Origin of the sequence: uncultured Paraglaciecola sp. (assembly GCF_963977085.1) — a bacterium.
In the GTDB taxonomy this organism is placed as follows: domain Bacteria; phylum Pseudomonadota; class Gammaproteobacteria; order Enterobacterales; family Alteromonadaceae; genus Paraglaciecola.
This window is the reverse complement of the sequence record NZ_CAXBNC010000011.1, coordinates 57,672-115,342: the sequence shown is the minus strand read 5'-3', so window position 1 is coordinate 115,342 and position 57,671 is coordinate 57,672. Positions and strand designations below refer to the sequence as shown.

Annotated in this window: 48 protein-coding genes (2 of these 48 cut by a window edge); 22 read left to right on the top strand and 26 right to left on the bottom strand. The window is 41.6% G+C overall.

Annotated elements, in window-relative coordinates; translation table 11 throughout:
* From sspA to yejK, 9 genes are all read right to left on the bottom strand, one after another.
* Positions 1-318: the 5' portion of a stringent starvation protein SspA gene (gene sspA, locus AAC000_RS13950; RefSeq protein ID WP_339723400.1), read on the bottom strand. The gene continues 315 nt to the left of window position 1, outside the view; 318 of the gene's 633 nt are visible here — the first part of the coding sequence; its start codon is at positions 316-318; its stop codon lies off the left edge, out of view.
* Positions 319-520: 202 nt separating this feature from the next.
* Positions 521-1,255 (bottom strand): cytochrome c1, encoded by a 735-nt coding sequence (locus AAC000_RS13945; RefSeq protein ID WP_339723399.1) that lies wholly within the window; start codon positions 1,253-1,255, stop codon positions 521-523.
* Positions 1,252-2,520: a cytochrome b N-terminal domain-containing protein gene (locus AAC000_RS13940; RefSeq protein ID WP_339723398.1), complete on the bottom strand. Its 1,269-nt coding sequence runs from the start codon at positions 2,518-2,520 to the stop codon at positions 1,252-1,254. The genes AAC000_RS13945 and AAC000_RS13940 overlap by 4 nt, the downstream gene beginning before the upstream one ends.
* A gap of 1 nt (position 2,521) precedes the next feature.
* On the bottom strand, positions 2,522-3,154 hold the full coding sequence (petA, locus tag AAC000_RS13935) for a ubiquinol-cytochrome c reductase iron-sulfur subunit (protein ID WP_339723397.1): 633 nt from the start codon (positions 3,152-3,154) through the stop codon (positions 2,522-2,524).
* Positions 3,155-3,416: 262 nt separating this feature from the next.
* Complete coding sequence (gene rpsI / locus AAC000_RS13930; protein ID WP_215927513.1) at positions 3,417-3,809, bottom strand: 30S ribosomal protein S9; 393 nt, start codon at positions 3,807-3,809, stop codon at positions 3,417-3,419.
* Between the two features lie 12 nt (positions 3,810-3,821).
* Complete coding sequence (gene rplM / locus AAC000_RS13925) at positions 3,822-4,250, bottom strand: 50S ribosomal protein L13 (protein ID WP_007625789.1); 429 nt, start codon at positions 4,248-4,250, stop codon at positions 3,822-3,824.
* Positions 4,251-4,464: 214 nt separating this feature from the next.
* Positions 4,465-5,262 carry a M23 family metallopeptidase gene (locus AAC000_RS13920; RefSeq protein ID WP_339723429.1) on the bottom strand — a complete coding sequence of 266 codons (798 nt, stop codon included), beginning with the start codon at positions 5,260-5,262 and terminating at the stop codon, positions 4,465-4,467.
* 10 nt (positions 5,263-5,272) lie between these two features.
* Positions 5,273-6,148 carry a 6-carboxytetrahydropterin synthase gene (locus tag AAC000_RS13915; RefSeq protein ID WP_339723396.1) on the bottom strand — a complete coding sequence of 292 codons (876 nt, stop codon included), beginning with the start codon at positions 6,146-6,148 and terminating at the stop codon, positions 5,273-5,275.
* A 77-nt stretch (positions 6,149-6,225) separates the two neighbouring features.
* Positions 6,226-7,314, bottom strand: a complete 1,089-nt coding sequence (gene yejK / locus AAC000_RS13910; RefSeq protein WP_339723395.1) for a nucleoid-associated protein YejK — start codon at positions 7,312-7,314, stop codon at positions 6,226-6,228.
* Positions 7,315-7,427: 113 nt separating this feature from the next.
* Here yejK and AAC000_RS13905 point away from each other — a divergent pair, with 113 nt between their 5' ends.
* The 10 genes from AAC000_RS13905 (at position 7,428) to AAC000_RS13860 (ending at position 19,577) form a co-directional block, all read left to right on the top strand.
* Entirely contained in the window at positions 7,428-7,646 is a 219-nt protein-coding gene (locus AAC000_RS13905) for a DUF1414 domain-containing protein (RefSeq protein WP_339723394.1), read from the top strand.
* 19 nt (positions 7,647-7,665) lie between these two features.
* Positions 7,666-9,213 carry a DUF3413 domain-containing protein gene (locus AAC000_RS13900; protein ID WP_339723393.1) on the top strand — a complete coding sequence of 516 codons (1,548 nt, stop codon included), beginning with the start codon at positions 7,666-7,668 and terminating at the stop codon, positions 9,211-9,213.
* 179 nt (positions 9,214-9,392) lie between these two features.
* Positions 9,393-9,800, top strand: a complete 408-nt coding sequence (locus tag AAC000_RS13895; RefSeq protein ID WP_339723392.1) for a hypothetical protein — start codon at positions 9,393-9,395, stop codon at positions 9,798-9,800.
* Between the two features lie 27 nt (positions 9,801-9,827).
* Positions 9,828-10,289: a hypothetical protein gene (locus tag AAC000_RS13890; RefSeq protein WP_339723391.1), complete on the top strand. Its 462-nt coding sequence runs from the start codon at positions 9,828-9,830 to the stop codon at positions 10,287-10,289.
* Positions 10,290-10,372: 83 nt separating this feature from the next.
* Positions 10,373-11,770 (top strand): imelysin family protein, encoded by a 1,398-nt coding sequence (locus AAC000_RS13885; RefSeq protein WP_339723390.1) that lies wholly within the window; start codon positions 10,373-10,375, stop codon positions 11,768-11,770.
* Between the two features lie 86 nt (positions 11,771-11,856).
* Positions 11,857-13,539, top strand: coding sequence for a di-heme oxidoredictase family protein (locus tag AAC000_RS13880; protein ID WP_339723389.1), 1,683 nt, complete (start codon positions 11,857-11,859; stop codon positions 13,537-13,539).
* Positions 13,540-13,598: 59 nt separating this feature from the next.
* Entirely contained in the window at positions 13,599-14,984 is a 1,386-nt protein-coding gene (locus AAC000_RS13875) for a di-heme oxidoredictase family protein (protein ID WP_339723388.1), read from the top strand.
* Between the two features lie 8 nt (positions 14,985-14,992).
* Positions 14,993-16,186: an imelysin family protein gene (locus AAC000_RS13870; RefSeq protein ID WP_339723387.1), complete on the top strand. Its 1,194-nt coding sequence runs from the start codon at positions 14,993-14,995 to the stop codon at positions 16,184-16,186.
* A gap of 49 nt (positions 16,187-16,235) precedes the next feature.
* A complete protein-coding gene (locus AAC000_RS13865) occupies positions 16,236-18,461 on the top strand; it encodes a TonB-dependent receptor (protein WP_339723386.1) in 2,226 nt (741 codons plus the stop codon).
* Between the two features lie 15 nt (positions 18,462-18,476).
* Complete coding sequence (locus AAC000_RS13860; protein WP_339723385.1) at positions 18,477-19,577, top strand: DUF1513 domain-containing protein; 1,101 nt, start codon at positions 18,477-18,479, stop codon at positions 19,575-19,577.
* 3 nt (positions 19,578-19,580) lie between these two features.
* Here the strand turns inward: AAC000_RS13860 and rlmA are convergent, their stop codons facing one another.
* Positions 19,581-20,414 (bottom strand): 23S rRNA (guanine(745)-N(1))-methyltransferase, encoded by an 834-nt coding sequence (gene rlmA / locus AAC000_RS13855; protein WP_339723384.1) that lies wholly within the window; start codon positions 20,412-20,414, stop codon positions 19,581-19,583.
* A 165-nt stretch (positions 20,415-20,579) separates the two neighbouring features.
* Here rlmA and AAC000_RS13850 point away from each other — a divergent pair, with 165 nt between their 5' ends.
* Positions 20,580-23,894: a S41 family peptidase gene (locus AAC000_RS13850; RefSeq protein WP_339723383.1), complete on the top strand. Its 3,315-nt coding sequence runs from the start codon at positions 20,580-20,582 to the stop codon at positions 23,892-23,894.
* Between the two features lie 46 nt (positions 23,895-23,940).
* Entirely contained in the window at positions 23,941-24,849 is a 909-nt protein-coding gene (locus AAC000_RS13845) for an MBL fold metallo-hydrolase (protein ID WP_339723382.1), read from the top strand.
* A gap of 4 nt (positions 24,850-24,853) precedes the next feature.
* On the opposite strand, the gene AAC000_RS13840 is transcribed toward AAC000_RS13845, so the two are convergent.
* Positions 24,854-25,756 (bottom strand): LysR family transcriptional regulator, encoded by a 903-nt coding sequence (locus tag AAC000_RS13840; RefSeq protein ID WP_339723381.1) that lies wholly within the window; start codon positions 25,754-25,756, stop codon positions 24,854-24,856.
* A gap of 123 nt (positions 25,757-25,879) precedes the next feature.
* Between AAC000_RS13840 and AAC000_RS13835 the strand changes: the two genes are divergently transcribed.
* Genes AAC000_RS13835 through AAC000_RS13825 form a run of 3 tightly spaced genes read left to right on the top strand, consistent with a single transcriptional unit; the run spans position 25,880 to position 27,917 of the window.
* On the top strand, positions 25,880-26,329 hold the full coding sequence (locus AAC000_RS13835) for a DoxX family protein (RefSeq protein ID WP_339723380.1): 450 nt from the start codon (positions 25,880-25,882) through the stop codon (positions 26,327-26,329).
* A 23-nt stretch (positions 26,330-26,352) separates the two neighbouring features.
* A complete protein-coding gene (locus AAC000_RS13830; protein WP_339723379.1) occupies positions 26,353-26,961 on the top strand; it encodes an NAD(P)H-dependent oxidoreductase in 609 nt (202 codons plus the stop codon).
* Positions 26,961-27,917 (top strand): glutathione S-transferase family protein, encoded by a 957-nt coding sequence (locus AAC000_RS13825; protein WP_339723378.1) that lies wholly within the window; start codon positions 26,961-26,963, stop codon positions 27,915-27,917. The genes AAC000_RS13830 and AAC000_RS13825 overlap by 1 nt, the downstream gene beginning before the upstream one ends.
* A gap of 162 nt (positions 27,918-28,079) precedes the next feature.
* Here the strand turns inward: AAC000_RS13825 and AAC000_RS13820 are convergent, their stop codons facing one another.
* Together AAC000_RS13820 and AAC000_RS13815 are read right to left on the bottom strand one after the other, a co-directional pair.
* Positions 28,080-28,295 (bottom strand): hypothetical protein, encoded by a 216-nt coding sequence (locus tag AAC000_RS13820; RefSeq protein ID WP_339723377.1) that lies wholly within the window; start codon positions 28,293-28,295, stop codon positions 28,080-28,082.
* Between the two features lie 266 nt (positions 28,296-28,561).
* Positions 28,562-29,023 (bottom strand): hypothetical protein, encoded by a 462-nt coding sequence (locus AAC000_RS13815; RefSeq protein WP_339723376.1) that lies wholly within the window; start codon positions 29,021-29,023, stop codon positions 28,562-28,564.
* 710 nt (positions 29,024-29,733) lie between these two features.
* On the opposite strand from AAC000_RS13815, the gene AAC000_RS13810 reads away from it, so the two are divergent.
* Entirely contained in the window at positions 29,734-31,050 is a 1,317-nt protein-coding gene (locus AAC000_RS13810; RefSeq protein WP_339723375.1) for an amidohydrolase family protein, read from the top strand.
* Between the two features lie 227 nt (positions 31,051-31,277).
* On the opposite strand, the gene AAC000_RS13805 is transcribed toward AAC000_RS13810, so the two are convergent.
* Positions 31,278-32,105, bottom strand: coding sequence for an alpha/beta hydrolase-fold protein (locus tag AAC000_RS13805; protein ID WP_339723374.1), 828 nt, complete (start codon positions 32,103-32,105; stop codon positions 31,278-31,280).
* 118 nt (positions 32,106-32,223) lie between these two features.
* Between AAC000_RS13805 and AAC000_RS13800 the strand changes: the two genes are divergently transcribed.
* On the top strand, positions 32,224-32,928 hold the full coding sequence (locus AAC000_RS13800; protein WP_339723373.1) for a transposase: 705 nt from the start codon (positions 32,224-32,226) through the stop codon (positions 32,926-32,928).
* A 177-nt stretch (positions 32,929-33,105) separates the two neighbouring features.
* Here AAC000_RS13800 and AAC000_RS13795 read toward each other — a convergent pair whose 3' ends face one another.
* From AAC000_RS13795 to AAC000_RS13775, 5 genes are read right to left on the bottom strand one after another with little or no spacing between them, the layout of a single operon-like run.
* Positions 33,106-33,867, bottom strand: a complete 762-nt coding sequence (locus tag AAC000_RS13795; protein WP_339723372.1) for an SDR family oxidoreductase — start codon at positions 33,865-33,867, stop codon at positions 33,106-33,108.
* The gene (gene mmsB, locus AAC000_RS13790) at positions 33,864-34,775 is read right to left on the bottom strand and encodes a 3-hydroxyisobutyrate dehydrogenase (RefSeq protein WP_339723371.1); all 912 of its coding nucleotides are present in this window, start codon (positions 34,773-34,775) and stop codon (positions 33,864-33,866) included. Before mmsB ends, AAC000_RS13795 begins: the two co-directional genes overlap by 4 nt.
* Positions 34,776-34,785: 10 nt before the next feature.
* The gene (locus AAC000_RS13785; protein WP_339723370.1) at positions 34,786-35,940 is read right to left on the bottom strand and encodes an enoyl-CoA hydratase/isomerase family protein; all 1,155 of its coding nucleotides are present in this window, start codon (positions 35,938-35,940) and stop codon (positions 34,786-34,788) included.
* A gap of 39 nt (positions 35,941-35,979) precedes the next feature.
* Positions 35,980-37,137: an acyl-CoA dehydrogenase family protein gene (locus tag AAC000_RS13780; RefSeq protein ID WP_339723369.1), complete on the bottom strand. Its 1,158-nt coding sequence runs from the start codon at positions 37,135-37,137 to the stop codon at positions 35,980-35,982.
* A gap of 8 nt (positions 37,138-37,145) precedes the next feature.
* Positions 37,146-38,642, bottom strand: a complete 1,497-nt coding sequence (locus AAC000_RS13775) for a CoA-acylating methylmalonate-semialdehyde dehydrogenase (RefSeq protein WP_339723428.1) — start codon at positions 38,640-38,642, stop codon at positions 37,146-37,148.
* 220 nt (positions 38,643-38,862) lie between these two features.
* On the opposite strand from AAC000_RS13775, the gene AAC000_RS13770 reads away from it, so the two are divergent.
* Complete coding sequence (locus AAC000_RS13770) at positions 38,863-40,536, top strand: response regulator (protein WP_339723368.1); 1,674 nt, start codon at positions 38,863-38,865, stop codon at positions 40,534-40,536.
* 163 nt (positions 40,537-40,699) lie between these two features.
* On the opposite strand, the gene AAC000_RS13765 is transcribed toward AAC000_RS13770, so the two are convergent.
* Positions 40,700-42,583, bottom strand: coding sequence for a winged helix-turn-helix domain-containing protein (locus AAC000_RS13765; protein ID WP_339723367.1), 1,884 nt, complete (start codon positions 42,581-42,583; stop codon positions 40,700-40,702).
* Positions 42,584-42,767: 184 nt separating this feature from the next.
* Here AAC000_RS13765 and AAC000_RS13760 point away from each other — a divergent pair, with 184 nt between their 5' ends.
* Positions 42,768-43,520, top strand: a complete 753-nt coding sequence (locus AAC000_RS13760; RefSeq protein WP_339723366.1) for a sterol desaturase family protein — start codon at positions 42,768-42,770, stop codon at positions 43,518-43,520.
* A gap of 63 nt (positions 43,521-43,583) precedes the next feature.
* Here AAC000_RS13760 and AAC000_RS13755 read toward each other — a convergent pair whose 3' ends face one another.
* From AAC000_RS13755 to AAC000_RS13745, 3 genes are all read right to left on the bottom strand, one after another.
* The gene (locus AAC000_RS13755) at positions 43,584-44,267 is read right to left on the bottom strand and encodes a hypothetical protein (RefSeq protein ID WP_339723365.1); all 684 of its coding nucleotides are present in this window, start codon (positions 44,265-44,267) and stop codon (positions 43,584-43,586) included.
* Positions 44,264-45,808, bottom strand: a complete 1,545-nt coding sequence (locus AAC000_RS13750; RefSeq protein WP_339723364.1) for a choice-of-anchor Q domain-containing protein — start codon at positions 45,806-45,808, stop codon at positions 44,264-44,266. The genes AAC000_RS13755 and AAC000_RS13750 overlap by 4 nt, the downstream gene beginning before the upstream one ends.
* A 319-nt stretch (positions 45,809-46,127) precedes the next feature.
* Complete coding sequence (locus AAC000_RS13745; RefSeq protein WP_339723363.1) at positions 46,128-48,698, bottom strand: serine/threonine-protein kinase; 2,571 nt, start codon at positions 48,696-48,698, stop codon at positions 46,128-46,130.
* A gap of 199 nt (positions 48,699-48,897) precedes the next feature.
* On the opposite strand from AAC000_RS13745, the gene AAC000_RS13740 reads away from it, so the two are divergent.
* The gene (locus AAC000_RS13740; RefSeq protein WP_339723362.1) at positions 48,898-49,467 is read left to right on the top strand and encodes an ECF-type sigma factor; all 570 of its coding nucleotides are present in this window, start codon (positions 48,898-48,900) and stop codon (positions 49,465-49,467) included.
* Positions 49,468-49,475: 8 nt separating this feature from the next.
* On the opposite strand, the gene AAC000_RS13735 is transcribed toward AAC000_RS13740, so the two are convergent.
* Positions 49,476-50,015, bottom strand: a complete 540-nt coding sequence (locus AAC000_RS13735) for a manganese efflux pump MntP family protein (RefSeq protein WP_339723361.1) — start codon at positions 50,013-50,015, stop codon at positions 49,476-49,478.
* Between the two features lie 279 nt (positions 50,016-50,294).
* Here AAC000_RS13735 and AAC000_RS13730 point away from each other — a divergent pair, with 279 nt between their 5' ends.
* On the top strand, positions 50,295-51,197 hold the full coding sequence (locus tag AAC000_RS13730; RefSeq protein ID WP_339723360.1) for a hypothetical protein: 903 nt from the start codon (positions 50,295-50,297) through the stop codon (positions 51,195-51,197).
* A 62-nt stretch (positions 51,198-51,259) separates the two neighbouring features.
* Here the strand turns inward: AAC000_RS13730 and AAC000_RS13725 are convergent, their stop codons facing one another.
* Together AAC000_RS13725 and AAC000_RS13720 are read right to left on the bottom strand one after the other, a co-directional pair.
* On the bottom strand, positions 51,260-55,639 hold the full coding sequence (locus AAC000_RS13725; RefSeq protein ID WP_339723359.1) for a family 16 glycosylhydrolase: 4,380 nt from the start codon (positions 55,637-55,639) through the stop codon (positions 51,260-51,262).
* A gap of 96 nt (positions 55,640-55,735) precedes the next feature.
* A complete protein-coding gene (locus AAC000_RS13720) occupies positions 55,736-56,458 on the bottom strand; it encodes a PEP-CTERM sorting domain-containing protein (protein ID WP_339723358.1) in 723 nt (240 codons plus the stop codon).
* A 754-nt stretch (positions 56,459-57,212) separates the two neighbouring features.
* On the opposite strand from AAC000_RS13720, the gene AAC000_RS13715 reads away from it, so the two are divergent.
* Positions 57,213-57,671: the 5' portion of a S8 family peptidase gene (locus AAC000_RS13715; RefSeq protein WP_339723357.1), read on the top strand. Its footprint extends 1,695 nt past the window's final position; 459 of the gene's 2,154 nt are visible here — the first part of the coding sequence; its start codon is at positions 57,213-57,215; its stop codon lies off the right edge, out of view.

Here is a 57,671-nt window from a genome sequence, read left to right as displayed (position 1 = left end):
AATACGATGCATAGTCAAACGACTTTGACCACGAGATACAGGGTAAACCGGCATAAGTGGTGGATGCGGGAAACGCTCATCCAAATATTCCATGATGATATGTGAGTTATATAAAACCAACTCTCTATCAATTAATGTTGGAACAGTACCATAGGGATTTAGTTCAAGAAGATCTTCTGGCAACTCATTAGGATCCGTAAAACTGATTTCTACACCAACACCTTTCTCGGCTAACACTATACGTGCTTGGTGGCTGTATATATCTATTGTGTCTGAAAACAACGTCATGATTGAACGTTTATTGGCGGCTACAGCCATCTATATATCTCCTAAATGTCTTACATAATCGCATAGTGTCTAAGATAGCGTCTTAGGTATCTATGCTTTGTTCTTTATTAGTGATTTGTAGGTCACAATCTACTAATTAAAAACGGAAAAGAAAGGGGCATATACGTTAGATATAGCCCCTATCAAAAATTTTGCGGATTATACACTAAATTCAATAAAAAAGTGTCATGAATTAATGCACATCCCTCCAATATTCTTTCTTCAATAAATACACTAACACTAGCAGCACCAGTAAAAATATCATGACCCAACGGCCGATTTGCTCTGATTGCAAGCGAGAGGGCTCACCGATATACACTAAGTAATTTACTAAATCTAACACTGCTGTGTCGTACTCAGCTGCACTTAGTTCGCCACTGCCGTCCGCTTTAATGCCAACATAACGTTCGACCATTTCGCCATCAACCAACATTTTTTCTGTGGTTTTTCTGGGCACACCTTGAAGCTCTTGTAACGCATGGGGCATACCTACGTCAGGGAACACTAAGTTATTGACACCAAACTTGGTACTTTCATCAGCGTAAAAGCTTCTTAAATAAGTATAAATCCAATCTGCACCACGCACCCTAGCGACTAAAGTTAAATCAGGAGGCGGTGCACCAAACCATTTAGCGGCTGACTCCGCAGGCATAGCATTTTTGATATGCTCACCAGGCTTCTCGCCCGTAAATTGCAAGTATTCTTGTCCTAAATCTACAGGGATACCTAAGTCGTCAAAAGTACGTTGGTATCGCTGATATTGAGTTTGATGACAACCTAAACAGTAATTCATGAACAACTTTGCGCCGGTTTGCAACGACGCTTTATCGGTTAAGTCATATTCGGCTTTATCAAGATGTACATTGCCACCAGCAGCCATTACACCCATGGGTAACAACAAGGACAATACAAAAATTATCTTTCTCATTCTGTGATCCTCGCAGGTACCGGTATAGTGCGTTCATTTTTGCTGTATATAAATAACAAAACAAAGAAACCAAAATACATGATGGTTAGTATTTGAGATGCAATTATTTTCCAATTTTCTTGAGGTGTGCCACCTAAGTAACCAAGAAAGATAAAAACGGCAGCAAAAATGATTAGGTTCCATCTATGCAATCCACAGCGATAACGCCAAGATTTCACTTTACCTCTATCCAGCCAAGGTAGCAGCGCTAAGAATATAATCGCCGCGAACATTGCAATAACACCACCTAGTTTATGAGGTACGGCTTTCAAAATGGCGTAGAAAGGCGTGAAATACCATACTGGGAAGATATGCTCAGGGGTTTTTAACGGGTTCGCAATTTCAAAGTTTGGATGTTCAAGGAAATATCCGCCCATTTCTGGATTGAAGAACATGATGTAACAGAAAGCCAACAAGAAGAAACTAAAGCCAACCAAATCTTTCAACACTATATGTGGAAAGAACGGCACTATATCGTCGACGATGTCGTATTTACTGGTGTAATACTCGTGAATTTTGAAATTAGTCTTTTCTTCTTCTTTAAGCGAACCTTTCTTACGCTTAACATCGGTGCCATCAGGGTTATTAGAACCAACTTCATGCAAGGCGACTATGTGCAAGAACACCAAAATCACGATAACTAAAGGTAATGCAATGACATGTAACGCAAAGAAACGGTTAAGTGTGGCACCAGAGATAACGTAGTCACCTTGGATCCAGATAACCAAGTCAGGACCAATCACTGGAATAGCACTAAACAAAGATACAATTACCTGTGCGCCCCAATAAGACATTTGTCCCCAAGGCAACACATATCCCATAAAGGCTTCTGCCATTAGGGCTAAGTAAATAAACATACCGAACAACCACAATAATTCACGAGGCTTTTGATAAGAGCCGTAAATCATGCCTCTGAACATATGTAAATACACAACAATAAAGAACGCCGACGCCCCAGTACTATGCATATAGCGGAGTATGTAGCCGTATTCAACATCACGCATGATGTATTCCACTGAAGCAAATGCTTCTTCAGCAGTAGGTGTAAAACTCATCGTCAGCCATACACCAGTGACAATTTGGTTAACTAGTACAATAGTGGCCAAAAACCCAAACATGTACCAAAAGTTCATATTTCGAGGGGCCGGATATTGAATTGCGTGCATATTAGCAACGCGCATTATGGGGAGACGATACTCAACCCAATCCATCAAATTTTTCCACATGTTATGCTGCCCCTTCTTCGGAACCAATCAAAATAGTATTGTCATCAATAAACATATAGGGCGGCACCACTAGGTTCAAACCAGCGGGTACGTTTTGAAACACGCGGCCTGCCATGTCAAATTTGGAACCGTGGCAAGGACAGAAAAAGCCTTCTTCTACACCTTCTACGTATTCCGCAAAAGCACCGTCTTTTAAATGTTGAGGAGAACAACCTAAATGGGTGCAAATCCCTACTAACACCAAGTATTCTTCTTTCAAAGAACGGTAAGCATTTTTTGCAAACTCAGGTTGTTGCTCTTCATCGGAGTTGGGATCTTTTAGTTGATCGTCATGGGTAAGCAAAGAAGCTAATAACTCAGGTGTCCGACGCGCAATCCATACAGGTTTGCTTCGCCAAATAACCCGAATCAGTTGACCTGGTTCGATCTTACTTATATCGGCTTCGATATCCGCCCCAGCAGCTTTCGCTTTAATACTTGGGTTCCAGGATGCGATAAACGGCACTGCAGCACCGACTACACCGACACCACCCACAACAGAAGTCGCCACCGTTAAAAATCGGCGTCTATTACTATTGCTTGGCTGGTTTTCGGTTTCAGACGAATCATGGGCATCTAAAGATACATTGCTCATCCACTAATCTCCGAGGGTTAATTTGGCTGACACTTTATATTTTGAATGATATTTGACTCAAAAAATAAAGTTTTTCTATTAACCGAAAATGATAAAAGAAAACCCACATAAAAGACAAGGAAATCGTCAATAAAATGAAGAATTACTGATACTTAAGACATTTTTAAGAGAATATTGAAGGGATGATGTTTTTTTGTACAAATCCTAAGCAATAAAAAACCCAGCAAAAGCTGGGTTTTTGAAAATACATGTCGTCGGACAATTAACGTTTTGAGAATTGAGGACGTTTACGTGCTTTATGAAGACCCACTTTCTTACGCTCAACTTTACGTGCATCACGAGTAACAAAGCCCGCTTTACGTAATGCTGGACGAAGTGTTTCGTCAAATTCCATCAAGGCACGTGTAATGCCGTGACGAATTGCACCAGCTTGACCACTAATACCACCACCAGCAACGGTGATGTACAAGTCAAACTTTTCAGTCATTTCAACAAGTTCTAGCGGTTGACGCACGATCATACGTGCAGTCTCACGACCAAAGAACACGTCAAGAGGACGTTGATTAACTACAATGTTGCCACTACCTGCACGAAGAAAAACACGAGCGGTAGAACTTTTGCGTCGGCCAGTGCCGTAATATTGATTATCTGCCATCTGTAATGCTCCTTAAAGGTCTAAGACTTGAGGCTGCTGAGCAGCATGTGTATGCTCAGGACCAGCGAAGACTTTCATTTTGCGGAACATATCGCGTCCAAGAGGACCTTTAGGCAACATACCTTTAACCGCTTTTTCAATGATCATCTCTGGTTTGAAAGCTTGTAACTTCTCAAAGGTTGTATCTTTAAGACCGCCTGGATAACCAGAATGAGAATAATAAATTTTGCCCTTGGCTTTGTTGCCAGTAACAGTGATTTTCTCAGCGTTGATCACAACTATGTAATCTCCAGTATCCACATGAGGTGTGTACTCTGGCTTATGCTTACCGCGTAAACGGCTAGCAATCTCAGTCGCTAAACGACCAAGAGTTTTGTCTGCGGCGTCAACCACATACCATTCACGTTTTACCGTTTCTGGCTTTGCAACAAAAGTTTTCATTTAAAATTACCCGAAATATATAAATAATCGTTACATGATTTTGTGTTCGATATTTTACTACCGACTGCTACACAAAACCGCTAAAAATCAATACTTTGACCCCTTCGAGTCGTATGATTCATCCGCTTTCCCACAAGCGGGGGCAACTGGGCAGGGCGCGAATTATACAGAAGTTGCAAGAAAAGGCGAGGGTAAATTTTGACCTTTTTGTTATTTAACGCTTAGGTACTAAAAGAGCGGGATCTAATCTTTCTTTAAACCAATTAATTCGCCAATCTAAATGGGACCCAGTCGCTCGACCTGTGGCACCAATTTCAGCAACTAATTCACCTTGTTTAACTGTTGTTCCTGCAGGAACGTGGCCTTTGCTTAGATGCAAAAATGTAGATGACACCCCATGACCGTGATCAATAATCATGGTGCCACCTGAATAATACATGTCGGGAACAAACAAAGTCACAATGCCATTTGCTGGTGCATATACAGGCGTCCCCGTTGCCGCAGCGACATCCACACCAAAATGGGGGCGTTTTGGAATACCATTAAACACTCGTTGACTGCCATACACGCCACTAATAGGACCAGCAGCGGGCCAAATGAAGTCTTGATAAAAATCGCTTCGTTCAGCATTTAAGGTTCGCGCTTTACCCACTTGTTGATTATCTAACTTTATGCGCTCACTCACCTCTTTCGGTGGGCTAACGTATTTACCAGGAATACCTTCAATTTTCTGGATATCGTACGTTCTTGCCTGTAGTTCCAAAGGTTGAGAATGTTCAGTGCCTTGATTATCAAGCCATTTAAGTTGGTGTGTTAGTTTGGCATCTCGACCAAAGCCAAACGCAAAATACCCTTCTGGAGAAATTTTCAGTGGCGCGTCATTCAACCAAACTTTGCTCCCTTCCGGGACCAAACCTCTAATTAAACTACCTTGAGTCAATTCGCCTTTCAGATGCAGATCACTTGCGTTCACCGAGCAGGCTAAAAAACTCAATATTGAAAACAAACAAATAACTACTGACTTAAGCAAAAGCGATCGCTCCTTTACCTACTCCTTCGTAAGCTAAAACCTTGAAATCGCTATCACTTTTTAGGCGTTTATGTTCATCTGCCATAAACTGCGCCAAACATTCTACTGTGGTATCAGTATCCATTATTTCTGATTCGGCCTTTGGAATAGCCAACTCAAATCTACCTTGGGATGATTCATAAGCAAATATATGGTGTTGTTCAGCATCACCTTTAGGCAAACAAAAAACGGTTTTGCTGACATCGACTATATCCTCAGTCGACCCGATGTAGATATCACACCATCGCTTCGCCCAATACTCTTGCCAAGTGATACTTTCTAGTTGGTTCTCAAAGACCACAACCTTAGAACGATGACCGTGGGCAATACGTTGGCAATTACCATCATGTTTTTTAAGGCCATGGGTGTAGTGATAAAAAGGTGTGTTAATCACTTCTGCACGTAGATTAAGTTCTATACCCGCCACGTTTTCGGGTAAATGAGTGGCAATGACGTCTTTAAGATAATCACTTACTGACGCCATAGTGACATTTTGTGAATACACAAAGGCATAAGCTTCGGCAGGGCAATTTAAATGTATCGATTTGCCATTTGGACGAATAAAATCGACTTTTACAGTGTCGGATTTTTCATCATGTTCAACACTACTATATGAATGTTCTACTGGCACTAGCAGTTTGTGGTCGATATATTCATCGATTAGCTGTTTAAGCTGTTTCTTCACTTTACCAAAATCCAGCACCATGCTTTCTTCATTCAAATCACCGCTTAGGATCACGTCGACTATCCAGCTTTCGCCTACCATGCCTCGCTCTGGGCAAAGATAAGAAAAATCCATAACGGTTAAATCATTAACGAATAATTGCATAAAAAGTGTGTCTATCCTGTGCTGTGTAAAGTGTCTGTGATGTCAGTTAATACATTATAAAGATAACTCGTCAGATGTCAGCTTTGTGACTTCAAAAGTTGATCTTTCAAATTAGGTGGAATGCCACGGATCATCAAAGTATCCGACCCTGCATCGTAACTCACTCTATCTCCTAACAATTTACGCTCGAAACTGAGTGATATTCCCCCACCCTGACCACTGAACTTAGCTAAAGTTTTTAATACACCACGGTCAGCCTGAAATTGCTCTTCAACAGGCAATTCTGCACTTTGGTTAAATTCTTCAAAACTCACATGATCACTGGGCAGTTTGGCCGCCAGCTCTTGAATTTGAATATCCTCACCTAACTCGAGCTTTTCTTTGTAATAATTGGAAACCGTTTCTCGCGCTTGGTGTTTTTCTTCGGGATCTAATTGTTCAGCCGCTAAAAACGCATCCACTGTGGTCAATAGCTGTTTATTCTGTTGTTTAATATCGACTAATTCTTCGCACCCAATAAAGTGCATAAAGAAATCAGACACTTTGCGTCCCATACGCCCTTTAATAAAACTAATATAACGCATCTGTTCAGCCGTCACGGCTAATTGCGTTAAATCAATTCTTACCGCCAATTGCATTTTTGCTAAATCTAGATGATCACTACTGCTTAACTCTAAATCGCGATTTATCTCAACATGTTCCTTAGTATTAATAATCGCAATCATTAAATAATCAGTGGCCAAAAACTGGTAATGGCTAAATACCACAAAGCCGGTTTCCAATGTACCGGTATCAATTAAAGACTTTTTCAATAACTCACTGGCTTGAATACTAAACTCAACAAAATCGGTTTCTTCAGACTGCATGTCTGCTAACAAGGTTTTAAAAGACACAGGATGAGGCGTCAGTACTTGTGGTTCTTCTGAGTCTGAGGGTCCTTCATTACCTGAGGGCTCTTTACTGACACTGACTATCTCAGCATTTTCAGAAGCAAACGCCCCTACCCCTTTACCGGGTTTAGTATTAAAAGCATGGTTGATTTGTTGCGCCAAGCTTTCTATCTCGGGGCTGACATCAAAACAACTCGCTCTAGGAACCAAGGTTAGTTCTTGTTGTTGGTTAACGGCTAATTGGTGTACTACAAAGTGATGGATCAACGCACTCACATTTTATCCTTACAAAAATCAATTAAATTGGGTCGCTGGTTTATTCGCATTTTATCTAGACCATTGTTACTATCGCATTAATTTACATTGCTATTATTTTTGAGCTAAGCAACATGCCACAACAATCCAAATACTCTGACAGCCAATTTGAAGCCATCATGCATGACGTCATCATTGCTTTAGAGAAGAATAAAGCCAATCGGGACCTATCACTAATGGTGTTAGGTAATGTCATTACTAGTATTTTCCACCAGCAAGTTCCAGAAAACCAGCGCCAACAAATGGCCGAACAGTTTACACAAGTGCTATTAAAAAGTATCAATGGAAAATAAAAAAAGGTCGACAGGTTAAATGATCCTAGCAGAAACTCCGCGCAGAAAATTAGTCACCCAGTTAGTTAATTGGGGACATTGGTTTGCGCTGCTTAATATTATAATTGCAGTCACTATAGCGGCTATTTATATTCTTAACTCTCCAGCACCTGGCTCTGCCATAGGCACATTTTATCTATTCACAAATTGGATAAGCCATATTGGTTTTTTAACCTTTTTTAGTTTTGTGATACTCATTTTACCACTTTGTTATTTAGTACCTAATGCGAAAACGGTAAAAGTGTTAAGTTCAGTTTTAGCGGCTTCAGGCTTAGCCTTATTGGCCTTTGATGCATTACTATACAATAAATACGGCGTACACCTTAGCCTGAACTCGGCAGAACTGATACGGACTGAAACACAAACTGCTATCGCTCAGTTTGGTTGGCAACAATGGGGCTTTTTACTGCTATTGTTTGTGGTTTGGTTATCGTTTCAATTAATTGTCGCCAATGCCCTTTGGCAAAGAATCGCGAGATTGCAAAAACGTAAATTAGGTTTACCTATTAGTATCTTTTTTGTGAGCTGTTTTGTTGTCAGCCATGCCTTGCATGTTTGGGCTGATGCGAATTTATATCAACCCATAGTGCAGCAAGATAACATGTTTCCTTTATCTTATCCGGCTACAGCTAAAACCTTGATGGCCAGATATAGTTTGCTCGATATAGAAGACTACCAACAACGCAAAGCACTGCAATTCAATCAAACCATCAAAGGTATTGCATACCCTGCTGAACCAGTTTATTGCTCAGTCACTAGTAATAAAAAAGTATTATTATTGTCGTTGATAGCGGGAGAAATGCCGAACTCCATAGAAGGTTTGTCCAAGTTTGAAAATCATTATCTACTGCAATCCTCAGTGGATAGCGGTATCACCACTGTCTTGTATGGACTACCTGAGCTGTATCATGGCGCGTTAAAAAGTTACTCGCCATTATTGCTGCAGTTACCCAATTCTATGGGACTTAACGTATCTATCTATCTTCAGAATATAAAAAACCAAAGGCTTACACCTTACCAACAAGATTGGCAGCAGTTTAAACAGGATATTTTCAATGCTTCGAGTAATTTATCGGTTGGGTTTGTACAAGCATCACAATTAAGTGAGCTTTTAACGGATGAAGTGTTAGCCCAGTATCAAGTTATAGTTACTGACCTAGTTAAACAAAACACTTCGAATATTCCGTTATTTAGTAATTTAACCATCAATAAATCCATGTCCAGCTTGGAAGATATGGCGCCAACTGCATTAAATTTATTAGGCTGTGAAGCCAAGCCTCAAGCCTACAGTACGGGCAATACACTCACCCAGAATAGCAACCTCAACTATATTGTTAGTACACAAGGTAGCAAAGTATTACTACTGACTAATGAACAACGAATTGAGATCATGAATAACGGTAACCTACGCGTATTTGATCTAAAAACCGGTGACGAAGCCTTTAGCCAGGTTGATCCCAATATTCTTAGCCAAGGCATTAAACACTTAAGTCGCTTCTCAGCTAAACGTTCAAATAAAGTCTTATAGTTCTAATCCCAATTCCAATAAAAAAGAGGTCACTTTTTTATTGGAATTGCTCTCCTAAATTGCAGTATTTCGAATTAAGTTAGCTCATTTTCAGATGTTTTTTGCATTTCTGTATTGACATCAAATTAAAAGCACCATAATGTAAATGATAATTATTATCATTTACATTATGGTGCTTTATGTCCTTTCGTTACTGCTTTACTTTTTCTGCCGTAGAGATGTCTGTTCGTTATGGTGACAGCACCACTAACGACGACATCATTAATTGTTACGTGCATATGGGTTTGGAACGGGCTAAAGGTCTTACAAACATTGTTGCGGTGCGAAATGCTCACATGAGGGTGCTCAACACCTTAATTGAAACTATGTGTGACCACTGTCTTTCTAGGGTTTGGCGTAAACAGTGTTATCGCTATATCAAGCGCTTAATGCCACTGTTATATGAAATGTTAGACCCACAGCGATACCAGCAAAAAACCCAAGAAATCCAAACGTTATACACCTTTTACTTTGAAGAACACCAAAACAGTAAGCAGCGACACAATTCGCAACACTCACCTTTATCTAGTATTAAAAAACAGCCTTGAATCGCCAACAATAAACAGGAGTTTGCCATGACAGAGTACAAATTTATTTGTCTAAACCATAGGTTTTGGGTCGATGAACATCCACAAGAGGCTTTTGGTAGCGTTCAGCAGATGACAAAGATGGCTGAACATTTATTGCAAAAAAATCAACCAAGCCAAGCAATTCCGATTTTGGGAACGGCCTTTGAAACAGCGGAAATCATTTTTGATAAACGCTTAGAATCCCCCCAATTGACCACGAGTTTAACTTCATTAGCCATTATGCTAGCCCATGCCTATGCCGCAACAAATCAAATTGAAATCGCCCATTCCTTACTGCATCGCCTAAATAAAAAATTGAACTGCGCAATTGATTGCGCCTTAGGGTACGCCACTAAAGTCGCATTTTTTGAACATTGCTCAAGAGCAATTGTGGAGGCTAAAAACGACATAATGTTAGCTACTGCAACACCCACAGTAGAAAGCAGTCATTACTCACAAATTCACTAAAAACAGTATTTAGCTATTGACATAACCCTAACACGATGGATAATGAGAACCATTCTCATTACTGAAATATAAATGGATTCAACATGAAAAAAACGCCAATCTCCTTAGCTTTGCTTTTAGCAATATCACTTTCCGCCTGTGTAGATGACGGCGAGGATGGTGTTCAAGGCGTTGATGGAACGGATGGAATTTCAGGAACTGATGGCGTAGATGGTGTAAGTACTTTTGTTACTCGTACAGATGTCATTACATCAAATGCGAATATTGCTTATGCTGCCTATGCGGACTCGCTCATCTCAGCACAAACTATGCGTGATGTGTTTGCCACTTTTGTTGCAGATCCTTCTGAAGCTAACTTTAGCAACGCTAAACAAGCTTGGTTAGCTGCCCGTGAACCTTATGGACAAACCGAAGTTTATCGGTTTAGAGAAGGTCCAATTGATACTTTGTTAGCCGATGGCACTATGGGTGAAGACGGTGAAGGTCCAGAAGGTCGTATTAACGCATGGCCTTTAGGTGAGGCTATTATTGATTATGTCGCTGTAGTAGTAGACGGTGATTCTGGCCCAGAAAGCGCAGCAAATGCGTTAAGTGGTAATGTGATTGCTAATACTGCTGACTACCCCGTTATCAACGCTGAAACCATTCAAAACGTATTTGAATTTGGCGAAGACGAACGAAATGTTACTACTGGCTATCATGCCGTTGAATTTTTATTATGGGGACAAGATCTAAATGAAGACTCAAGTGGATCAGGTACCAGAGACTCCAGTGGCGGACAACGTCCAGTTACCGATTATTCGATAACTGCCGGCACATGTACATCGGGTGATGTGGCTGTCACCGACGATATCTGTACTAGACGTGGACAGTATTTATTAGCGGCAGCCGATGTATTAATTGCTGACCTAACAACTGTAGTTGAAGCATGGGAACCAAATGCTGGGGTACATTACACCTCCTTTGTTACTGGCGGCAATGAGTCTCTAGCAAAAATTATGGAAGGTATGGGTCGTTTAAGCTACGGCGAATTAGCCGGAGAACGTATCAATATCGCCCTGAAAACTGATTCACAAGAAGATGAACATTCTTGTTTCAGTGATAACACCCATAGAGATATTTTCTTAAATGCCAAAGGTGTTCAAAATTCTTTTAACGCCAGCTATACACGTATCGATGGTGAACAAATTGAAGGGGCTTCTATCTACGATTTAATGGTGGTGGAAGGAGAACACGAATTAGCCAATAGTTTACGTGCTTCACTAGAGGCCACTATGGCTGCTGCCGCAGTAATAGATACTAAAGCTAAAACAGGTACCCCTTTTGATGTGCTCATTCAACAAGGTATTAACCAACCTAATGTAGTAGCAGTCATTGATGCATTAGTTGATCAAACAGATTACATCGAACAAGCCATCGTAGCTTTAGGTATTACCGCCAATGATTTACGCCAAGATACTGAAGAAGATATTGGTGGTTAGTCCGATATAGCAGGTAAATTTTTTACTGGGGCGAATACGCCCCTTTGTCGTTTTTAAAAAAGAGTGATAAATATTTGAAAAGTGTAATGACCACTACTATTTATAAGCCACTGCAACCTCTAATGATTGCAGTGGCTTTCGCATTTCTTGCGTCCTGCGGCGGTGGTGGCACTGATGCACCAGATATACCACCTGTAGTGGTTTCACCCACCCCAGATCCAGAACCTGTTGTTGATCACAGTGGTTTAACACCGCTTGCAGCCAATACTATTGATGAGGCTGAATACTTATCTGGGGGGGATGCCACACTATTTGTATCTGATGAAGATGCGTTCAGCACCCGGCCAGATCCCATAAGTGACGATTTCACGTTAGATGGCAACTTCACTTCGGGTGACCATATTTTTAGAACACCACACGATGGCGCTGGCCCGATACTCAATACTAGTAACTGCCAAGGCTGCCATCTAAATGATGGACGTGGCGTGCTACCAACTGATAAAAACGAACCTTTCACCAGCATGTTAGTGAAAATTGGCGATGGTTCAGGTGCCCCAGATCCTATTTATGGCGAGCAACTACAAACCTTTGCGCAGCAAAGCTTTAGCACCTCAGATTTCACATCAGGATGGCCAACATACAATGGTTCACTAAATGGTGATGTATTAGTAGGCGAGGCCTACACCTATATTGAATTTGAAGAAATAACTGGTAATTACCCAGATGGCAGTACTTACAGTTTGCGTAATCCTATTTATAAAACCAAAGATCTCAGTTTTGGTGACTTCAATCAGGATATACGCTTTTCTCCAAGAGTGGCACCTCAAGTGTTTGGTGTAGGATTATTAGAAGCCATTCCTGAAACCTATATTCTGGCACTAAGTGATGAAAACGACGCTGACAACGATGGTATTTCAGGCCGAGCATCAATGGTCACCGACTTATCAAGAAATGAAACACGCCTAGGCCGCTTTGCCTATAAAGCTCAAAATCCAACTGTGCTGCAACAAGGCGCTGCTGCCTACAATGGCGATATCGGCATTACTAGCAGCATCTTTCCTAATGAACCTTGTACTGATGCACAAACCGCATGTTTACATATAGCCGAGCAGGAAAGTCAAACGGGTGCTCAATACGACATCACTGATTTAGAATTAGCACAAGTTGAATTTTATAATCGCGTTTTAGGAGTCCCTGCCAGACGAGGCTTTGACAGCGTCACTGCTCAGTGGGATAGCGAAATAGTAGCAGGGCGGCAACAGTTTTTTGAAATTGGCTGTATCGGCTGCCATACCCCAAGGCATGTCACAGCAGAAGCCGAAGGTAGCGTGCTCGGTGAAATATCTTTTGGTGGCTTACAAGAAAACGCCGTGCCAATCGATATGTTATCAAATCAAACCATTTTCCCTTACACCGATTTGTTACTGCACGATATGGGGGGCATTTGTGAGGTTACCCGCGAAACAGCAGATGAACAAAGCTGCACTAATGGTGAAGAATGTATGTATGTGCAGCGCTGCGAAGGATTAGCCGATGGCTTAACTCAAGGCATGGCCTCTGGCACAGAATGGAAAACCCCGGCTTTATGGGGAATAGGCCTAGTACAAACCGTTAATGAAAAAGCCACGTTTTTGCACGATGGTCGAGCACGTACTATTGAAGAAGCTGTGTTATGGCATGGCGGCGAAGCACAAAACAGTCTAACGGCATTTAAAGAACTTACCAGTGAGCAACGTTTGCAAGTTCTGGCCTTTATTGAATCACTTTAATGACAAAAAATAGGTTCTGGGGCATCCTTTTGATTGCCTGTTTAAGCAATTGTAACAAAGTGTCAGTGCCCAATTTTGAGCATGCTGAACACCTGCCTGCAGGCGGCATGACCGGTAAAGGATTATCAGATCGCAGTTTTGTACAAGTGGGAAAAAATGTAAACCGTAAAGAGGAGTTGATCTTTTGGACTGGGTTTTCATTATTTCGAGACCCTTGGGTTATTGCCCCAAGTTCCACTGAAGATCGTGATGGTTTAGGCCCTTTATTTAATACCCGTTCTTGTATCAGCTGCCATTCATCTGGTGGTAAAGGCCCTGCACCAAAAGAAGGTATATCTAAACCGTCGGCCTTAGTTATTCGCTTTGGTTCTGATGAATTGAGTAGTTTTAGTGATCCTGTCTACGGTGCGCAATTACAGCCTCGTGCCATAGCAGTGACTCATAGCAGCATTCAACCTGAATTATTAGGTGAAGCTCAATTAGATTTACGTTATCAACAGCTATCAGGCAAATATGCTGATGGTACAACCTATACATTGCACCAACCTAACTATCAATTAACCGACTTAGCCTATGGTGATTTGGATAAACGTACAAAACTTTCACCGCGCTTTTCTCCGGTAATTTATGGATTGGGATTATTAGATGCCATCAGCGAACAAGATCTCATAGACCAAGAAGATATTAATGATAATAACCAAGATGGGATCTCGGCTAAATATAATCGCGTGCCTATTACGCCTTCAAACCACAATACAGCTGCATTTCATGGTTCAGTTTCAAAGGCTATAGGCATCGGCCGATTTGGCCACAAAGCCAAACAACCCAGTTTACACCAGCAAGTGGCTGCCGCATTTAGGGATGATATTGGTATCACTAATTCTTCTTTTGTATCTGAGCCATGCAGTATTGTACAGCTAAACTGCCATGCAGCAGCGTCGCTTGGCGGCCATCAATCAGTGGAAATCCCGGATAAGTTATTGGACTTAGTGACTCGATTTAATCAATTGATTGCTGTACCACCTGCAAGAAATTTGAACTCAGTGAAAGTGCAACAAGGTCGTAATTTATTCTATAAGTTAGGTTGCGAGTCCTGTCATACAGCAAGTTACACCACAGATCCAGCATATCCTCACCCGAACCTTGCCAATCAACTCATTTGGCCATACACCGATCTAGCCTTGCATGATATGGGTGAAGGTTTAGCTGATGGCGTCAACGAATTTGATGCAAAGGGTCAAGAATGGCGAACGCCGCCGTTATGGGGAATAGGTGCCAGAAAAAACATCCGCAGTGAAAACCTATTTTTACATGATGGCAGAGCCAAAACAGTGGCCGAAGCTATTTTATGGCATGGTGGTGAAGCCCACACCAGTCAACAATCATTTATCCAATTAGACCAAGCACAACGAAACGCACTTTTAGCGTTTTTAGATGCCATTTAGGAGTTGTTATGAATCACCCTTTACAATACTTGCAGTCATTTACAAAACTCGGCTTAGCTGTTTCTTTGAGTTTAACTCTGGTGGCATGTGGTGGTGGCGGCGGTGGCGATACCGCAACGACACCTGTGGTAACAGATCCTGTGGTTGATCCAACTCCCACACCAGTAGAAGATCTCAATACTGAGTTTGCTGTGTATCTAACTGATTTAACGGATAATCTTATCATTCCAGCCTATGCAAATTTTGCAAACAAAACACAACTATTGCAAACCCAAAGTTATTCCTTTTGTGAAGCAAACACCCCCTCGAACACCGATTTACAAAGTTTTAAGCAGAGTTGGTTAGAAGCGGTGCAAGCATGGCAAAACATTCAATGGCTTAACTTAGGCCCAGTTCTGGATGAAACTCGCTCTCTACGCATCCAATTTTGGGAACCGGGTACCGATGCCGTCAAAAATGGTGTGGAAGCCTTGTTATTAAGGCAAGGTGAGACCATAGATGTGGATCTATTATCAGGTGTGAATGTGGGTGCCCAAGGTATTCCCGCACTAGAATATTTACTTTATCCCACCAATAGTAGTGATTCACTCATCAATGCATCAAACAAAGCGAAACGTTGTGAAGTCGCCACTGCTATTGCTGACAATTTATTCAACATGTCCAGTGAAATTCACAGTCAGTGGCAAACTTCATATCGCGAGACGTTAATCACGGGGATAAACGAGTTTACCTCTGTGCAAGATGCTGTAGAAGAACTTGTGACCCTTTGGCTTGAACATATCAATATTGTGAAAGACGATAAAATTCTCGCCGGCTTTGGCGATACATCACCGGGTGTCGCACAAAATGCTGAACATTATTTAAGTGATGCATCCCTATCCAGTATTGCAGTCAACACTGCGACATTTTTAAGTATATATACAGCAGGCGACGGACAAGGTTTTGATGATATTTTAAGTACTACATTAAGCCAACAAACCATCGCGACTCAAGTGAACACAGATATCACCGCAGCCATTAATCGCATAGAAGCTATTAGCCAAACATTTAACACCTTCTCAGCCACCATTGCTAATGATGACGGCCGCGCTCAACTTACCACCTTGGTAGATGAACTTAATACTATCCGCGATAGTTTAACCATTGAGTTTATTCAGGCCTTAGATATCAGTACTGGCTTTAACGCAACAGACGGTGATTAACATCCCTAAAGCCTACAATAAGTTAAAACATTCAAAGGAATATTTTTAAGTGAACCATAAGAAAATCCTGATCAGTCATACCAAACTAACAGTGATAGCCTGCTGTCTAAGTGCAATTTTTTGGCAGCCTTATTTGCTTGCTCAACAGGGGCAAACCACCACAGCCAAACAAGAAACCAAACTATCGGATATTATCCAGATTTTTGGTAATAAACATGCACTGGAAACCGCTACAGGATCGGGCTTTGTGTTAAACGAAGCCGCATTAGAACAATTTGAATTTGATGATATCCATCGGGTCTTACAAAGTGTGCCAGGCGTGTATATCCGCGAAGAAGACGGTTATGGCTTACGACCCAATATTGGTTTACGGGGTGCCACCAGCGAACGCAGTAGCAAAATTGCATTGATGGAAGATGGTGTATTAATTGCACCAGCGCCCTACTCTGCCCCAGCGGCGTATTATTTTCCCAATGTTTCTCGTATGACCCACCTAGAAGTATTCAAAGGTCCATCAGCGATTACCTTTGGACCGAATACCGTGGGTGGTGCTATCAATATGCTATCGCGCCCAGTCAATGCAGAAGACAGCGGTGAATTGGACTTGGCAATTGGCCAGCAAAATTACGGTAAAGCCCATGCTCACTATTCAAAAAACATTGATAATCTAGGCTTGATGCTTGAGGGTGTTCATTTACGAGCCGATGGCTTTAAATCTTTGGCTAATGATGACAATACCGGTTTTGTTAAAAACGAAATATTGGCCAAAGCTCACTACCAGTTTGCTGACGATCCTTACAATCAGCAACTTCAGATCAAAGTGGGATATTCCGAAGAAGTCTCCCATGAAACTTATTTAGGTCTAACCGATAGCGACTTTGCCGATGACCCCTACCAACGTTATGCCGCCAGTCAAAATGACAAATTTGATTGGGAACATTTACAAATGCAGGCCTCTCATTATATTGAGTTAAACCCTGATTTGACTGTATTAACTCAAGTGTACCGCCGTGACTTCAATCGTGATTGGGATAGACTCAATGGATTCGATTCTAACCGCAGCATTGATAGTATATTGGCATCACCTGAAACAGGGCTTAATGCGCGTTTTATGCAAGTACTTAAAGGAGAAGCCGACTCACTGACCTCAGATGAAACATTAATATTTACACTAAATGATCGGACATTTTATTCCCAAGGTATTCAGTCAAAAGCCACATGGGACAGCAAGTTAGGTAACGCTGATATGACTGTGGATGCAGGTCTGCGAATTCATCAAGACCAAGTAGAAAGACTGCATCGAGCTCGGTATTTCAATATGCTCAGCGGTCAATTAGTGCTTGCCGGTCAAACTGATGAAATTGCCACCAGCAACAAAGACACTACCACTGCCATCGCTGCTTTCGTCAATTCGAAAATTCAATTTGGCAATCTCCACACCTCATTTGGAATACGTCTAGAAAATATCGAGGGTGAATCCAATGATTATGTTGCTCAAAGCCTGCAAACAAACAGCGACACTGTGGTATTACCCGGTGCCGGCGCTTTTTATCAAATTACACCAGCCCTAGGTATTTTAGTGGGTGTGAACAAAGGTTTTGTACCTAACAGTCCCGGTGAAGAAAGTGATATTGAACCGGAAGAAAGCTGGAATTATGAGCTTGGGTTAAGAGCCAGTGTGGCGCAATGGCAAATTGAAGCCATCGGCTTTTTCAACGATTACAGTAATTTAAAAGGCAGTTGTACTTTCTCTAGTGGTTGTGATGTTGAGCTTGATGTGGAATTTAATGGTGGCGAAGTGGATATTTATGGCGCGGAGTTGAGTGCCAATGGGCAATTTGAATTAGCCAATGGCTTAGTGATGCCCATAAAAATTGCCTACACCCATACCCAATCGGAATTTCAAACTTCATTTAATTCGACATTCTCACAATGGGGTAATGTGACTGTAGGTGACGAGTTACCCTATTTACCTGAAAATCAGTTTAACTTACAAGTGGGTTTAGCCGGTGAAAATTGGCAACTAGACTTAGCTTACAAATATGTGGCTGAAATGTCAGAAGCATCTGGCACCGGAGTTGAGTTAAGCGGTGCCATGACCTCAGATATCAGTCAGATTGATCTAGCGGCATGGTACCAAATAAACGATTCGTTAAGGCTATATAGCAAATTGGATAACCTAACCGACGAAGCCAACATAGTATCTCGCAGACCGTTTGGGGCGCGTCCCGGTAAACCGCGGCAGTTTATGCTTGGTGCAAAGTACAACTTTTAACAAGTTAATATATTAATGGCTATTAACCGTAGGCAATTTATTTTAGGAGCAAGCCAAGCAGCATTAGCCGCTTGGCTTTTACCAGCCTGCACCACTCAAAAATCACCTCAATGGTTAGTCAGCACTTGTAATGATCAACAAGGCAAAAACATGGCTGCGGCGATCAACAGTCAAGGCAAAATTGTTAGCACAGTCAATCTACCCGCTCGCGGCCATGACTCTTTAGCAATGCCCCACAAACCTGGACATGCTTTAGTATTTGCACGACGCCCCGATCGTTTTGCTGTGGAAATCGATTTTATTAATGGCGAAATAGTCAGTCATATTCATAGTCAATCCGATAGCCATTTTTACGGCCATGGTGTTTTTTCAAAAGATCACCAGTACCTTTTCACCACTGAAAACTTATACGACAAAAAACGTGGCTTAATTGTGGTACGGGATGCCAAAACCTACCAAGTATTAGAGCGTTTTGATTCAGGTGGAGTGGGCCCACATGAATTAATGTTAATGCCAGATGGCAAAACCTTGGTGATTGCCAACGGTGGTATTGAAACCCATCCTAATCGGCCTAGAGAAAAACTTAATTTAGCCGAAATGCAGCCCAACTTGGCCTATTTAGACATTGCATCAGGTAAAGTTCTCTCTCGCTACGCGCCACCCGATAACCAATTAAGTATCAGGCATCTTACGGTTCGAGCAGACGGCGCGGTGTTTGCAGGAGCCCAGTACCAAGGAAGCAAGTCGAATATTCAGCCCTTAGTTTTTGCCCATCAAGGTGAAGACAGCTTACAAGCTTTCAGTGCCTCACGGTCTGACCTGTACAAAATGCAACAATACACAGCAAGCTTATTAGTCAAAGATGACTTACTTTGTGTCAGTTGCCCTAGAGGCTCACATCTGAGCTTTTGGGACACACAAAACCGCAATTTTATTGGCCAACAAACCTTTAGCGATGTATCAGGGCTAGCCCACTCAAATGGTAAAATGTTAGCGTCTAGCGGCAAAGGATTACTTAAAACGTTGCACCGCACTCAACCCATATCGGGCACTGCGAATATTAATTCGTTGGCATTAAAATTTGATAATCATATGACCATGATTAACGTCGCATAAAAATCACTCAGGCTGAAACACTCTTATATTAAAGTCCGTTGTGAACTGCTCTAAGTTAGCCACTAATTTTTGTTTCTTCTCTTGAGTGGCTGACCAATAATAAGGTGTCATCATCAACAGGTTTTCTCGCTGCTGCGGCTCGGTGAGCTGCATCACAAAACTTAAGTTTAGCTGCTCAATTTGCACAAATCCTTGGGGAGTGACATTTTCCATTTTGTGTTCCGCAGGTTTGTCATACAGGGCTTGCTTAAATTCAAAAAGATGATTGGCCGCCGGATTGACTGTTATCCAAATTCCGTTAGATTTTAATACCCGAAGAATTTCAAGCTCGCTGCTAGGAGCAAATATTTGTAACACCGCATCTTGGCTATGGTTTGCTAAAGGCAATTGATAAGTGCTGGCAACAGAAAAATGGTTTTTAGGGTACTTTTTAGCGGCTTTTTGCACCGCAAACTTAGAAATATCCAAACCACTAAACTCAATGTGAACATCTGCTTGTTGGCAAGACTGGCTAACTTGGTCCATGTAATACCCTTCACCACAGCCCGCATCAAAAAAGCTCAGCTGTGTTTGGTCTTTAAGCGTCTCAAGGTGTTGTGTAAAGATTGTAGAAATGGCATCGGCTAAAGGCTGGTAAAAACCTTGCTCTAAAAACGCCCTACGACCATTGACCATCTGTTTGTTATCACCTGGCTGTTTGCTGTTTTTATGTTGGGCCAATAATAAATTAACGTAACCTTCCTTTGCCACATCGTAACTATGGCCATTATCACAAGCCCATACCTTGTTATTGAGCAACAGCATATTTGAGCAAGAGGGGCATTTCCACAAAGACATAAACTATTAATAAACCTTGTTCGGGCGGTACTATTTGAAGAGTGTAAATTGTAACATCATCATAGACTTGTTTACCGCTTTGTTATTAACTGGGCTGTGATTTTCATTAATTCGTAATAAATAAAATTGTTTGGCCTAGCACTCCCATCCATAAGGAACCCATAAATGCGCGCACTTTTTCTAATCTGTTTATTGCTAATAACCCAACCCGCTTTAGCCTTAGCAGGCTATTACCGTTATCCTGCTTTACATAACGACACTTTAGTATTCACAGCCGAAGGTGATTTGTGGAAAATCAAGTTAGGCGACAAATACGCGCAGCGCTTGACCAGCCATCCAACGGAAGAAAAACAGGCGAGTATTTCACCTGATGGTAATTGGGTAGCCTTTGTCGCTAACTACTCTGGCACACCAGAAGTACATGTTATACCTATTCAAGGAGGCATAGCCAAACGTGTCACTTTTGAAAACGTTGCGGTGAAAGTGCAGGGCTGGAGCGCTGATTCAAAAATTTTATATAGTTATAATGGCAGAGTTGGCCCTGCTGGAAATTGGACCCTCAAACAAGTTGATCCTACTAACCTAAGCACCACAACTCTGCCCTTGGCTGATGCGGTGCAAGGCAGTATTTCTGGGGATAACAGCACCTTATATTTTGCTCAATTTGGCTTACAAATTTCCTCAGATAACGCCCGTGCCTACCAAGGTGGCGCCAAAGGAGAGTTGTGGAAATACACGCTAGGGTCGAATCAAGAAGCAACACGACTTACCAGTAAACACAAAGGTTCGGCTAGTACCCCCATGATAGCGGGCGAGCGCTTATATTTTATTAGTAACCAAAGTGGTAGCGATAATATTTGGTCGATGAAGTTAAATGGTCGAGATCAGCAACAACATACACAATACCAAGATTGGGAGGTCAGAAATGCGCGCCTCAATAAGGATAAAATTGTGTATCAACTCGGTGCCGATATTCAAATTTTTGATATCCCAAGTGAACAAAGTACTGTTGTGGATATCGCACTGACATCAGATTTTCCGCAGTTAAGAGAGCATTGGGTTAATACCCCATTGAAGCACCTCACTTCAGCCAAACAAGCTGGTGATTCCAAAAAAGTAGTGTTAACCGCCAGAGGACGAGTAGCAATTGCGGCAACGGATGGCTCACGATTAGTTGAAATTGCAACACCGAAAGACTCCCGAACCCGCAAAGCACTTTTAAGTCACGACAAAAAGTCGGTGTATGCTCTTAACGACAGCAGCGGTGAAATGGAAATTTGGCAATACCCTGCTGATGGCTCACAAGGCAGTGAGCAGTTAACCTTTGATGGCAATGTATTTCGTTGGGATCTTTACTTATCGCCAGATGGGAAGTCTATCGCTCATGATGATAAAAATGGTGACTTATGGCTGTTAGATCTGGCCACTAAAAAGAATCAAAAGATACTGACAAATAATGTAGGTTTTTCTCCCATTGATTCTTTGGTTTGGTCAAACAACAGTCAACTTATCGCTATCACTTATGCCGCGGTGAATTCTGAACGTAGCCAAATCATGCTGATTGACACCTCAAATAATCAACACCAGACACTTACCAGTGAGAAGTATGCTTCATTTTCACCGACATTTTCTAACGATACAAATTGGTTGTATTTTTTATCTGACCGGCATTTTGACAGTTTCCCTAGTTCACCTTGGGGAGACAGAAACATGGGTGCAAGTTTTGATCGAAGAACACAAATTTTTGCCATTGCCTTAAAAGCAGAGGCTAAATTTCCATTCGAACAACCCACTGAACTTGATGGGTTAGATGATTTAAAAGAAGCTGAGGACATAAAGGATGAAAACGATAACAGCGATGACAAAATAGTAGCTGATAGGTCAGAAGCAAAAAACACTGAAGAGGCACCTAAAACGGCAGTCGATTGGGAAAACATTGCAGCAAGGTTGTGGCAAGTCCCTGTTGCATCAGGAAACTATTCAAAGATGTTGGCGAATAAAAAGTTTCTCTATGTACTGGATAAAATCACCGAACCTAACAGCCAAGCAGAATTAAAATCCATAAAAGTAGAACCCAAAAGCAAACCCACCACTTTTTTAGGCTCGGTACAGTCGTTTAGTTTATCTGACGATGGTAAAACGCTATTTTTGCAAAAAACCGGCAGCAAAAAAGAAATGTATTTAGTCGCAGCCGGCGCAAAATTTCCAAGCACGGCTAAAGACACAAAAGTGAATACCTCCGACTGGAAGTTACTGGTCAACCCTCAACAAGAATGGCTGCAGATATTCCATGATGCTTGGTTAATGCACCGTGATTCATTGTTCGATAAAAACATGCGTGGGTTAGATTGGACTGCTATCAAACAAAAATATCAGCCATTGTTATCTCGTTTGACCGATCGCCATGAATTAAACGATATATTCAAACAAATGATGGGCGAATTAAACACCTTACATTCTCAAGTGCGTGGTGGTGATTTGCCAGTGGATAACGACACCGCCAAAGCGGCGACTTTAGGTGCAGAATATTCTCAAGATAAACAAGGTGTAAAAATTACTCATATATACAGCAATGATCCTGAACTTATCAGTCGACTTTCACCACTTTCCAAACCAGGTGTAAACGCTCAAGTAGGCGACATCATTAATGCGATTAATGGGCAAACAATACACACAATTCCAGACATTGCTAAAGCACTTCAAAATCAAGCTGGCAAACAAGTGTTACTGAATATCACTAGGGAAAACGAGCAACTAAGTACTGTTGTCACACCCAGTTCAACGCGGCACGATTATTACAATCGATATTTCGATTGGGTGACCCAAAACCAACAAAAAGTGCATAAAGCTGATGCTGAGCTAGGCTATTTACATTTACGCGCTATGGGCTCAGGTGACGTCGCCACTTTTGCCAGAGAATTCTATGCGCAATACAAAAAACAAGGTCTGATTATTGATGTTAGACGCAATAATGGTGGGAATGTCGATAGTTGGATATTAGAAAAGTTACTCAAAAGAGCTTGGTCATTTTGGCAAGTGGGTGACAGTGAGGCTTCTACAAACATGCAGCAAACCTTCAGAGGGCATCTAGTGGTGCTTGCAGATCAATACACTTATTCTGACGGAGAAACCTTTACAGCAGGCATTAAAGCGCTAAAACTCGGTACAGTGATAGGCAAACAAACCGCAGGTGCTGGGGTTTGGTTAACTGGTCGCAACAGACAAACAGACGGCGGCATGGCACGCGTAGCCGAACTGCCGGTGTACGCAATGGATGGTCGTTGGATCACCGAAGGCAGAGGCATTGCACCTGATGTGGAAGTTGACAACTTACCCCACACTACTTTTAAAGGTGAAGATGCTCAATTACAGGCGGCCATTAAATTGCTGCAGAAAAAAATTAACAAAGATCCCGTTAAACCTTTGAAAGGAAAATCCTTTCCTCAGGTCAATGTTCCGGCTGATGATATAATCGATTAGCGCTCAGCTGAGTGTAAAATGAAGGTTAATTAAAAGGAAAAGTGTCATGTTTAAACGAGTCTCGGTTCTGTTTTTGATTTTGTTTTGCACCCAGAGTTTTGCCAATCAGTGCAGAAATGACCAAGTGAAACTTCAAGTTTTGGGCTCAGGAGGCCCAGAACTTGACGATGGACGTAACTCTAGCGGTTATTTAATTTGGTATAAAAATAAAGCTCGAGTACTCATAGATGCCGGTGCGGGCTCTAGTGTTGAATATGGCCGCAGTGGCGCTGATTTTGCGGACTTACAAGGCATACTGCTGACTCATTTACATGTAGATCATAGCGCAGATTTAGCGGCCTTTATTAAAGGTAGTTACTTTACTTCAAGAAACACCAACCTTTCGCTATATGGTCCAGCAGCAAACGATCTGATGCCTGCTACTAGCGACTATCTGCAGAGACTTATGGGTGACAAGGGCGCTTTTGCGTACTTAAATGATTATGTTAATAAACGCGATGAGGCTGACTACAAAATAATTGCAACCGATGTCCCCCTCATTAAAGGGCAAACATTTGACTACTCACTTTCAAAAGACATCACAGCTAAAGCCACATTTGTGCACCATGGTCCAGTGGCCGCTGTTGCTTGGCGAGTTGAATTAGCGGGTTGTAGTATTGTGTTTTCTGGTGATATGAATAATCAATTTGATGTGCTTAGCGCGTTCGCAAATAATGCCGATATATTAGTCGCTAATAATGCCGTGCCAGATAATGCTACTGGTGCAGCCGTTAACTTACATATGCCTCCCTCAGCAATTGCCCTTATAGCCAAAAATGCACAGGTTAAACAACTAGTGTTGTCGCATTTTATGAAACGTACTTTAGCGATTCAAAATGAAACTCTAGGTATTATACGGGCAAAATATAGGGGGCCAATTCATCTTGCTAGGGATGGGCTGGTTATTGATTTGTAGGCTGTCATTTGCCTGATTGTTGCGCAATTAATCTATCAGTAACGGCCTTTAACCCTTTGCCTTTGTTATTGATTTTCCATGCCAAAAAGGATTCTGCGCCATTTTTTTGTTGAATGGGTAAGGGTAAAAGTGCCCCGTTATCAAGATAATCTTGGATCCTATGTTTAGGTAAATTACCAATACCAATACCGGCTAATATTGCCTGTATTTTCTGATCCATGTTTTGCACATAAAACATCTGACCATCACTACTTAACCCTTCACTACGAGTAATGCCACTAAAAGAGGTATCGTGAATAACAATGCGCCTAAGCTGTGCCATTAAGTTGTCGGTGTTTGGTGTGTCTTGCAAACGGTTAACTAAAGGGTGTTTTGCTGCAATTACAGGCACTAATTCGCCGCGAGTTATAACAACCGATCTGTAACCTTTTAGAGCTGGTACCGGGCCAGGAGAGCCGACCAACAAGTCTACCCTGCCCTGCTCTAACGCTTCCCACCCACCATTTAATACACACTCAGAAACATCAAATTCCACTGTTGGAAATTCCAGTAAAAAATCATTTATAACTTGAAAAAAGTCAGGATAAGACTGCAACGATTCTATGCCTATGCTGATACGCGGCTCCCAGCCTGTTGCCACCTCTTTGGCCTTGTCTGCCAGCCTGCGAGTGGTCTGTAAAATTTCTCTGCCTTCGGCTAAGATCAAACGCCCAGCAGGTGTTAACACTGAACGACGACCTAAACGCTGAAATAACGAAATATCCAACTGTTCTTCTAGTTTTTGCACTGCGTAGGAAACCGCAGAGGTTGCTTTGTTCAACTCTTCAGCCGCTTTTGCAAAACTGCCACGTCGCTCAATGGCGTCAAGGGTTTCCAGTACTTCTATGCTAATTGGATTTCTGGCCATAATGTCAACGCTCAATTGTTCTAATTATTAGAACATATTAAACACATATCTCCCCTTATTCCAAATTTTCAACTCAGTAGACTAGGGTCATCAGTTACTTAAGTACTTATTTGGAAAAACAAAATGAAAACCTTTATCACTAAATTAACCACCACAAACTTGGGGCTAGATACCTTACCTATTCGTTTAGGTGCAGGTGTGGTATTTACCGCTCACGGCGCTCAAAAGCTATTTGGCTGGTTTGGCGGTTATGGGTTAGAAGGCACGGCCGGTTGGATGGAATCTATTGGCCTTGCTCCTGGCGCTTTAATGGCAGCCTTAGCGGGAAGCGCGGAATTTTTTGGTGGTCTGTTATTAATTGCAGGTTTATTAGTACGGCCCACTGCAGTTGTTTTAGCCCTGACTATGTTAGTGGCCATCATCACTGTGCATTTGCAAAACGGCCTATTCATGTCCAATGGTGGCTACGAATTTGGTTTGGCTTTGTTAGTTATCAGTATGGGTTTAGCTGTTCGAGGTGCGGGAAGCCTTAGTTTAGACAAGTTAATTCAAAACAAATTAACTAATCAATAATCGACACTTATTAGGAGAATACAATGAGCATTTTACATATAGACAGCAGCGCCCGTTTAACAGGCTCTAATACCCGCATTATTGGGCAATATCTTGTTAACGCGTTAAACACTAAAGTGGTACATCGTGATTTAGCGGTTAACCCTTTACCAGCAATCAGTGCGCAAGATCTAATGGGCGTACATGGTTCTTCAGATGAGAAACGTGACAGCTTAAACACCCATTTGGCGGTATCGGAACAATTGATACAAGAACTGCGAGATGCCGACACCTTAGTAATTGGCGCGCCTATGTATAACTTTGGTATTGCGGCCTCCTTAAAACATTGGATTGATGCTATTTGTCGAGCTGGCGTGAGTTTTAAATACACCGAGCAGGGGCCTGTTGGGTTATTAAATATTAAACGGGTATTTATTATTACTGGCACTGGCGGTACACCTGTAGGCAGCAATATGGACTTTGCCAGCGGTTATTTAGCACATATCTTTGGATTTTTAGGTGTTAAAGATATATTTCACATCGATGCCAGTGGATCCAAAGGTACCCCGGAAGTGATCATTGAGTCGGGTAAAAAACAAGTTGATTCTCTCTTGTCCGATACTCAACTCAGCGAAGATTTAGTGGTTGCATAATGGGTTTGTTACAACAAGGAAAATGGGTCGATAAATGGTACGACACAAAAAAAAGTGACGGCGAATTTCGCCGTCAAGACAGTCGCTTTAGAAGTTGCATAACCGCAAATGGAGAAGCCGGCCCCAATGGTGAATCTGGTTTTAAAGCCGAAAAAGACCGCTATCATTTATATGTTTCTTTGGCTTGCCCATGGGCCCACAGAACCTTGATTTTCCGAGCGTTAAAAGGCTTGCAAGATTACATCGATGTCACAGTTGTCAACCCCATAATGTTAGAAAATGGCTGGGAGATGAGCGACCCCCTCTATGGATTTGAATTTGCCTACCAACTGTATCTAAAGGCAGATTCAAGCTATGAAGGGAGAGTCACAGTACCCATTCTCTGGGATAAACACAGCCAAACTATTGTCAGCAATGAGTCATCAGAAATTATTCGCATGTTTAATTCTGCCTTTAATCATTTAACCGGTAATCACTGTGATTATTATCCACTACACTTGCGTACCCAGATAGATGAGGTGAACGCGCGAGTTTACGACACCATTAACAATGGTGTGTATCTCTCAGGTTTTGCCACCAGCCAACAAGCCTATGAAAAGGCCTATAAGGCGTTATTTGCATCACTGGATTGGGTAGAAACTATCTTAACTAAACAAAGGTATCTGACAGGTGAACAAATGACCGAAGCAGACTGGCGTTTATTTACGACTTTAATTAGATTTGATGCGGTGTACTTTGGTCACTTTAAAGTCAATCGCCAACAAATTGCCGACTACCCCGCATTGAGTAATTACGTGCGTGAGTTGTTTCAAGTAGAGGGAATTGCCGAAACCGTGAATTTTGAACATATCAAAACCCACTATTATGGGAGTCATAAGACAATTAATCCCACGGGAATTATTCCACTTGGACCTGAGCAGGATTTTACCCAAGCCCATAATCGCAAACACACGTAAAACATTCACCTTTGGGTTGGAAGGGGTAATCAAAGTTTCTCACTTTGAGAGGCTCAATTTGAGAGGCTCACTTTGAGAGGCTCACTTTGAGAGACTCAATTAATACTTAGCCATTGCGCGTTGGTTTCGCGCAGTGGCTCTGAAGCCAAAATTAAAATCAACCTACTCAGAAACCGTAACAAAACTGGTTCCCCACATATTACATATTTCCTGAAGCCCATTGGCAACTCTTTCCGTTTTAGCCCCCGTTAAAGTTACGCAGTATTTAAAACCATCACTCTTGACGTTAACAAAGTTGGGCAAAGCACTTAAACGAGATAAAAATATCTTTTGGTCTTCCTTACATTTAAAAGTGGGAATAATCATTTCAATTAGCATTTTTGAACCTATACCACAGCAAAACTTTGTTGATGGGTTGTATCTTATTCAAGTATTGATTACCCAATTAATAGCCGAGATACACTCACAATTGGCTATTTAAATACAAGGTATGACTGGCTGAGCTAGAGCGAATTTTTCAGTAAAAATATCACCCACACAGAAGAAATAAAAAATAGGTATAAAGAAGTTGCTTTATTCCTATCTCTGAGACAAATCTGCAATACGTCAGTTCATTAGCATGCATTACCCCACCCCCTTTGTATTTACTTAGTTGGATCCACTATAAATCCGCCATATATGAACATTCCTTCATCTAGAGGTTGCTCTATAAATACATGACTAAAACCTCGAGTGCGAGGCACTCTTGGACTGGGGCGAATACCCTGTTGTTCGCTAAGCTGACTTAGGACTGCTCCCAAATTAACGATATCTTGGTTTACCTGTGATACAAATTCGTTCATGTAGATAGTTATGAACTTACCCGCTTGTTTTCCAGCTGACTGCCTATTTAAAAAACTCATGGTTGAAACAACTTTGTGAACAATACGCCTTTGGGATAAGTAGGGCAGCACCACACTTGCGATTGTTTCTGCGCTGGGGATATCCGAGCTAATATGATATTTACGACAAGGATTTGGGGCATTGCCCAAATACTGCGCGTAAAATGAATTAGTGGGGCACCAATATGTGCCGTCGTTTGGATAGAATTTAATCTCTTCAGCCATTTCTTACTCCTTTAAACTTTTCATTGACTCATTAGAATGCAGAGAATATCTGACAAATCCATCTACATTCAGCGCAGTGATGTAGGTAACGCTACTCCCTAAATTTGCCCTCAAAGCGGTCACCACAACACACAAAAAATTCCGAAGAACATAGTGAGAAATACAAGAGCTATAAAGGAAACTGATTTGAGTTTTACCTGATCGAGGCATCACACACCGTCCGTGGTTATTTGAGTGATTTAAAGCTTAGAACATAACAGCTGCTTTGCTACTTTTTTCAGTGGGTGCTTTTTTAGTTGTCACTGCTAGCTCCGTTAAACGCGCTCTGCTAAGGTTACTTTAATTGATTAAAAGTGCCCTGTCATATATCTGAATAGCCTGTAACCTTAAGTGTCGAAAACGGCGAGGCCCAACACTTATCGCGCGTTCGCCTGATACCAATCGCGTGATTAAAAAAATGTACCATCAAATATGGGGCGTAAAGGTTCGCAAAATACTGGCACTAGAACCCCTGAACCAAATCAAAGTAATTGCCGGTAAAAACTAAAAAATTGCGGTAAAAAGAAACCAAGGTCGAAGCGACATCAATTATAAGCTTTAACAAGAGTACAAAAAAACAACAAAAATAGACATATTTGTGGCAAAGGGTAAAGTAAGCTTAGTCAGTTGTTGTACCCAAAACACACTATGCCCCTATTAAAGGAATAATCATGACCCAAGTGCGAATTAGACTCATCTCCCCCATCACAACCATTATTGTACTGTTAACTAGTGTTCTTTTAAGCCGAACACTCATGGCGCAAACCAAAGTACTGCATATCGGTACTTTACTGGCTGAACCTGGTAAAGCGGTAACCAAAGAGCAAACTTTAGTACTTAAAGACGACATGATTACCCATATTATTGATGGTTATCAACCCGCTAATACCTATGGTGAAGATGCCGAACTCATCGACCTTAAAAATCGTTTTGTGATGCCAGGTTTAATGGATATGCATGTACATCTACAGTTTGAACTGGGGCCTAAGAACGACAGTGACAGTTTAAAAATGTCGGATCAGTTAATGGCCATGCGCTCAATTATGTACGCTATGCGCACCTTGGAGGCCGGCTTTACCACAGTACGAGACGCGGGCTCATCTGCACAAGAAATGTACGCTCTGCGAGATGCAATCAATAGTGGCTGGATTGACGGGCCAAGGATTGTGGCAGCAGGTGGTGTAGGTATTACAGGTGGGCATGCCGATGTGAGTGGAATGAATCCTGATCTAATGGAGTTTTATACTGGCTCAAATATTTGTGACGGCCCCTATGATTGTCGCCGAGCAACCCGCGACGCCATTAAGTACGGTGCAGATTTAATTAAAATCACCTCTACCGGCGGTGTGCTAAGCGACCGTGCAACAGGCACAGGCCAACAAATGGAAATGGATGAACTCAAAGAAGTGGTACTTGCCGCTAAACGTATGGGCCGCAAAGTCGCCAGCCACGCCCATCAAGAAGACGGCATTATTGCCGCACTTGAAGCAGGAGTAGACAGCATTGAACATGGCAGTTATGCCGGAAAAGACTCGATTAAATTATTTAAAAAAACCGGCGCGTATTTAGTGCCCACCTTATTGGCTGGTCATACCGTTTTAGAAATGGCAGAAAACTCGGATTTTATGAGCCCAGCCATTAAAGAAAAAGCCCGCAAAGTCGGTAAAGAAATGCAAGGCAATATAGAGCGAGCCTACCAAGCGGGTGTAAAAATTGCTTTTGGCACTGACAGCGGCGTATCCGCCCACGGTGGCAACGCATATGAAGCCGTACTCATGGCCAAAGCCGGCATGAGTAATATGGATATACTAAAGTCCGCCACCGTTAGTGGCGCAGATTTATTAGACATGAGTGACAAAATCGGCACCCTAGTCGTTGGCAAACAAGCCGATATTATCGCTACCGATAGTTCACCACTGGACGATATTGAACAATTACTCGATATAGATTTTGTAATGAAAGACGGCAAAGTATTTGTGAATAAGTAACGCTCTTTAACACTCTTACTAATGTTCGTTTTTACCCCATTACAGCCCAAGCCCCTTTTAATGAGGGGCAAAATTTGGCTACCCCCAAAAGTAATCAAGCAAAAATCTAAAGGGTTATGCTCACTGACTGGTTAATTTGGGCGAAAAATAAAGATGATTATATTTAACGTTACACTGACCCCAATTATTAACACTGACCCCAATTATTATTATTTGTTGTAGACAGTCTACTCATTTTTACCATAAATCCAGTCCAGCCCTTGAATCAAGGTTGTTGGGAAGGCTGTAGCATGTCTTGCCCCGTCAATGACACTGAACTTGAGAATTGTATTTTCACCTGATTGAGCCGTAATTTTCTCTGCCAACTTTTTAGCACCAGTAACCATATCTTCTCCTTCACCAAACTCAGGTTGCTCTAAGCTACCAACGGATAAATACACTTTAATCGGAAAATTAGACTTCCTGATATTTATGGCTAATACGTCATAGTTGTTAAACCACACTGACGGACTACCAAGTATATAACTGCTGAACATATCTGACTGCTTAAACAGTATGTAAGCACCAAACAAACCTCCGAGTGAGTTGCCTACAAAAGTGCGCTCCGTTGAACTCACTCTGTAGTTAGCTTCTAAGTGGGGAAAGACGACTTCTCGAATAAATTTAGCATGTCCTTCAGCATTGCCAGTTTGTAGCTTCCAGCTAGCGGCTTTACTCGGCGTGTAATCTCTTATACGACTAGATGCACCTTTGGATCCCTTTGAATAAGACACGCCGACAATAATCGCCTCTTTCATTGCGCCACTATTCATGGGAAATCGAGTAGCGCCAGACGCAATTTGAAAACTATACAAGGCATCCATTAAATAAATGACTGGATATTTTTTAACTTTATTCGATTCGTATGAACGAGGTGTTTTTATAAATAATGAATAAACCCTTTCTGTTGAGGGTTCAGTTAATTCCACAGTTTTACTTCGTGGTATTTCAAAACCTTCATTAGCGAACCCCAATGAGCAATACAACAGAAAAATAAAGAATACTAAATACTTCAATGAAACTTCCTTTGGGAATAACTGGGGTCAGAATAACTGGGGTCAGCAGAATAACTGGGGTCAGCGTAAAATTAAATATGAACTACACTTAACCATTTCCAATATCGTCGGCTTTTCTATGGCTAGACTAAACCGAGTATCACCGATAGGTGTTGCGCAACATGTTATACAACGCGGTAATAATCGACAGATTTGTTTTGCCAACGACCAAGATAGGGCTGCCTATATAGGTTGGTTAAAAGAATACTCCAAAAAATATGAGGTCGATATCCATGCGTGGGTGCTAATGACTAACCATGTCCATTTACTGTGCACACCAAGAGCCAGTAATGCTATCAGCAAAATGATGCAAGCATTAGGTCGGCAATATGTGCGATATTTTAACTATGCCTATAAACGCACAGGCTCACTATGGGAAGGACGCTTTAAATCCTGTTTAGTGCAGCAAGATGATTATCTATTACAAGTCAGTCGCTATATTGAATTGAACCCTGTTCGCGCTGGGATAGTAAACGACCCAGCCCAATATAGTTGGTCAAGTTTTCAGATAAACGCACTGGGTAAAATATCAGAACTTAGCACACACCATATGTTGTACCAAGCATTGGGCAAAAACGCCAAAGATCGCCAAGCCGCTTATCGCGCATTATTCCCACAGCACTTAGAGGACAAATTATTGGAAGATATTCGTTTAGCCATAAATAAGGGGATGGCAATTGGAAATCAACGGTTTAAGGCTCAAATTGAAGAACTAACTGGTAGAAGGATGACGCCAAAAAAGGTGGGCAGACGAATTGGATGGCGAAAAAATAAGGATGATTAAATTTAACTTTACACTGACCCCCATTAATGACCCCCATTAATGTCACTGACCCCAATAATGTCACATATTTTGACTGGGACGGCAGAATCCAACAGGGTATAAAAAAGCCATCAACTAAGGATGGCTATATTACCTATTAAAAACACTCAAAGGATTTACAAAAGGGAGTTCCCCAGCCTAAACCCTAGTCCCACCATCCAATTCCAACGTCCTACCTGTAAAATACTCATTTTCAAAAATGAACTTCGCGGCGTGAGCCAGTTCTTCCACATCGGCTAAGCGCTGAGCGGGAATACTTTTGATAAACATTTCACGCATTTCTGGGCGCATTTGTGCCGCCATAGCAGTCTCTACTAGCCCAGGGGCGATACAGCCAGTGCGAATCCCAAAACGGGCGAGTTCTTTACTCCAAGATACTGTCATGGTGGCGACTGCCGCTTTAGAGGCAGAGTAGTTGGTTTGGCCGGCATTGCCTGCCCGAGAAACAGATGAGATGTTCACAATTACACCTTTGCTTTTGGTCTCAACCATTTGCACAGCAGCTTCGCGACTACACAAAAAAGTGCCTGTCACGTTGACATCTAATACGGATTGAAACTGTTCTAAGGGCATTTTGCTGACGATCTTACCTTCTTTGACCTTTAGCAACATGCCATCACGCATAATGCCTGCGCTGTTGATTAAACCGTTAATTTGTCCAAAATCTGCGACCACTTTTGCAAAGGTGTCTTCCACTTGTTTTTCGTCGGTGACATTCAGCGCGTAGCCATTCGCTTTTACGCCTAACTTTTCGATGTCGTTAGCTGCGGCTTCTACTGCGTCAGCCTGCATGTCTAAAAGGGCGATATGTGCGCCTTGTTTAGCAAATTCTTCAGCCATGGCTTTGCCCAAACCTTGGGCTGCACCTGTGATGACAATCACTTGGTTTTGTAAATTCATTTCGACTTCTCTTGCTTGGAAAATAAGTTAAAAATACTGGAAAAGTCCAGTTGACCGTTGCCTTGCTGACTATGAATACTGTATAAACTTTGTGCCAAGGCCCCCATAGGAGTAGCAGACTGGCTTTTTAATCCCGTATCCATTGCTAGCCCTAAGTCTTTCTTCATTAAATCCACCATAAATCCCCCTTGGTAGTCATGTGAAGAAGGTGCATTTGGCATCACATCTGGGCAAGGGTTATACAATTCTAAGGTCCAGTTTCTACCCGAACTTTGCAACATAATATCTGACATCACTTTAGGATCTAGGCCATTATCAATGGCCATTTGTAAGGCTTCTGAGGTACCCAACATCAAAACTGATAACAACATATTGTTGCATATTTTCGCCACTTGACCGGCTCCGTGGTCACCTGCATGAAAGATATTTTTGCCCATAGCCTGCAAAATAGGTAATGCCCTTACGTAGTCCTGCTGGTCTCCCCCCACAATAAAGGTCAGCGTACCTGCTGTTGCTCCACCTACCCCACCTGATACGGGCGCATCAATAAAATGGATGTTTTTTTGTGCTAATTGACTGGCCACCATCTTTGAAGTAGCGGCGTCAATGGTGCTTGAGTCAATCACCAATGCCCCTGCTTTAAGATGTTTTATGAGCCCCTTTTCACCCACATAAAGTGACTCAACGTGTTTGCCTGCCGGTAACATGGAGATCACGACATCCGCCTCCTGTACAACATTTTCTGCAGACTTTGCCTGTGTAGCCCCTGCTTGTTCTAAGTTGTCCATAGCAGTTTGCACTAGGTCAAACACACTGACTGAAAAGCCGGCCTTTAACAAGTTGTGCGCCATAGGTGCGCCCATATTGCCTAAACCGATAAAGGCTACTTTAGGTAGTTGATTTTCCATGTTATTCCCCCTAACTTGCGCTTAAGTGTGCTAAAGGATGAGCGCCATGTGACCAAATTTCTGCAAAAAAACAATCAACAGTGGCTTGTGGAACTTGCTCTACAGATTGATAACGCCAGTTGGCCTGATTATCTTTATCAATCATTAAGGCTCTAACTCCTTCTTGAAATTCACCAAATTCACCACATTGGCAAGACATACCTAACTCCATCTGAAAGCACTCTGCCAAAGTCATATCTTTGCCTCTTCGCAGTTGTTCAAATACCAGATGGGCTGTAATAGGTGATCCAGCTCGTAACGTATTTTGTGCTTTGTTTAACCATTTATTATCCTCAGCATTGGCTGACAATATGTATTCAACCGCTTTTGCCACATTAGTTTGCTCAGCCAAATGAGTTAACCAGTCCTGATTTTCCTGGAGATGACCTTGGGGTAATTGACCAATATGTAAGGAGTGAAAATCATCACAAATACTGGATAAGGTTTGCTGCAATAACTCCTCTTGCCAATTGGCGCTAAGTAGTCTGGCAAATAGGCTGACTTTTGCATCATGTGGAATAAAGTAGTCAGCCAAATGACTATACAACGCATCGCTGGCATTGATGCTTGCCCCCGTTAACCCCAAAAACAACCCGTTACCCTCTGGCATTTGATTTAAGAAATAGCTGCCGCCTACATCTGGGTACAATCCGATACTGATTTCAGGCATAGCAATACGCGACGTTTCAGTGACTATGCGGTGACTGCCACCACTCATCAAACCTAGTCCGCCCCCCATTATGATGCCGTTACCCCACACTAATACAGGTTTGGCAAAAGTGTGAATTAGATAATCGAGTTGGTATTCTTCGGTGAAAAATTCCTGCAAGGCTAATTGATTCGTTACATCCGAGTTATTGTTGCCGGTTTGCGAGGCTTGCATCGACTTATACATAGACACAATATCGCCACCGGCACAAAATGCGCGGTCACCACTGCCGTCTAAAAATACCATGGCAATTTGGGGATCTTGTTGCCATTTTTCTAATTGCGACGTCAGCAGTCTGATCATGGGCAAGTTTAAGGCATTGAGTGCGGCAGGCTTATTCAAGGTTGCATGGCCAATTTTAAAACCACACTCTGTGATTAATTCATCAAAAACAACCACGGCATTTTCATTAGACATACTATTCCTTACTTATCTGAAGCGTTGCTATAAAAAGTCTCAAAGAATGTTACCCGCATTTTCTGCTAACAATCGTCTACCAATGATCATGCGCATAATTTCATTGGTACCTTCTAAAATTTGATGAACTCGCACATCTCGCACATATCTTTCTAAAGGGTACTCTTTGATGTAGCCATAACCACCGTGAATTTGTAATGCTTCATTACACACATTAAATCCCACATCAGTGGCAAAACGTTTTGCCATGGCGCAATACGCGCTGCACTCTGGGTCTTGATTATCTAACTTAAATGCCGCCAATCTTACCATTTGCCTTGCTGCTACTAGTTCGGTCGCCATATCTGCTAGCTTAAATTGTAACGCTTGAAACGCCGCCAAGGGTTTACCAAATTGCGTACGCTCTTGCATGTAGGCAGTAGCGGTTTCTAAAGCCATTTGTGCAGTACCAATAGAGCAAGTGGCAATGTTGATACGACCGCCGTCTAGTCCTTTCATAGCAAAGGTAAAACCCTGACCTTCTGCGCCCAATAAACTATCAGCAGAGAGACAAACATTGTCAAACGTTATCAGGCGCGTTGGCTGCGCATTCCAGCCCATTTTTTCTTCGGCCTTGCCATAAATTACACCTTCGGCATCGGCAGGCACCACAAAAGCAGAAATGCCTTTAGGGCCCGCTTCACCAGTGCGTGCCATCACCACCAAGACATCGGTTTCACCGGCGCCTGAGATAAACATTTTAGAGCCATTTAATAGGTAGCTATCGCCTTCTTTTTTAGCGGTAGAACGCATCGCCGCTGCATCTGAACCTGAACCTGGCTCAGTTAAACAATAAGAAGCCAGTTTTTCACCCGTCACTAAACTGGGGCACCACTTATCTTTAGCTGCTCTTGTTCCCCAAGTGGCGACCATCCAAGTTGCCATATTATGAATGGTCATCATGGCTGTGGTTGCGGTGCAGCCCATTGCGAGTTGTTCAAAAATAATCGAAGAGTCTAAGCGACTTAAGCCCAAACCTCCTTCACCTTCTGGGGTATACAAACTACAAAATCCCAGCTCTCCGGCTTTTTGGATCACCTCTTTTGGAAAGATATGCTCTCGATCCCACTTAGCCGCATAAGGTGCGAGTTCTTGTTCTGCAAATTGCTTGGCGGTTTCGGCAAAGGCAAGTTGGTCTTCGGTTAATTCAAAATTCATAACACCACCTATTTCAACGAGATAGTCATATTGGGCCCTGAGGCAATATCATCCTCAAACCAGCGAGCAGTAACGGTTTTAGTTTCAGTATAAAAACGTACTGCCTGTTTTCCGTAAGCGTGCAAGTCACCATAAAAAGAGTTTTTCCAACCTGTAAAAGAGAAAAACGGCAAAGGTACTGGGATAGGCACATTGATACCTACTTGACCCACTTCAATTTCATGTTGGTATTTACGAGCAGCTGCGCCACTGGCGGTAAAGATAGAGGTGCCATTGCCATAAGGATTACGATTGACTAAGGCGATAGCGTCTTCTAGGGTATCCACTGCCATACAACATAATACTGGGCCAAAAATTTCTTGTTGGTATATCACCATGTCTTCAGTAACATCAGAAAACACAGTAGGCCCTACCCAATTACCGTCTTGATAACCGTCTATATCCAACTCAAAGTCAGAACCATCAAGCAAACAAGTGGCGCCTTCGTCTTTACCTTGTTGAATAAGGGATAACACTTTGTGTTTGGCTTGGGGGCTGATTAGCGGGCCAAAACCTGCCGCTTCATCATCCCATAACCCAGGTTGCACGGCCTTTAACAACTCAGTCAATTCGGCAATCCACTCTTGAGTATTACCCACAAATACTGCCACAGAAATTGCCATACAACGCTGACCCGCAGCGCCCACTGAAGCACCCACTAGATTATTCAATACTTGCTGTTTATTCGCATCAGGCATAACCACTGAATGATTTTTAGCTCCAGCAAAACATTGCGCACGTTTCATGTTGTCGGTTGCGGTTTTGTAGATATGTTGCCCTACTGGTACTGAGCCAACAAAAGATACCGCTCTGATATCAGGGTCAACCAGTAGTTTATTCACCTGATCTTTACTACCATGCACCACGTTTAATACGCCTTCTGGTGCGCCTGCTTGTACAAAAAGCTCAGCTAGTTTCATGGGTGTTAAAGGATCTTGCTCCGATGGTTTAAGAATAAAAGTATTGCCACAAGCAACCGCCATAGGAAACATCCACAAAGGTATCATTGCGGGAAAGTTAAAAGGAGTGATCCCTAAACACACACCTAAAGGTTGAATATAACTATAAGTATCAATACCACGGGCCACATTTTCAGCGGTTTCACCCATCATCATTGCGGGAATATTCATGGCTTGTTCAACCACTTCAATACCTCGCCATACGTCCCCTTTGGCATCGGCAAAAGTTTTGCCCGTCTCACTACTCAAAAGTGTAGCAATCTCATCATGATGCTCTTTGAGCAGTTGTTGATAGCGCATCATCACTCTGGCTCTTTCTGATGCAGGCACTTCTTTCCACAATTCAAATGCGGCTTTGGCACTTGCAACAGCTAAGGCTAACTCTACGTCAGTGTTGCATGGTAATTCTGCTATCAGCTTATTATTCGCAGGATCAGTCACTGCAATGGTTTGAGGCGAAGACGAAATGGTGAATTCACCGTTAATCAAAGATGGAACACGTTGCATAAATGCTTCTCGGTAGTTCAGATTTCCAGAGATTAACAAAATTTTACCTTTACGTTAACGTAAACCAAACATTTTAGTTTATGCCTCACTGTTTCGTTAGCTATACAGCTTGGCAACACAACTGCAAATGGGTCCCTAAATATTGAGTTAAAAAATTGATTATTTTTATCTCTTTTGCCTGCTATGCTGCTGCTCATGTGTAGAAAAATAGTCCTGTCGTATGTCACTTTCTAAAGTTAAAGTCGCCGTTGTGGAAGACAATGGCATGGCGCGCACCAACATCCGCAACCATTTATTGGATATGGGGTTTACCCAAATTAGCTGCTTCAGCAATGGCCGAGAATTAAAAACTAATTTAAAAAGTCAAAGGTTAGACCTTTTGTTGATGGACTTTCACCTTGGACAAAACAAAAACGGCGTAGAAGTTGTTCAAGACTTACAAAAGATGAAAAAAATCACCCATTCCACTTGTGTGATGTTTATTACTTCAGATCGATTGCCGCTCATTATAGGCCAGATAGTGGATGTGCATCCGGAAGCTTTGGTTGTTAAACCTTATACCATACGCAACTTAGTAAAAAATATTTCTAACTGCCTTGCCCTTCATCAATATTTAATGCCTGTATATGAAATGATGGATGAAGATAATTACCCACAGGCCTTGGTTCTTCTAGACCTTCTCATTAAAGAAAATGAACACCCCAAGAAAAAAAGTGCATTAACTAAGTTACGCGCCAGACTGTTAACTAAATTAGGTCGCTATGCAGAATCGGCGGATCTTTATCGCAAAATTTTGCAACAATCTGACAAAGTCATTTGGGCCAAGTGGGGCTTGATCCAAAACTTATTTTTAGACGGTTATGTTGAACAAAGTGAAACCTTATTGCGGGAACTCACAGAATCAGAACTCACTAATGACAAAGCCTGTGAGTGGTTGGCGCGGATTAGCGTGAGTAATAATCAGTATAACAAAGCTGAAAACTACATGCATAAGATACGCGAAGGTGAACTTTCTATCCCAGCAGCTCGTTTAAAAGCCTATATCTACCAGGCGCAAGAACGGGGTAACGAAGCCATTAGTTTACTAGAAAAAAAACGCGAATCGAACCGTTCTATCCGCGAGCGTTATGATGAAATATCCCTTGATCTGGCACGATGTTATATAGGAGAAGCCGAACTCAGATCTAAATCTCAACGCAGTTCAGATTTGCAAGTAGCGAAGTTTTTGATTGGAGCGGCAGGTAGAAAACTCTCGGATCCGAGTTTGACCGTCAGAAAAGACTATATGTTTGCGATGATCGCATTTATGGAAGGTAATGTGGCCAAAGCCAATGAAATACTCGCCCGCCCTGGTATGACTGAATTACATGAAGCAGAAATATCCACCATTACCGATGCGGTGCAAGCATGGCGAAACGCTGGGGATACGGAAAAGGCCAAAGCCTTTTTAAAACTTAGTCAGGAAAAATTGAAAGAAATCGAAGACGGTAATGAAAAAACAGTCTCGGGCATGCTGATATCTAAAGGCGAAGATGCAATTGGAGAAAGAAGGCCACAGGCCCTTGAATATAACAAAGTTGGATTGCAAAAATACACCAAGAAAGATTATCTTGGCGCCACTGACGACTTTTATCAAGCCTATTTATTGTTTCCCCGTGAACTTGCCTTCAGTCTCAATTTGTTGCAAGGATTAGTAGACGCTGAGCTACAATCCTACAAAAAAGTGCACACTTTAGAATTTTTAGCTGAGCTACAAAATCGGGATCTAAATGAGGGTAATAAAAAACGTTTAGAGGAAATAGTCAGTCGTATCACCAAGAAAAAGGACATTTATTTTGTGGCTACTGACGATGAGGCGCAAAAAAATGAAGAAGACAATGATGCCCCTTCTTAAAACATCATATTCGTTAATCACTCACCTAATAGGAACTTCTAGTCGTTTATTTTTTGTTGCGATAGACAGGGTTTTTATGGTCGACTTAATTTAAAAAATATTGAAAGTTCTATATGTTCACAAAGAGCCTCAAGGCCAATCTAAGCAGCACAGAAACAAGGCCTTAAAACTGCGAATACTTCCGAACCGAATGCTCATCCAAACCAATTCTAATTAACAGCGAGTCAAAACGAGGATCCTGCCGGATGGTTAAAAGTCGGGGGTCGTTTCGGGTAAATACCAAACAGTTTGAACGGTAGTTAACGGCTTCATTAAACTGTCTAAAAGTTTCGTTGATATTATTCATTAACAAATAAGTCACCGCAGTTTCGTAAGGACATTGATAACCAGTGTTACTTTCTGCCCTAGCTAATAGCGGTGCCATTTTATCTATTTGTCCTGCGTGACCATAAGCTTGTGCTAACGCCAAGACGGGGTAGGACGCTTCTGAGTCTAGTTCAATCCCTTTTTTTGCAAGTTCAATAGCACGTTGATGCTCGCCGGCTAAAGATGCAGATACGCTTGCACCGCTATAAATCATGCCTACATCAGGATGCAATTGCATTTGTTTGTTGGCCCAGTTTATTGCAGAATCAATTTCGCCGACCATAGCCAGCGCCCAATGCCCCCAATCGGCAAGTTCAATGTTAAGTGGGTCCAACTGATTGGCTTTAGCTAACGACCTGCGCACACCATCAACATCACCTATACCTGAATAATAAAGAGCAAAACCCAGTTCAGTGAGTACTAGATTATCATCGAGATTTTGTGCCTGACTAAGCATGCTCCAAGCATCTTGCCAGCGCCAAGCCAACACATATGCCAAGCCAAGAGACGAACGCGCCTCAGCAGAATTGGCGTTGATTGCAAGTACGTCAGACACTGCATCAATCACTAAGGGCAGCACTTCAACCGGCTTTTCGAAATAGGCCATGATTATCCTGTAAGTATCGGCCTTAGCCAGATAGGCAGCCTCGAACTGTGGGTCCAATGTTATGGCTCCAGTAAATAACTCGACAGCCTTCATTAAAGATTGATGAGTCAATAAATCCCGTTGCTGTTGTCCAGCAACAAATAATTCATAGGCTTTTAAATTAGTGGTGGGAAATTGGGCTAAAGTTGCTTTTTCTTTATCTTGGATCGCCACTTTAAGGGACTTCGACAATGAAGTGGCGATGCTGGCTTGAATCGAGAAAAAGGTGGTGTTATCGATGCGACCTGTAAATTCGTCATCCCAAATTAATTTTCCGCTTTGCAACTCTTCTAACTCTGGGGTGACACGTAGATTGCTTTGTTCATCCATATTGATAGTGGCGGTTAACACGTAGCGCACATTGGGCAACTGAACTCGAATAAATTCATGAGTTTTATTCTGTTTAAAAGTAAATGCAGATGAGGTGGGCACTACATTTAGACTGGATATTTTGCGTAAGTCGCGGATCACTTCCCGAGTCATTTGTTCAGCAAATGGAAGCCATTTTTGCTGTTCAGGCCCCGAAATATCAAAAGGTACCACAAGAATATAAGGGCGTTCTAGTAACGTTACCGAACTTGGAGTGAGTTGCCAAATTATGAAAGCTAGAGTGAATAATGCTAAGACTAAAAATGCTAGGTTATGAATAGTTTTACGTTGCATGGGTTGGCTGTCGTTCGAAGCAACATTTCTGGTAATCGCTAATTCACTTTGTTCATGGGCAGTCGGTGTAATAACTTCAGCGATAAATTGGTATCCACGACCACGGAGGGTTTTTATGACTTGTTGTTGGTCACCATCATCACCAAATACTTTTCTGGCACTTTTAATATGATTACTTAAGGTGGTGTCAGATACATCACGACCACACCACACTTGGTCAAATAACTCATCACGTGTTACCAATCGCTGGCGGTTCTCTAATAAATAAACGATCAGGTCAAACACCTTTGGTTCAACCCCAAGCACATTATTAGCGCAGCTTATTTGAAACTGTTCAGTATCAATTTCAAATTTGGCAACCTGGTACTTCATAACACTCCTTTGTTCATGTCTTCGAATCAGTCGCACTATTTTGAGTATATTTAATAACCTATCTAAATTTACTACAAAAATTAGCTAAATATTAGACATTCGTTATGTAATCTTCATGTAACTGATCGAACAAACTCCATACTGAGCCTACGCATACACACAAGTTTTAGAAAAGGAAAATAAAATGCCCACCTTACTTGAAATGTTATTCGATCCTGTTTCGTTAACCTTACTGGCGCTAATTGGCACACTTTTGTTATTAGAACAAACTGTACCGGGCCGCAAACAAACTAAGGCAAAAGGCTGGTATCCTCGAGCGTTTATCATTTTTGTTATTTACTTCTTTTTGTCGGGTTATTTGCCGTTACTTTGGGATAATTATTTAAGCAGTTATCAAGTGTTGAATCTCGAGTCGCTAAACCCCTATGCCAGCGCCTTTATGGCATTATTGATATTCGAATTATTAGTTTATGTTTGGCATCGGGCCATGCATCAAACAAAATGGCTATGGCGTACATTCCACCAAATGCATCACAGTGCTGAACGAGTTGATGTGTTAGGCGCTTTTTATTTTAGTCCGCTTGATATGATTGGTTTTACTATGCTGGGCAGTTTAAGTTTGGTGGTGATTATTGGCGTATCACCACCAGCGGCCAGTTATTTTCTATATGGCTCAATCTTTTTAGCCGTATTTCAACATACCAATATCAAAACGCCTCAGTGGTTGGGTTATATCTTGCAACGACCTGAAAGTCATAGCCTGCATCATGGTAAGGGCGTACATCGCCATAATTATTCTGATTTACCTATATTCGATATTCTGTTTGGTACCTTTAAAAATCCCAAAGACTTTGTAGAAGAAACAGGTTTTTATGATGGTGCATCATCTCGCATCCCAGAGATGTTAGTATTTAAGGATGTGTCAACCCCTAGATAACGTGTTGAACTTAAATTGGAAAACCGCCGGCGAGGGTAAGTTTCGCCGGCTTTCTAAATCAGTCTATTGAAAATGATTTAATACTCTAAACTGTAAATAGCGGTTAGTGGCCTCTAATATTTCTATTTGCGCGCCTTTATAGCCAATAATTTTCGATTCATTTAAATCATATTCCACATTATTTGAAAAATAAGTGGCATTAGAGTTATTACCGTATTCACGATAGGCAAAGTTGACTTTGTTACCTACCATGCCATTGTATATCAGGGACTTTTGCACACTGTTGTTATGTAATAAATCTAGGGTTGTTAGGGTAAAGTCGTCATCATCGTCACATAAGTCGACCAATGAATGGTTGCGTAAACATAAGTCTCCAGTGTCAATTTCTCTTTTAATGGCGTCTACCCATCCAACACATAGTCCACCACCAACATAAAGCCTAGCTCCTTCTCCTGAAGAAGGAGCAGGTTTATAATAATCAAAATCATTGTCAGAAGAGACATTAATATACCAACCAGCTGTGGCGTTATAGCAGCCCAATCTTCGAGAAAGTTCTTGATGCAGCTGGATAGCCTTAAACCTGTGATAAGTCGCCTGATTTAAAATATTTTCACCTATATTTGCCACTGAGACCGTATTTACAGGGGGCGAGTTTGTCGGGATAAGCTGAGGTTCCACAATATAGTGGTTACTCGAACATCCCGTTGCCAATGAAACCAATATAAATATTAGTGCTAACGCTTTCATAGGTTTACTCCCTTAATATTCTCATGCGTGTTTGCTAATAACGTTTTCAAGAAACAGGTCAGCGCTAAAGGAACTAATAAAAACAAAATAGCGCCTCCACCACTTTCGCCTCCCCCATCACAGTTTTTACAGCTTGTCGTTGCACTATATTCAAAGGCACCCATATCCGGATTTGCTGCTTGGATCCTAGGGTAACCTGTGCCGCGTTGGTCAAAATTTGCAGCAACAAAATTGGGTGAAAAAGGCAATGGATGATCATTACCAGCATCTATTAGTGGACTACCTGTTTGTATAGCATGGGTTCGAGTTGAACCACCATTATTTGCTAAAGGCGACAACATAGGATTGATATCTTGTAATACAGTACCTATAGCACTGCGATGCTCGGTAATGTTTGTATTGTTACTGTCACCAATATTGTCTCCAACTAACGAGTAGCTAGCAGTAATATCCCCAAAGGCAATCTCAGGATATATAGGGGCGGTGTTAGTAGCAACCACTGAGCTTGATAAAATGATGCTTTGATTGAAGTCACTGGCCATTACGCCTCCCCCATACTGACCACTCTGGTTTTGAGTTATGGTACTGCCAGTGATGTAAAAACTACGGCCAAATTGTGGTGCATCGTTGTCAAAAAAAACTGCCCCACCACAAAAGCTCGCGTGATTATTGCTTAGCGTGCTGTTATTTATCTCTAGATCGGTGGCGTTAACCGCTATTGCTCCACCTCCACCCTCGGCTACATTATGGCTAAATTCACTGCTATTAATTCGTACATTGACTTGGTTGCTTGGCGATTGTGCGATTACATAAAGTGCTCCACCATGCCACGAGTAGCCTGATTTACCGCCGACCACCATATTATTAACTAAAGCGCTTTGATTTATAGTAATAAAGTATGCATTTTGCATAGTGGATGAATAATCTGCATAAACAGCTCCACCGCGGAACCGGGCACTAAAATTTTCTAACCTGCACTGTGTTAAGGTTAAATTGCCGGCAACAATTGCGATAGCGGAACCGCTTTGATCTTCAAGGGTTTGTTTATCTCCGAGTAAATTAACCTTACTTAAGGTTAGATTAGCATTGCGTACAAAAAAGGCGCGAGGGACAACCTTGCCACTCAGCATAGTTATCGTAAGTTGGTTAAATTCCACTTCAGGTCGCAAGTGCGCAGCTCTAGCAGCAACGTCAATATGAAACAATTCGCGATCGCCAAAATTTAGAGTTTTAATCGTCAACAAGTCTTTGCCTGGACCATTAATGATCAGGCTCTCGTTGATGAGCTGCATGTTAAGTAAACTAATAGTTTGTGGGCTTGAAAATACACTGCTTTCGAAATTAATGGTATCCGAACCTGGAGTAAGTTGACTATTAAAAATGGCTTCTGCCAAGCTACCCGAGCCAGTTGATTGAGTATTGGTAACCACAAAAGTTGCCCCTTGTACAAAAGAACTAACTAAACAAATACAAAAAATCATGGTGAGTCGCATTGCTGCTTTCATGCCGAGAAAAGCTAGATGATGGTTAAAAGTCTTCATGTATTTCTCCTTAATAACAATATGAATGAGTACCTGTGTGAAGTACTTATTGTTAATAGCGAGAGATAACTAGAAATTTACCCAAATTTTTTAAATTAATTAATAAAAGTCTTTATTGAGGCCGCTATCACCTTAAATCTTGCAATACTTTCTAGGTGTGTTCGCGTAGTTTTTTTTTGAAGAGTAACTCTGAAGTAATCGCCTGCATTTTCTAGTGAAGGGATGACAGATTAAGGTCTTTGTATCGCGCTAAAATTCCACGAATTTAAAAGAATGTTTTTAATACACATAATATTTTATTTTTAGTTATTGCGAATAGTTAGAGTTGATTATGTGCTTCTAAAATTTCGTGTAACTTTAATTTTATTCTGGTGGGTATTGCAATTTTTGAATCAATTAATTGCACTCTTTGAATATATTCCTGAGATGCATTTTTATTGTTTTGATGAATATAAAAAAGCGCAAGTGCTAGAGAACTTTCCATAGATAAAGGATGCGTTTCATCAAAAAGACGACTTAGTAAATCATCGCTTTTTTGATAATACTCCAGAGACTTATCTGTCAAACCTTGCGCATTATATAACATTGCTCGCACAGAAAGCGCTTTTGCAAGTGACTCATGTTCTTCATTGACATAGTAAGCACCATATATTTTATCGGCTCTATCCAGTGACTCCTCTGCCAAGTTAATTTGCCCCGCCAATATTTGCAACTGAGCCAATAAAACTAAATTATGTCCTACATCCACAGCCTCAACGCCCAATTTTTCTTCATTGATCTTAATAGCGCGCTGTATTTTTTGAGTTGCACTAGACAATTCTCCCATCATCACTTCTAATTTGGCGATACTAAAAAGATCTATTGCAACATCAATATGCTCTGGACCAAAAAAAGCCTCGTCGAAATCCAACGCTTTTTGAAAAAAGTTAAGGGCTTTCTGCGTGTTAAATGAGGTATCAATTATTAAAGTCCCCATAAAATTATAGATAGCTGAAAAAATCACATCTTTTTCGTCAAAAATCTCCACCGCGTCTTTGGCTACTTGATTTTCTAACTCTAAAGCCCTGAAATATTCACCATTTAAATGCAGAATAATGGCTAAATTATGCTTAGCGATAACCATAGCGCGGGCTTCTTCGGGGTATTTTTCTAGAATAGCTAAAGATTGAAAATATAACTCAATGGCCTCGTCATATTTTCCGAGGTCAGACAAAGCACCCGCAAGCATATCCAATACGTACGCATGCATATTTTGACCAAAATAATGAGAGTGCTCGATTAAATCTACGGCCTCTCTTAGCACTGCAATACTTTGTGTTGATTTTTTCTGAGTAGACTTCAAGAAACCTAGATGAAATAAGATCTCAATCTTATCTTCAGTTGTGCCATTTGCCATCTTATGAAGTGCTAATGCTTCATCAAGAAATTCATTGGCGATTTCATATTCACCAAGTTTAATGTAGCTTTCGCTCATCTCATTGAGAAACTTGGCTTTTTTTAAATTGGATATCGCCGTATTGTCCTTAATAAGTGCGGCCCCATTTTTAAGAATTTCTTTTACTGTTATTCGATTATTTCCTGCCTTATAAAATATTTCAGACATAAAATCTGATAATTCCTCAGCGGCGTCTTTGTGCGAGATATACTTGAAATGCTGGGAAGCAGCGAACCAAGACGAAATTCCGATAGTGACGATAAATATAGTTGCCACAATGACACTTGCAGCATGCCGTTTGAGGTATTTCTTAAGATAATAAATAGTGCTACTTTTTTGAGCCTGAACGGGCTTATTTTCTAAGTATCGGGTTAAATCCTCGTTCAAGGCTTCCACAGAAATGTATCGTCGTTCACTTTCTTCACTTAGTGATTTAAGTACAATGGCATCTAAATCGCCTTTAAGTGCATTAAATTTTTTAATGTCACTGCTACTAAACTCTTTAGATTCTTTTTTTCTCTTTTTGAACGTTTGACTAGGCGCGATGGGTAGTTCAACCAATTGATTTGGATCGGTACTATCAAGGTTTTTAAAAGGCATTCCACCACTTAGCAAATAGTGTAGTAATACGCCTAACGAATAGATGTCGCTCGATGTGGTAATCGCTTCTCCATTTTTTTGCTCAGGGCTTGCAAAATCTGGGGTCAAAGGCCTGTTGCCAATTTGGGTTATATCGCCTTGTTGTTTGCCCGTGTTGGCATTAATAGCTTTAGCTATGCCAAAATCCAATAGTTTAGGAATACCTGAGCAAGTGACTAATATATTGGAAGGCTTGATATCACTATGCACAATTAGATTGCGATGGGCATAACTCACTGCTTCACAAACTTTTTGGAATAAGGTTAAACGTTGCTTGATTGTAAGTTGATTATTTTCACAATATTCGTCAATCGGCTCACCTTCAATATATTCCATAATTAGATAGGGGATACCATCACTTGTAGCTCCACCATCATACAGTTGGGCGATATAAGGGTGGTGCATTTGGGCAAAAATGTGTCTTTCGTTATCAAAGGCCTGCTGCATTTGCGAAGAAGCTAAAATTCCGTTTAACACTTTAATAGCCACTTGTTGCTCAAATTGGCCATCGTCACGCTCACCTAGAAATACCACTCCCATTCCGCCGCTGGCAATTTCTGCGGTGACTTTAAATGCACCAAAAGTTTTTCCAATCCACTGGTGGGGGTCTTTATGCATATCTTCAAACGTGGCGTTAACCGCTGAATGTATAAAGTTATGGGTATGCTCATCGCTAGCTAACAATGGAATGAGTTCACTGTGAAGTTGCGGGTCTGATTGACAAAGCTCTAGTAGGTATTGTTGTTTTGAATCAGCTGACAGTGAAATAGCGTGTTCAAAGGCATTTTGTAATTTTGAAAAAGTATCGCGGTCCATACTGGCCCACTAAGTTGGATTAAGTCCTTCAATGAACAAATAATAAGCGTTTTTGTTAAAAGCTTCTAGCCTATTTTAAATCCTTTGAATTTTATATAAGCACATTGAGAGATGTTTAATGTGGCTTATCGTAATCAACTGTAATCTGGTTTAGAGTAGGTTCAACATGATTACACCTAGCGGTTGCGACTAAGCCACAATGCAAAACGGATCCAACATCACACAGTTACTCCACCAATATGGCAGTGGCGATAAAATGGCATTGGAGCAGTTATCACCCTTGATCTATACGGAACTAAAAAAAATATCCCGTCGTTTGTTTAGTCACGAATCGTCACACCACACTTTGCAGCCAACTGCATTAGTGAATGAAGTTTTCATTAAATTAGTGGATGTCAATATAGGTTGGCAAGATCGCGCACATTTTTATGCATTGGCAGCGCGAATGATGCGGCGTATGTTAGTCGATCATGCAAAAGCAAAAATGGCAGCTAAAAGGGGAGGTGAAGGTAAAGACATTGCCTTCAATACTTTCATTGAAGATCGCAATAGTTCCGCGGGCATATCCATTGAAATGTTGTCATTGAATGATGCAATCGAGACGCTGGCCTCAAAAGACAGCCGTAAAGCTCAGCTCATCGAATTACAATATTTTGCAGGTTTAAATTTTGCTGAAATGGCAATAGTTACGGGGTTATCCACTAGTACCATTGATCGCGAGTTGCGTTTTTCTAGAGCATTACTGAAAACCTACCTAACGAATAATTAAGCCTTCACTTAGACCCATAACATTTTTATACCTATCAAAATCAGTACAACACCCCCTATAAATTCCGCTTTGCTTTCAAGCCAGGTACCACTTTTAACACCAATATACACGCCTACATAGCTAAACAAGAATGTGGTAATGCCAATAATAAAACAGGCTACAAATGGATTAGCGTTAAGTAAGGTTAAAGCAAAGCCAGCAGCCATTGCATCAATACTAGTGGCGATGGCAAGGGTCAACAAGACTCTATGGGTTACCTTTGTCAGATCCTCTTCGATGCCTTCAGAAAAAGACTCAAAAATCATCTTTCCACCAATTAAAGCTAACAACAGAAATGCCACTATAGGCGCATATTCTGCCACCCATCCCAGTAGGCCTTTTCCACCCAAATATCCAATCAATGGCATTAATCCTTGAAACAAACCAAAATAAACAGCTGCCAATAAGGCCAAGGTTTTTGGATCAGTTTTTTGTTTAGCTCCTAGACCGATGGAAACTGCAAAAGCATCCATACTCAAAGCAATAGCGAGAAATAATACATCAATCAAATTTGTGGTTCCTAATTTACGCGGTGCTAAAAAATTGATTTGTCATAATACCCTATTGTTCTTGAATTAATTAAGGCAGAGTATTCGACGAATAAATCATTGTTGCTAGTCTGTTGCTGATCCATTTTTAAGTCAACACACGTCTGAACTCAGTCGCCCTATCAACATTGCTATGGCTACCATACTCTAGTGCAAGGTAAAAATTCTTTGCTTCTTAGCACTACTGAATTACTCTACTAAAGTGTTCCCATTAGTGGTTATTTTGCATTGGAAGGTTAGATGTTCAGAAAAAACATAATCGGCGTTGTTATTTTAATACTTATTGTGTTTTCAACTGTTGCTAACACTAACGAAAACAAAGAGATATCCCCAAAAACAACAACGAAACTGGTTAGTTTTGGACTTGATTTAGAGGGATTTGAAGACGCACTCTTAGCCCAAATACTGTCGTACCAAAAAGCAGATATCTTGATTTCACGTTATCCACGTTGGATACCCGGCGCTCGCGCATTTCGAATAATGGATAAACATCAAGGCATCGACATAGTCTGGGGCAGTGCCACTAAAGAGCGTTTTGATTTATATCTTCCTGTAAAAGTCCCTATCTATAAAGGTTTAATTGGCTGGCGTTTAGCGTTAGTAACACAAGCTAAACAACAGATTTTTGCTGATGTGACTACCCTAGCTGAGTTACGGCAATATAATCCCGGACAACGTCTCAATTGGTCTGATTACAAAATATTTAAAGAGAATGGTTTTACTATCACATCAGGTGCCAGCCCCAGAGCCCTTGCTGAGATGTTAGTACTAGACCGATTTGACTTTTACCCACGTGCAGTCATTGAGATCGAAATGGAACAGCGTGAATATAGGGGTATGAATATTGTTCGAGATCCGCACCTGCTCATTCTATACAAATCAGCCTATGTTTTTTATGTCGCTAAAGACAATGTTGAATTGGCTAAAGTTTTGACAGATGGACTACATAAGGCGAAAGCCGATGGCTCCTTTGATAGGTTGTTTGAACGTCATTTTAAAGCATTATTTGAACGTTTGGATTTACCTAGTCGCAGAATTATTGAATTACATAACCCGTTATTACCAAATGAGATGTTAGCAATAAAAGAGCATTTCTGGATTTCCCCAAAAACCCTACCCGAACGATCGCTTTCTAAAGAATAAAGTGAATAAAAAGCCCAAGTCACATAACAACTTGGGCTTTTCTTATTGGATTTACGGGCAGCTTACTTAGACAGATTGTAATCCGTCAGATAAATCTTATCACCGGCTGCGCCACCCACACCAAATATAGCGATTTGGGTTAACTTAGAAAAGTTAATGGGAATATCGGCAAGATTAATACTGACATCTGTCCAATCACTGTTCACTGACAATGGCACCTTAAACTCAGAACCGTCTACTATAAAGTCGAGTGTGAATTCTGAAAATGCCCCTAGCGATGCAATTTTAAAATTCAGGGTGTTGTAGGCCGCCACATCAATGTCATATTCCAGTACACCACCATGAATGTCACCCATTAAGGCCAATACTGCCCCCCAACCGCCACCACGTGTGAGTTCAAATGCACTTAAACCACTGTAGCTTACATCAGAAGCGAATGACGTACCGGTGGACCAGTCGTTGATGGTCATATTGCCGTTATGGGCATAATTATCATCATCAAAAATCATATCGGTCTCTTCACCAGTAGAAGAGAAGAATACAAATTTATCATCAGAGCTGTCTTTGGTTGGCGTCACTTTGCCCGTATCGTAGGCAATCAAGTCAGTGATATAAATATTCTGAGCAGCAGACCCACCTTGATACACACCAAATAAAGCTATTTGACTGACATTGGATAAATCAATGCCATACATGCCAAGATCAATATCAATCTGGTTCCATTGCGAGGGGTCAGCCAAGTTGAACCCTACTTCTTGGGATACTTCGTTATCGCCAATTTTTGACACAATTGACAAAGCATAACGTTCAAACGCTCCCTCTGATGCAACTTTCATCTTGATATTGGTGTACTGAGATAAGTCCACATCATAGTTATCAATGTTAGCGCCATCAGAAATATCACCTTGCAGCGCTAACACTGCGCCCCAAGAACCATTGGCACTGAGTTGAATACCCTCTAAACCATCATAGGTGGTGTCAGAGATAATTGTACCTGTGCTCCATTCACCAAAGATCACGTTCCCCACATCACTAAAATTATCGCCATCAACAACCAAGTCAGTAGTGACAGCTTCGTCTGACGAAATAAACACAAAATCATCTTCAGTGCTGCTGTCAAACTCAGTAGTACCGTCATTAAGTAAACTAAAATCAGTCACGTTTATAGTAGACACACCAGGTTGTCCGCCAATACCGTAAACCGCAATCCAATCAATGACAGAGAGGTTAATGCCAAGTTTAGCGGTGTCTAAGGAGACGGTTTGCCAAGTACTGATAGCTTCGTTTACGGGTAGGCTAAACTCCTTATTCACACCATTTCCAGAGATTGCAATTTTGTATCCACCAGAATAAGTGCCTGTTGTTGCGACTTTTAGCTCAATTCGGTTGAACAGACTAAAGTCGCCATTAATACCGTTTGCAAATGCTAACACTGTTCCCCAGTTTCCAGAGGCAGCTGAGTTAGAGCTAGAAGTCAATTCCCAGCCAAGTAAACCGTCAAAGATCACATCACTTTGAATAGTTGTGCCAGTACTCCATTCACCCACAGTGTCAGGTGCAAAATCAATATCGCTTACCCCAGTAGATGAAATCAATGCAAAGGAATCTTCTACAATAGGCCCCCCACTGCTGTCTTGACGGGTAACACTGACATCGTCGAGATAGACCACGCCAGCTTCTCCGCCTAAGTCAAAAAAAACACGACTATTTTCGTCGCCAAATCCTGATAAGGTCATGGTGTAGCTAAAGGTTTGCCATTCGTCAGTCAAAGTGACTGTTTCTACAAGGTTAGTCCAAGGCGCATAATTCAGTCCAAGACCAGCAAGAATGGTGCGCTGGGTTGTGGTTTTAGCTTTGAATGTCAATACGTAAGTAGCGTCTTGTACAAGTGACATTGGCTGGCTTAAGTTCACATCCCAAGGGTTACCTGCAGTGGCGATATCTACCCTGTAAACGTTATTGCCTTCTTCTTGAACAACATTCACCACCCCATTCCAGCCTGCGCCATTATTGTCGAACGAACCATTAGTAACTAATTCATCACCAGCGCCGGGCTGACCATCGTCACCGCCGTCACCACCGTCACCACCGTCACCACCGTCACCACCGTCACCACCGTCACCACCGTCACCACCGTCATTTTCCACTAGCTTGATATCGTCATAGTAGAATGTCCAATTAGCAGGGTCATCACCGGCTCCACCTTGAATGCCTAAGTCAAAAATAACAGTCACAGCTGGCACACCTGCGCCACTTTGACCGCTAAAGTCGAATTCAAGCTCTTCCCAACCAGTGCCACTATGTGTGACAGAACGCTCAGCTCCCATGCCTTCAAGCTTAAACAAGACTGCCACTTCTCGATCCGCCCAAACTTTCATACTAAATACAGAGCCCTCTGCAACAGTAAGCAATTCTTCAAGACGAACAGCTGTGCCTCCCCAGGATTGACCTGCGAACTTTTGCATTTTCACTATTTGCGAACTGCTATTTATTCCCGAAGTATCAGGGTTAGGGATTACCGTAGAAACACCACCGTCAAAGTTATTAAAACTATACGAACTAGGATCACTCTCAAAATCTAGATCTAAGTCGGTGTAAACGGGTATCTCCACCTCACCTTCTAAGATAGTGACATTATCCACTCTGAACACCGCACCTTCGCCCTGCCCCCAGTCTGGAAATATCATGATGACGTCAATGCCATTAAGATTTAAGCCGGCATTACTTAAGGTTTTTAAGGGCACACTGTAATGTTGCCAATCACTCGTTGGAGTATCAAGAGGGATCACGACCTCAGTCGCAGCACCACCTTGTTCAACTTTTAAGTTCCATCCTGCAGCTGCATTGTTGGGAGGTGTGACTAATTTAAGATCGAATTCCAAGACACCATTATCTAACATAGGTGTACCATCATAAGGTTTTGGCACATCGGCAAAGTTAGTATTAAATCCTAAGACAGTTGGTTGCGCGCCAACCACAAACTCAATAACATTTAAGTAGTCACCGTCTTCATATTCGATAGTAGGAATAGTGCCACCACAACAATCCCATGCAGGCCAAGATTCATTGAAGGCTTCGTCAAAAATAACTAAATCTCGAGCAATGCCATCAGAAGGGGGAATAGGGATAGGTGCGTCGCCTTCATTTAAGGTACCTCCCTCATCAATAGAGTCAAGGTAACCATCAGTGACAGTTGCGCAGCCTTTTCCATTACTAGGATTAACTGAACATTCATATACACGTACATAATCCACTTCGAACTTATTGTTACCGTCAAATGCAGAAGCGTCGATACCACCTTGATTAACGTTTGCTGGCCAATCACCACCTACAGCAAAATTCAAAATCATATGGAAGCGTTTATCAAAAGGCGATTCATCCCAAAAATATTCGCCGCCATCTTCACGATACCAACCACGATGGGTTAAACCATCTGGATGACCTTCAGTGTTGTAGGTTACCTCTGACTTCTGTTGGGTTTGATACAATACGCCGTCAACATACCAGCGCATTTCACCTGCTTCCCATTCAATCGCATAGGTATGAAAATCATCTGCCGGGTTAGCGCCATTAGGCAATAAATAGTTATGTCCTGAATGATCATTGTTAGGCCAACTTTCACCGTAATGAAGCGTGCCATGCACGTTTGACTCTACACCGCCTTCATTGAGTGGCACCCCTAGATTAACCGCTTCAAAGATATCTATCTCACCTGAATGTGGCCATCCGCCATACTCCCAGTCTGTAGGTAACATCCAAATCGCTGGCCAGGATCCTTGCCCAGTGGGTGCTTTAGCGCGGATTTCAAAACGGCCGTAGGTCCAATCACCTTTATCGATAGTGCGTAATCGCGCAGAGCTGTAGGGCAATGGTTGACCACTTTCAGATTTGGCAACAATCTTTAAGATGCCGTTTTCTACGTAAGAATTATCAGTACTGTCTGTGTAACATTGCTTCTCGTTGTTACCACCACCATCACAATTAATTTCATGTGACCATTTTGTGGTGTCAATTTCAGTGCCATCAAATTCATCACTCCAAACCAGCTCCCAACCTGCAACGTCATTTTGTAGAGAGGCTGTAAAACTGAGGCTTTTGCGTTGTAATTCAAAATCAACTCTAACCTGATGAGACTCGCCAGGCATAAGTTGCCCTTGGTCTAATTCAAGATAAGGTACACCACCATCTGTGAGTCCTTGTGAATTAACCACTGGTAACGTTGCGTTTTCTATCAGGACTCGAAATGGCCCATCAATAGCTTCAGAGCTGTTATTTTTAACCGTGATATAAGTAAAATAAACACGGTTGACTCTATCTAATGCCGCTCTTGTTTGGGTAATATCCACGTTGTTATGCACGTCTTCCCAGCCCGCAAATGCGTATTCAGAAGACAACATCATCAGGGCGCAACAGGCCCCTTTTATGAGTTTTAAATGTTTCATAATTTTCCCGGTAAAAGGTAAATGTCTAATTTTGGACAAAAATCAAGCCGCGATTGAAACTGCGACTAACACTGACTCGTCATGAAAAAGCGTGAGTTAACTGCGTTTTTTGCGAACATACAAACCAAGTAAACCTAAGGACAATAGGCTGAGCGCAGCCGGTTCTGGTACATCACTTAGTATTTTATTTTCGGTCAAAGACACACTGTTAAGTAACAAGGTCGATCCAAAAGCATCGGTAAAACCTAAATCGTCTACTCCTAGATTCAATTGAAAATCTAAGAACCATCCAACTTGGTTTACAAACGAATTGTCTAATTCAAAAGTAAGCACTTGGCTAAATGCACCATCAATCTCTGCAGGTGCGTACAAAAAACCTAAGCCGCCGGTTTGGTCGTAATAATTTCCTGCACCGTCATTTAGGCCGATCAAAAAATAGTCTGCGATAAATCCCAAATCGTTACTGTTAATTTCACTGTCCACAGCAAAATCGATTTCCAATGAAAACGTACTATCTGCGGCGCCGCTAAAATCTAGTTCTTGAAACAAGGTATTCGCAAACCACGCCTCATCTATCGCGGTGCCTGTAAAGTCGCCAGCAGGATCAAAATGATCAACATTAATAGAGGCGCTGCAATTTCCGCCGTTATTAACCATGCCAAAATCATTGCCGAGTGACACATCACCAAAACCATCTGTATCTTTTTGCCATCCAGAATAATCACAACTAGAAAAATCACCGTTGATTATTGCGCCGCCAAAAGCGTTCGCGCTTGCTAAACAAAGCGTTAGCAAAGTGAGACCTGTAGTTAATTTCATTTTAATCCTATACATATGTTAGATAACGTCCGAATAGTGTGTAGTTATATTGGTATACAAGGTGGACAGTTTTAACATCCAGCTAGTCTTAGTTAGCTACCCGAGACATTTGACGTTTTAATAGAACCCGCAAAGGCGCAACCCATTAGGTGTAACCAGAAAGGTGCTCTACCCCTTATGTTAAATACCGTCACAAATAACACATTTGGTTAACAGTTATTTAACACGCACTAGCCTATGCTGCTGACATATAATCGCCCATACTTTTGCGCTCAAATGTGGTGTTCAGCAAGATAAGAAGGACTACAATTTTGGGCGTTTATTTTGTAGCGGCATGAGAAGGACTTTTACCGCGATAAAGCGGACGCTCGTTTTAAAAAGCAATCAATACTAGGGTTGTTTTAGGCAAAAAAAGAGAACATATCAGAGTGCCCCCCAAAAAAAACAATACATTTTATGGCACTCTTTAATACAGATCTCCTATGAAATTGTCGCACTCCCCCTCTACAAAAAATAAAATTCATCTCTCCCAAAATGAAATAAATGATTGCAACCAATCAATTTTAACACTCAAAAATTACACCCACTAATTTCACTTAGAAACATTCATAATTTTCAATAAAAGATTAAATTCAATTAAATCAACAAGATAAAACTTGGCATACGCATTGCTTTTGTAAGACGAATATTAGTCGGGTGTACGAAGCTTCTTCATTGAATGCCTCGTTTATTAAACCTTGAAGGAAAAATTAACGTGAAACTTAAAATCTGTAACAAAAGTGCACTGATTGCGGCAGCGATGTTGAGCCTAACAACGTTACCAGCCACTGCTGACGAAAACGGATTGTTCGGCATAAATCTACAAGAAGTAGTGACCACTTTAGATGCGTCGGAATTAACCACATCATTAGGTTTACCTGAATTGCCAGTGGTCGATAGCCTTTTGAAATTGGACAACGAAATATTGATCCAAGGTGGCGATATCGAATTGCTCAAACAACTTGTAGAAAAAATTGGTGGTGTCATTACCCATGATTTACCTCTGGTAAGTGGAATAGGCATTCGTGTTTCAGACCTGCAATTGGCACTACTGAAAAAAATGCCTGCTTTGATTACTATCACTGAAAATGAAGCAGTTTTTACTTCTAGTGCCTTAGATTATTGTTTGGTATATGGAAGCCACGTTGTTGACCTCACTGCTAATAAGATCCGT

Excerpts from the sequence above, each read along its gene's own strand:
- AAC000_RS13945 (WP_339723399.1), bottom strand. The coding sequence starts at position 1,255 with ATGAGAAAGATAATTTTTGTATTGTCCTTGTTGTTACCCATGGGTGTA.
- AAC000_RS13940 (WP_339723398.1), bottom strand. The coding sequence starts at position 2,520 with ATGTGGAAAAATTTGATGGATTGGGTTGAGTATCGTCTCCCCATAATG.
- petA (WP_339723397.1), bottom strand. The coding sequence starts at position 3,154 with ATGAGCAATGTATCTTTAGATGCCCATGATTCGTCTGAAACCGAAAAC.
- rpsI (WP_215927513.1), bottom strand. The coding sequence starts at position 3,809 with ATGGCAGATAATCAATATTACGGCACTGGCCGACGCAAAAGTTCTACC.
- rplM (WP_007625789.1), bottom strand. The coding sequence starts at position 4,250 with ATGAAAACTTTTGTTGCAAAGCCAGAAACGGTAAAACGTGAATGGTAT.
- AAC000_RS13915 (WP_339723396.1), bottom strand. The coding sequence starts at position 6,148 with ATGCAATTATTCGTTAATGATTTAACCGTTATGGATTTTTCTTATCTT.
- AAC000_RS13905 (WP_339723394.1), top strand. The coding sequence starts at position 7,428 with ATGCCACAACAATCCAAATACTCTGACAGCCAATTTGAAGCCATCATG.
- AAC000_RS13900 (WP_339723393.1), top strand. The coding sequence starts at position 7,666 with ATGATCCTAGCAGAAACTCCGCGCAGAAAATTAGTCACCCAGTTAGTT.
- AAC000_RS13895 (WP_339723392.1), top strand. The coding sequence starts at position 9,393 with ATGTCCTTTCGTTACTGCTTTACTTTTTCTGCCGTAGAGATGTCTGTT.
- AAC000_RS13890 (WP_339723391.1), top strand. The coding sequence starts at position 9,828 with ATGACAGAGTACAAATTTATTTGTCTAAACCATAGGTTTTGGGTCGAT.
- AAC000_RS13885 (WP_339723390.1), top strand. The coding sequence starts at position 10,373 with ATGAAAAAAACGCCAATCTCCTTAGCTTTGCTTTTAGCAATATCACTT.
- AAC000_RS13880 (WP_339723389.1), top strand. The coding sequence starts at position 11,857 with ATGACCACTACTATTTATAAGCCACTGCAACCTCTAATGATTGCAGTG.
- AAC000_RS13870 (WP_339723387.1), top strand. The coding sequence starts at position 14,993 with ATGAATCACCCTTTACAATACTTGCAGTCATTTACAAAACTCGGCTTA.
- AAC000_RS13860 (WP_339723385.1), top strand. The coding sequence starts at position 18,477 with ATGGCTATTAACCGTAGGCAATTTATTTTAGGAGCAAGCCAAGCAGCA.
- rlmA (WP_339723384.1), bottom strand. The coding sequence starts at position 20,414 with ATGTCTTTGTGGAAATGCCCCTCTTGCTCAAATATGCTGTTGCTCAAT.
- AAC000_RS13850 (WP_339723383.1), top strand. The coding sequence starts at position 20,580 with ATGCGCGCACTTTTTCTAATCTGTTTATTGCTAATAACCCAACCCGCT.
- AAC000_RS13845 (WP_339723382.1), top strand. The coding sequence starts at position 23,941 with ATGTTTAAACGAGTCTCGGTTCTGTTTTTGATTTTGTTTTGCACCCAG.
- AAC000_RS13840 (WP_339723381.1), bottom strand. The coding sequence starts at position 25,756 with ATGGCCAGAAATCCAATTAGCATAGAAGTACTGGAAACCCTTGACGCC.
- AAC000_RS13835 (WP_339723380.1), top strand. The coding sequence starts at position 25,880 with ATGAAAACCTTTATCACTAAATTAACCACCACAAACTTGGGGCTAGAT.
- AAC000_RS13830 (WP_339723379.1), top strand. The coding sequence starts at position 26,353 with ATGAGCATTTTACATATAGACAGCAGCGCCCGTTTAACAGGCTCTAAT.
- AAC000_RS13825 (WP_339723378.1), top strand. The coding sequence starts at position 26,961 with ATGGGTTTGTTACAACAAGGAAAATGGGTCGATAAATGGTACGACACA.
- AAC000_RS13820 (WP_339723377.1), bottom strand. The coding sequence starts at position 28,295 with ATGCTAATTGAAATGATTATTCCCACTTTTAAATGTAAGGAAGACCAA.
- AAC000_RS13815 (WP_339723376.1), bottom strand. The coding sequence starts at position 29,023 with ATGGCTGAAGAGATTAAATTCTATCCAAACGACGGCACATATTGGTGC.
- AAC000_RS13810 (WP_339723375.1), top strand. The coding sequence starts at position 29,734 with ATGACCCAAGTGCGAATTAGACTCATCTCCCCCATCACAACCATTATT.
- AAC000_RS13800 (WP_339723373.1), top strand. The coding sequence starts at position 32,224 with ATGGCTAGACTAAACCGAGTATCACCGATAGGTGTTGCGCAACATGTT.
- AAC000_RS13795 (WP_339723372.1), bottom strand. The coding sequence starts at position 33,867 with ATGAATTTACAAAACCAAGTGATTGTCATCACAGGTGCAGCCCAAGGT.
- mmsB (WP_339723371.1), bottom strand. The coding sequence starts at position 34,775 with ATGGAAAATCAACTACCTAAAGTAGCCTTTATCGGTTTAGGCAATATG.
- AAC000_RS13785 (WP_339723370.1), bottom strand. The coding sequence starts at position 35,940 with ATGTCTAATGAAAATGCCGTGGTTGTTTTTGATGAATTAATCACAGAG.
- AAC000_RS13780 (WP_339723369.1), bottom strand. The coding sequence starts at position 37,137 with ATGAATTTTGAATTAACCGAAGACCAACTTGCCTTTGCCGAAACCGCC.
- AAC000_RS13775 (WP_339723428.1), bottom strand. The coding sequence starts at position 38,642 with ATGCAACGTGTTCCATCTTTGATTAACGGTGAATTCACCATTTCGTCT.
- AAC000_RS13770 (WP_339723368.1), top strand. The coding sequence starts at position 38,863 with ATGTCACTTTCTAAAGTTAAAGTCGCCGTTGTGGAAGACAATGGCATG.
- AAC000_RS13765 (WP_339723367.1), bottom strand. The coding sequence starts at position 42,583 with ATGAAGTACCAGGTTGCCAAATTTGAAATTGATACTGAACAGTTTCAA.
- AAC000_RS13760 (WP_339723366.1), top strand. The coding sequence starts at position 42,768 with ATGCCCACCTTACTTGAAATGTTATTCGATCCTGTTTCGTTAACCTTA.
- AAC000_RS13755 (WP_339723365.1), bottom strand. The coding sequence starts at position 44,267 with ATGAAAGCGTTAGCACTAATATTTATATTGGTTTCATTGGCAACGGGA.
- AAC000_RS13750 (WP_339723364.1), bottom strand. The coding sequence starts at position 45,808 with ATGAAGACTTTTAACCATCATCTAGCTTTTCTCGGCATGAAAGCAGCA.
- AAC000_RS13745 (WP_339723363.1), bottom strand. The coding sequence starts at position 48,698 with ATGGACCGCGATACTTTTTCAAAATTACAAAATGCCTTTGAACACGCT.
- AAC000_RS13740 (WP_339723362.1), top strand. The coding sequence starts at position 48,898 with ATGCAAAACGGATCCAACATCACACAGTTACTCCACCAATATGGCAGT.
- AAC000_RS13730 (WP_339723360.1), top strand. The coding sequence starts at position 50,295 with ATGTTCAGAAAAAACATAATCGGCGTTGTTATTTTAATACTTATTGTG.
- AAC000_RS13725 (WP_339723359.1), bottom strand. The coding sequence starts at position 55,639 with ATGAAACATTTAAAACTCATAAAAGGGGCCTGTTGCGCCCTGATGATG.
- AAC000_RS13720 (WP_339723358.1), bottom strand. The coding sequence starts at position 56,458 with ATGAAATTAACTACAGGTCTCACTTTGCTAACGCTTTGTTTAGCAAGC.